The organism is Pedobacter steynii (assembly GCF_900103665.1).
Classification (GTDB): domain Bacteria; phylum Bacteroidota; class Bacteroidia; order Sphingobacteriales; family Sphingobacteriaceae; genus Pedobacter; species Pedobacter steynii.
The window spans coordinates 115343-166978 of the sequence record NZ_FNGY01000015.1 but is presented as its reverse complement, the minus strand read 5'-3'; the positions used below and the strand labels follow the sequence as shown (position 1 = coordinate 166978).

Sequence of the window (51636 nt, the reverse complement as noted above, 5' to 3'; positions counted from 1 at the left end):
AAAAAACAGGTTAAATGGAAAGAGCCCGGTGGAATACCGAGCTCTCGTACAAAAAACTTAATTTTGAATCTGTCCAACTTTTTGGGGTCACACCACATTTTCAAATGATGCCGCTTTTTTTTGCCTGCTCACTTGCTGTTAAAATTATTTGAAAAAATATTTGCGTAACCCAGAAGTTACTTATATATTTGAGTAACCTACAAGTTACTTATTATATTATGGCAAAAATCATAAAACACCGGTTTTTCTTTCCTCATCCGCAAGAGCGGGTTTGGGAATACCTTACGAAACCAGAGCTCATGGAGCAATGGCTTATGAAAAACGATTTTAAGCCCATCATTGGGCTTGACTTTCAATTCAGGACGAACCCGATACCAGGTTTGGATTTTGATGGCATCTTTTACTGCAAGGTATTGGAGGTTGTTCCTTTTAGCAAGCTTTCCTACTCCTGGAAGAGCGGCCCCGGCGATGGGGAAATCACGCTTGATTCTGTGGTGGTATGGACATTGCAGCCAGCGGATAAAGGCACGGAAGTTTTTCTGGAACACAGCGGCTTCGCAAAAAAAGAGAACCTGAATTTTTACAATGGTTTAAATCATGGTTGGCTGGAAAAATTGCAAAAAATAGAGCAGCTATTAAATACTACAGCGCATGGAACAATCAGCATTTGATGCTTTCCAGGTTATTGGAGATCCCAGCAGGAGGAAGATGTTGATGCTGCTCTCTGCCGAAAACCTGACCATCAATAGTCTGGCGGAGCATTTTGAAATGAGCCGGCCCGCTGTTTCAAAACATGTGAAAATATTGCATAATGCAGGATTTATTTCGATCGAAGACATCGGACGGGAACGCTATTGTAGCCTGAAGAAGGATGGCTTCGAAGAACTGCAGGCCTGGCTCTCCTACTTCGACGAATTCTGGACGGTTAAGCTCAAAAAATTAGAGACTTTATTAAATAACAAATTACCTAACTAAAGAAATCAACAAAATGACTACAGCAGATTTTAACACTACGTTTTCGGTAGATGAAACTCCGAATGCGGTATTTAATGCCATCAATAATGTGCGCGGTTGGTGGTCTGAAAATATTGATGGCGGTACGGCACAGCTCAACGATGAGTTTACTTACCGGTTCCAGGATATTCATAAGTGTACCATGAAATTAATTGAGGTGATACCGGATGAAAAAGTGGTTTGGCTCGTTCTGGACAACTTTTTCAATTTCACTAAAGATAAGACAGAGTGGACTGGTACAAAAATCGAGTTTAACATCTCTCAAAAGCAAAACAAAACACAGGTTTACTTTGTACACAAAGGATTGGTTCCTGCTTATGAATGTTATGATATTTGTTTTGACAGCTGGAACGGTTATATCAAAAAAAGCTTAATGAGCCTGATCACTATGGGAAAGGGCACGCCGAATCCGAGGGAAACTGTTATATAACGGCACAGAGAGGCCCTGATTTCCTGAACTCTGTTAAACTGATCTTGTGGCGCTTTTTGAAAAATTTGTTCAAATGGCTTTCATCCGCAAATCCAAACTCCTCTACGATCTCATTGATCCGGCTGTCACTGAACCTCAACCTGTGTTCTATTAATCTCATTTTATAATTTGAAATGAAATACTGAATGGATTCCCCGCACTGCTTTTTAAAATAGCTACCCAGGTAGGTTTCAGACAGCCCAAATTCTGCACTGATGACGGATGCTTTGAGCTGTTGCGGATCGTAAATGTTGGATTGAATATAGTCTATGATGGCCAATACGCGTTTATCAGTATTTACATTGGCTTGTTCAGGCCTCATCTTGGATAGATTTCTTGCTGCAATGACGATTAAGGCATTTACATAGTGCAGGGTTAAATCTTCGTTATAAGCATCGACATGATTCATGGTATGCAACAGGGAATCAACAATTGATTTTACCAGAAACTCATCGGGCTTGTTTCTTAAAATGCAGCCCGACAAATGAGAGGAATGGTATAACAAACATTCAATACAATTGATACTTTTCCAGTTGTATTCCCTCACATAACGTTCGCTAAATTTCACGAATAAAAACTCCGTGGTATTTGAAATCTCAAAATCATGAAGGTCGTTGGGTGTCAGCAACATCAGATTGCCAGCATGGTAGACAATCCTATTGTTGTTGATGTTTAAAAAACCGGATCCGGAAATCACATAAACCATCTGAAAAAAAGAAAACTGCAAATCCTTTACCGGACAATCTTCGGTTTTACGATAGGATACATCTACAAGGCGGTGAATATTTTCTTTTATCATATGGCAAATCTACTGTTTTATCATTGAAATGTACTGACATAATAGAATTATTCTGTTCATTTTTGTGATATAGAATAATTAGAAATAAACATGAACAAATCGATTTACATTTTGGCACTTGGTGCTTTCGGTATCATCACTACCGAATTTGGCGTCATCGGCATTCTGCCTACGATCAGTAGAGAATTTCAGGTATCTATTGATACTGCCGGCTGGCTGCTCAGCGCTTTTGCACTTACCGTCGCCATCTCCTCTCCTTTTATCACCGCCCTCACCGCCAAAATTAACCGCAAGTTTTTGTTGTGCATGGTATTGGCGGTGTTCATATTGTCAAACCTGCTTTCCGCTTTTGCACCCAACTTTACGGTATTGATGATTGCCCGGATTTTACCGGCCTTTTTACACCCCTTATTCTGGAACATCTCTCTGGCAGTAGCCTTTAAACAAGGTGGTGCCAAAGCGGTTTCTATCGTAATGACCGGCCTGAGTCTGGCCACAGTATTGGGCGTTCCTTTAACGACTTATGCCGTTGAGTTTTTCAACAACTGGCAGGCATCCTTTTTCCTGGCCAGTTTCATCAGTCTGATCGCCTTTTTGGGATTGTCGTTTTTAGTTCCTTCTATGCCGGCCAATAAAGACAAGGGAGAAGGAAGTCAGCTGTATGTTTTAAAAAATCCACAATTGTGGCTTCATCTGCTTTCCACTATTCTTACGCTCGCCGCTATGTTTTCGAGCTATAGTTACCTTGCTGGTTATCTTGAAAAAATCTCCCACATGAATGGCGTTCAGATCAGCATGATGCTGTTGTTGTTCGGCGTGATGGGAATCATTGGCAACTGGCTGGCAGGTATTGCCTTAAGTAAAAATGTAACCATGGCTACGAGGCTCTTTTTTATCCTCTTAATTTCAACTCAGGCATTGGCTTATTACTTCGGAGGCATTTTTATACCTATGGTAATCATCATTTCCTTTTGGGGGCTGATCCACACCGGCGGGTTTTTAGTGCCCAATATACGGACTACCCAGGCGGTGCCGCACAATGCCCTGGAATTTGTAAACAGTTTGCTGACCTCTTGTTACAATATTGGAATTTCTCTGGGCGCTTTGCTGGGTGGTTTTGTGATCGCAAAGTATGGAATTCATCAAATTGTGTGGATGAGTATACTGTTGCTTACCGTGACACTGGGCCTTAGTTTTATCACATTACCCGAGAAATTCAGGGCAAGGAAAGGAAAAATCAAAGACATCAAGATCCCTTCAGCTGTCTGCGAGCAAGTCTGATTTAAATAAATCTGTTCTGATACCTTGACGAAATAAAATACCCGTAATTCATCTCTGATGCAACCTTTTACAGGATTCCTTCATCTTATATAAAAGTAACTGTTGAAAAGCATCAGAGATGAAAAGAACCGAAAACAAACACCTTTACCTTTCCTCCATAATTGTCGTAATTACACTTTTTTGTGCCCTGCAGCTCCGTGATATGATCAAATGGATGGGTTTTAAGCTGCCCGGATTTCCAATTCCATATGGTGGAAGTATTTTAGATAATTTATTGTCTGTTTTACTGGTGCTGATGGTGGCCCTGATCCTTCTTCGCAGATCTGAGCAGAAAACTGCGAAGGCTTTAGGTCTCAACTGGAACGGATTAAAGGGCCCCGTACTGGTATTGATGGCAACGATCCCTTGTTGGATCGCTTTATCCATGCTGGGGACTCCTGCTAAAGACCTGGATCTCAAAAGCATTGTTTTACTTACATTATTGTTCCCGCTTGCCGAAGAGTTTGTATTTCGTAGTTTCGGTTTCATTTTTACACGAAAAGCTTTGGGCTGGTCTTTAGCTCCGGCAATAATATGGCAGGCAATTGCATTCGGTTTTGTTCATTGGTGGGGTAATGGCGGTGGCAGCGGCCTCCCGCTTCAGATTTTCTTCATTACCTTTTTTGGTAGTATCGCATTTGCCATCATAAATATGCTGGATGGGTATACGATATGGAGTGGATTTGTACTCCATGCTTCATTAAATGCCGCCTGGCTGGTATTCACCGTTTCTGATGCTGCTGCAATGGGATGGATTGGAAACCTGCTGAGGTTTGGAACAGCAATAGTCGCCATTCTGTTGTTGAAATATGCTTTAGGAAAAAAACGGATCAGCCAAAACCAACCGGCATTCAATGGATAACATTCAGTGGATAAAAAAAGAGGCGATCAGAATGATATCTGATCGCCTCTTTTTAAAATAAAAATCGATTACTTTTTATTCTTTACGTATTTCTCTAACCATTGATCCTGCTCCCAGAAAGTATGAAGAATAGACTCTCTGCTCCGGTAACCATGGAATTCTTTAGGCAATAATACCAGTCTTACCGTACCACCATGCCCTTTGATCGCACTATACAAGCGTTCACTCTGAATCGGGAAAGTTCCTGAATTTTCATCATCGATGCCATGCGTCATCAGCAATGGTGTTTTAATTTTATCGGCATAATTGAAAGGTGACATTTTATTGTACACATCCATTGCCTGCCAGTAAGTACGTGCTTCTCCCTGGAAACCGAATGGTGTTAAGGTCCGGTTGTAAGCACCGCTTCTCGCAATTCCTGCAGCGAAAAGTTTGGTATGTGCCAATAAATTGGCGGTCATAAATGCGCCATAAGAATGCCCTCCGACTGCAATACGGCCTCTGTCGGCAACACCCATATCTACTACATAGTTAATCAGTGCCGTTGCATTGTCTTCAATCTGTTTCAGGAAAGTATCATTAGGTTCTTCTTTACCTTCACCCACAATCGGCATATCTGCCTGATCTAAAACCGCATATCCTCTGGTTACCCAGAATACAGGAGAACGGAATGCCAGTTTCGTAAAGCGGTAAGGAGATCCTTTGACCTGACCAGCCGCCGCCAGACTTTTAAATTCTCTTGGATAAGCCCAGATCAATGCCGGTAATGGACCACTTTCTTTTTTATAATCCTTTGGCAGGTATAAAGTGGCGGATAACTTAATTCCATCTTTACGTGGATAAGAAAGTAAGGTTTTCTGAACCCCTTTTAAGCTTGGGTAAGGGTCTGCAAAACTGGTCAATGCCTGTTCTGCCTTACTTTTAAGGTTGACCGAGAATATATTTGGTGTTTCTTCTGTTGATTCTCTGGAAATGTAAACTTTCCCGGTATTGTTAAAGAAAACAGGTTCCTCATAATAAGGGGCTTTTGATTTGAACAAAGTATCCTGTTTATTGGAAAGCAGGTTCCATTTCAAAATAAAAGGACGGTCTCCCTGTGGGGACGCTCCTGCTCCTTTGGTAAAAACGACACCCGGTGCTCCCTTGTCAAACAACAGCACCTTTGCAGCGTAAGGGCCTTTACCAAACATGAAACTGCCCGGATCAGTATAGGTGTCTTCAGCAGATCTGCTGGCAATTTCCTTAATCACTTTACCTGTCTCCGGGTTGATTAAAGTTAGTTTTTCTTTGCGGTCTTTTCTCCATTGTTCCTTTACCAATGCATAGTTCTGATTTCCCCAAACCACATCACTGTACCTTAAAGCCATAGAGAATAGTTTTACTGGTGCGCCATTGAATGGTGCTTTTAACGTATAAAGTACATCTCTAAGGTCTGATTTCAAATTAGGATCACCTTTGTCCTGTGCTTCTGCCCACACTAAAGACGCAGGGGCATCACCTCTCCATTCGTATTCCCTTGGTCCCATGGCCACGGCATCAAATCCTGTAGGTAGCTTCTCTGCCAAAGGCGCATTGTACAATTGTTTAACCAATTGGCCCGTTGCATCTAAGACGGTCGTCTGAAAAGGAAAGTAATAGATCGGAACGAGGTAAGAATAAGGTTTCTCTATCGTCTGTACCATCAGGTATTTGCCGTCGGGAGAATAAGCCGCTTTGCGGTAAATTGCAGGAGCGCCGACTTTCGTCGCATTTCCGTTAAGGTCTACTGATTGTAGCTGTGAAGTCAGGTAGTACGCCATCAGACTCTGATCATAAGTGTTTTTCAACAGATTCTGATAAGTTCTGGAAGGTGTAACTACCCCCAGGTTTTCCTGTACAACCGGTCCGGAAGGCACGATATTTTCCTGCGGTTTATTTCCACGTTCCGGAAGAATGAACTGGGCGAGGATATGCTGCCCATCGGGATGCCATTGCAGGGTTGTGCCATAAACATCATTCAGATAGCTTTCCGAAAGCTTTGTAGCCTTCAGGTTCTTTACATCCGCGAGCCACAACTCCACACCAGTCAGGGTATTGTTTGTAAAAGCAAAAAGACTTCCATCGGCATTCCAGCTGATGTTTGTCATTCTCATTTTCTCCGGCAGACCAGTCAATTTATTTTCTTTACCTGTTTTCAGGTCTTTTATCGTCAGGCCATTATAAACGCCGGAAAGTTCACCTTCAGTAGAATTATTGGCAGGATTGATCCTGATTCCGGCAAGTCCGATCACCGGCTGGGCAACCTGTTCTATCGATGCATAGCCTAGTGCCTGAAGCAATAACATCAGGCTCCCATCTTTATTGAATTGAACCGTCGGGCTGCCGGGGGCATCAATCAGGTCCACAATACTTTTTGGTGGCAACTGATAGCTCAAATTTTCCTGGGCATAACCATAAATGCTCATTCCTCCCATCAGGAATAAACTTAACAAGGTTCTTTTCATTGGGTTGTAATTGTTGGTCAATATCATTCGTATAATTTTGTTTTATGCTCCGGCAGGATATTTCTTCATTCCGGATTCATCTGATCCCACAAAAATGGAGAATCTAAAAGAATGCAGGGCGATATATAGCGGAAACGTTACTTGTACAGGTACAACTCATTAAAAAGCATTTTAAAAGTGCTGTGTGCCTGGGCGCGGAAAGTGATTTCCGTACCAAAGGCATAGAGTTTCCCTTTACCTACAGGTGCTACAAAAGCGATCACCCCATCTTTCAGGTAAGCTTGTCCCCAGGCCCATCCGCTTCTCAGCGCATCGTCTTTACCGAACCAGGCTAAAGGTTTTATCCCTTGTTCTTCGGCTTCCTTTCCAAGCTTAAATACCGGACTATTGTTAAATACCATATCCACTTCTTCCGGCATCCCCCAGTTTGAATTCTGGTTGCCGGCTATACCCGCCTTCAATATACTTCCGGGAATATAAAATTTATCCCCTGGTAACGGTGCTTCTTTACCATCCGCTTTGGTTTCCGTAAGGGCATTCTGCACAGGTAAACCCAGCTGATAAGCAAGGTTAGTACTACTTCCCACTGTCACAATATCCCCTCCTTGCTCCAGAAAATCTTTGAGTTGAGGAATGGATTTATCGGGAGTAATACTTCCCTGCCATGGCCGGAAAGCCTCCGGTACCTCATCTCTTTTAGCTGCTTTTCCTTTTGCCGGAACGGCTTTGTTCGTCGGCGCTGGTATTCCGCCACTAATAAAAAGAATCTTATCGTATTTTGAATGGAGCATTCCGTTGTCGATGTCCTGCGGATAAATCAGCTGGAAAGAGAAATGGAATTGTTCTAAAATCCACCTTACCCAGCCCGAAGGCATAGAACCTCCGTACTGGTCGAATAAAGCTATGCGCCCCGGAGTAATTTTAAGCATGCCTTTAGGTTTATGTTTCGTCTGTAAGGCCGTTGTTCCAAAAGAAATTCCTGATTTGATCAGTATTTCCATTCCCTTTTCTGGAACATAGAAAGAACCTGCAGGCATATTGCCTTCCGGCTTTGTTAAGCGGGAGACTTCTATTCCTGCCTTTAACAGATCATTTACTGCAATAAAGGAATTATTTTGTGCTGCACTTAACAGGTATCCTTTGGAGGCTGTCAATTTATAAACCGGCGGAGATTGCAATACCCCATATTCAATCTTCTCAAAGGGACCATCAACAGCAGTTAAAATACGGTCAAATTTAACCCCCATTTGAAAAGCCAGTGTCCAGCCGGCAGCATCGTAGGGACGAACAGGAGGCCCTCCCGGATATTGGAAATCATTCGGGTGATCCTGAGCTTCAAACATATCTGCCACATGCGGGCGGAAAGCCTGATTGGCCTTTACAATATAAGAGCCTGCAGGATAGGATTTATCCGCTATTTTAAAGGCCGATTTTGCGCGCTGAACCTGTACGCCGGACTTGATCAGTGCATTGATGAATTTTACTGCGGTTGGAAAATCGGACTGATCTGATGGAACGATATACCCCCGCGCATCTCTTAATGCCGGATTTTTATAAACCGCATCATAGTATTTCATTGGAATCTCAGCAGCGGTTTTCCCGGTACTGTCTTTCTTCAGTAAACCGTCTTTCTTGTCTTTTTCATAAGCGGCATTGATGGCAGCCGTATGCCTTGGTGATAAGGTCCAGTTGTCCTGATTTCCTTTTTGAATGGCATTTCTACCCATTACATAAATGTTGTACAACAACTGATCTCCAAATCGGCTGGCATAATCCAGGATTCCATAATTTAAGGATAGAGAATAATCTATAGACTGTCTGAAATTCCATTTCTGAGGCTTCACCGGATTAGGTGTCGCATTGTTTGGGATCAGCCTGTCCGGAACCAGGGGGATGGTTGAAGGCGTTGGATTCCCGGTGATTTCGGTTAGAATTCCGATCATATTGTGAAAATATGGAGTCGTCCTGAGCCCGCCGTTCCACCAGGTAGAATAAACAGATCCGCTAAGACGGGTATATCCCGGCTTATTTTCGGCATTTAACCGATTGATCATCGAGGCGGCTACGCCATCAATTCCGGTAATGAGTAAAGGATCATAAACATAGTTGAAGGGATCACGATAAGGAGGTCCTGCAACGACAGCTCCCGAAGGCGCAGTCTGATGGTGATTGTAGATGATCTGGGGCATCCATTCTATATATTGCTGCCTTGCAATATTGGCACTTTCCTTCATGTTCATCATATAAAAGTCCCTGTTGTTGTCGTGCCCAATATATTTCTGATATAAGCGGGGAACATTCATATTCCTTTTGCCTGGTTCTTTTTCCTGCATGTACCAATCGGCCAACAATTCCTGTCCGTCCGGATTTACCTGGGATAACAGAATCACCACCTTATCCAGAATCCGCATCGTTTCCGGATCATTCGCACTCAACAACTTATAGTAAAGTTCAATCAGTTGCTGGGTAGCGACCATTTCCGTAGAATGTAATCCTCCGTCAATCCAGATCACAGGTTTTCCTTCCAATGCCAGTTTTGCCGCCGCTGCATCGCTAAGCCCCTCTGCCCTGGCCAGCTTTTGAGAGATTTCTTTATAACGTTCGATTTTCTTCAGGTTCGCAGGTGAGGAAATCACGAGCACATATTGCTTCCGGTTTTCTTCGGTCAGGCCAATTTCCTTTAACAGCACCCGGTCTGATATTGCAGCCAGCTTTTTAAAGTAAGCTTCGGTTTGGGAATAGTTGGCGAGTTGATAATCATCGCCAATGTTAAAGCCAAAATGTGATTTCGGACTTGGGATCACTTGCCCGCTGACTGGGGACAAATATGCTATCGTTAGAAAAACTGCAGCAGACCATATGCATTTACGATTCATCGTTCCTGGAATTATGTTAACCGGTTGATTAGAAAATATGCGGTTAAGTTAATATAAAACAGGAGGAATCGATTTGGAAAATTGTAACAATTTAGTCCGTTTGGCGTAAGACACTTTCATCGATACACATGAATGCCCAGAGGTGTCCATCGAGATCCTGGAAGCCATGACCATACATCCAGCCATCATCCTGCTTGCCATTTGGCGTCGTTGCGCCCGCCTGCACCGCCCTTCTTACCATTTCATCAACGCTTTCCCTGCTCGAGGCAGACAAGGTAATGATGACCTCGGTACTGTATTTCGCGTCAGCAATCTCTTTGCTGATAAAAGTCTGGAAGAACTCCTTTACCAGCAACATCACGAAGATGTTCTCTGCGACGATCATGCAGGTTGCCTTCTCGTCCGTAAACTCATCATTAAATTTGAAACCCAGTTTTGTAAAAAAGGCAATGGCTTTTCCCAGATTTCTGACCGGCAGATTAACAAACATATTTGTGCTCATAACTTGGTGTTTCGGGTTTAGCTTACAAAGCTAAACGCAGCCAGGAAAACTATAGCTGTGTAAACACGACAATATCAGGGGCCATACGCGACAATACTGATAAAATCTCATACCGGAAAGACCACTACACAAATGATCAGCAGCAGGATTATTGCAGAGGCCAAAAGCTTATTGAAGCATACGGATTGGGACGTAGCCGAGATTGGCTATTGTCTTGGATTCGATTACCCGGCACACTTTAACAACTACTTCAAAAAGAACACAGGACTTAGCCCTTCCGTTTTTAAGAATCACAATTAGCATCTTTTAAGAATCACAATTAGCATCTGTAAATTCTTTGATTTTTGTAATTACTCCACGAAAAGTGTTGATTCCTTATGGAAGGTCCAGACCTGTCGTTGCCCCATTCTTGCAATCACGAGAGAATAGTTATAGTCTGATTCTTCTATTTCAAGTATTTCCCCTAAATTGACAAGCTTGTCCCCGACAGACAAATCTGCCATTTCCAAGGCCTTAAATATGGTTTGCTGTTCCAAAATAGTATTCATAAGAGCGCGATAATTAATAAAAGTTTTTATTTAAAATTTTTAATTAATATCCAAAAATAAAGAATTTTATCAAAAGTAACCAATAAATTAAGTTAACCTACTTGTTTTAAGTTGATTATAGAAAACGCATGTCTAAAGAAGTACAGCTCATCGTATTTGTAAACCGTTTTACTAACATTGAATATTTTTTGTTTTATTTATTTTCTGAAGGCGTTGAACCAGCAATGAAAAGAATTCAATAATCCTGGAGTGCCTGCTACAGGTTTTCTCCAGGATTATTGAATCTCAGGGTTTACAAGCCGTTACTTTTTTCTTTCGTAATACATAACAATCGACGCCTTTTCAATCGTGTTGGCCCACAAATTAAAGCCTGCTATTGCAGGGTTGGTATCTGCATTTACGCCTGGCTGATCTGTCTTTAAAGCATAAACAGTAAATATGTATCTGTGCGGACCGTGATTTAGCGGCGGACAAGGCCCACCAAATCCCTTGATGCCATAGTCTGTGATGCTCTGAATTGCCCCTGCAGGCAATAACTTACCGTCAAGGCTACCAGCGCCTGTTACCAGTTGCTGCTCATTAGCCGGAATATTGAAAACAAGCCAATGCCAAAATCCGCTACCCGTAGGGGCATCAGGATCATAAACAGTTAAGGCAAAACTTTTGGTCCCGGATGGTGCATTACTCCATGACAGCTGCGGGGAGAGATTGTGGCCATCGCATCCAAACCCATTAAATTCCTGCTTTTTTGTACCCTGGCCTCCCAGGTCATTACTTTTTAAAGTAAAAGTTTGAGCCTCCGCGCTCCCAAATAACAGGAACAGCGCTCCAATAATTAGTGATATTCTTTTCATACAATTAAAATTTGTACAAAAATAGCCTGCAGTACCTTTAGGCAGGGATTGACGAAAGTTCAAAAAGTGTTGCTAAAAGTTCAGATTAGGGTTGAAACTGACGTGGTGTAGTTCCATATTCGGTTTTAAAGGAATGAATAAAACTCGATAAGCTCTCAAAGCCCAGTTCTTCATAAATTTCTATGGGGCGTTTGTTTTCCTGAGCGAGCAAAACAGCCGCGAACTGCAGGCGTTGCTTCAGGAACCATTTAGCCGGAGAAGTATGGTAAATCTCTTTGAACTGTCGTTTAAAAGTCGACAGGCTCATGTTACTCAAAAAAGCAAGTTCTTCAACAGAGAGCTTTTTCAGGCTGTTGTTTTCCACAATCTCTCTAAACTGGTTTTGAGTTCCTCCAGGGCGAAGCATAAAGGAATAGAGGAATGAAGTGCCCAGCTTACTGATCAGATAATAAAGCAATTCAAATAGCTTTGATTCCAGAAAATTTGGCAGAAATGACGAGGCAATTTTATGATCGGAAAGAGACTTTACGAAAAACCGAAGATACTCGTCATATTCTAAAACAAGATAGGGCTCCGGACTTGATTTTGTAATCACAAGACGGTTGAGTTTAACGAACTTTTCAAGCACTTGAACATCAAAGAACAACAATAAACTGCGGTATCTATTCTGTACTGTCGTAGTTTCTGTCATCAAACAATTTCCTTCAGAAAGAATCAGGAATTGATTTCCAGTCAGCTTATCGTGCTGTTTTCCATAATAAACCTCTTTACCTCCCTCAATTAAAAAACTGAATAGATTTTTATTTAAAATGATCTTATTTCTGACGGAAGATTCTTCCATATGGTAATCGAAAACGGAGACTCCCATCTCTGGCAGTTCATTTTTAAAAAGATCTGAGGGTATTCGGTACATTTTATAACAGCTATTGTTTCTGGCCTTCCAAATAAAACAAACATCAATTTGATGATGCAAGGTATCATTATTTTGTCGTAAGGTGTTTTTGTTCATGCTCCAGCAACCATTTCTTTCTCCATAATCCCCCACCGTAGCCGGTTAAACTACCATCGGTACCTACCACCCTGTGACAAGGGACCAGAATGGAGATTCTGTTCATTCCGTTTGCATTTCCAACCGCCCTTACGGCTTCAGGACGTTTTAATGTACGGGCTTGTCTCAGATAAGTAGAAGTTTCTCCATAGGGAATCTCCTGCAAAGCAGCCCAAACAGCCTGCTGAAAATCTGTTCCAAGGCCGTGTATGGGCAATAAAAATTCCGTTCTCTTCCCTTCAAAGTATTCCGTCAACTGCGATCTTAAGGTATCAAAATGTCTGTTTTCTCCTTGTACGATCGTCGCATTGAGGTATTTTGCAATGGCCTTTAATTCCGTCTCCAACATCTTCCGATCCGAAAACTCCAACAGACAAATCCCCTGTTCCGTTGCACAGGCAAACATGGTTCCTAATGGCGTTTCCAGGCGCGTCAGGTCTATAATTGCGGAATGCCTGCTCTTCTTCGGGGAAGTCCCGAAAATGGCTTTAAAGGAATCTCCAAAACCGCTGAGCGACTCAAAGCCAGAATCAAAAGCAACACTGGTTACCGATTCCCCCTGCTGTATTTTCTTGAAAGCAGAATTGATCCGGAATGCGCGTTGGTATGCCTGGAAAGTCATTCCATGGTTTTTAAGAAACCAGCGTCGAATCTGACTGGGCTGAATCCCTCTTTGAAGCAAATCCCAATCCTTAAATTTTATAGACGGATCTGCAGCAAGCTCATTTAAAAGGGTTTTGATGAATTCTGGTGTCTCATCCAGCTGTTCCAAAGGATTACAGACCTTACAAGGCCTGTATCCGCTTAGAATGGCTTCTTTCGTGTTTTTGAAAAATGTGACGTTTTCTCTTTTGGGTTTTCGCGCCCGGCAGGTAGGACGGCAAAAGATGCCGGTAGTCTTTACAGCGGTAATAAATGTCCCTTCATAAGCGCTGTCTTTTGCAAGAATGGCCTTATAATAAGTTTCCTCAAGATTCAGTTCCATATGTTAGTTTCTAAATAAAGGGTAAAAAGAGCTTTCCCTGGACACCTGATCCAGGATATTGGAGAATTGATTATTGACGTACCGGAACATAAAACCACCCATACTTAACCTTTTTACACCTAATGCATTTAGTGTCTCAAATGTCGGTAGCTCAGGTAAACACATCACATTTATCGGGACAGCGCTCGCAGCAACCACAGTTCTGATGTCTTCCTCCTTTTGTATACCCGGAATAAAGATGCCGTCTGCTCCCGAGTCCTGGTAAGCCTTAATCCTCTTTAATGTTTCCTGCAATGCATCTTCCTGATTTAAAAGAAAAGCATCAGTTCTGATGTTGAGGAAAATATCGATGTTTTCTGCACGCAACTGTCTTTTGATAAACGCGATTTTCTCTGAAAACTGTTCGATAGGACTCAGTTTCCCTTGATCTTTGAGGTCAGAATCCTCCAGGTTTATTCCTGCAACACCGTGTTCATACAGGTATTTTATATTTTGCACAATGCCTACAGGATTGGCTTCATAACCTGTTTCCAGATCTACAGATAAGGGAATACTGATGCACTTCGCAATTCTTCCCACCATATAAAGTAATTCTCCGAATGACATGTTCTCCCCATCTTCATATCCCAACGACTGCGCAATTGCTGAACTGGATGTCCCTATTGCCTGAAATCCTTTTTTTTCAAATAACCGTGCAGTATTTACGTCCCAGGCATTTCCAAGTAACAATGCCTGCTCCTGATGGTGGAGTTGCTTAAATTTTTCGTAGTTATTCATATCCGTTGTTTTAATACAAAGTAACAGCAAGCCATTCGGCTATACAACCGAAAACTTAACAAGTATTTTTTATTTCTGTTTAGCAAGATGTTTTGTCGCAAATAGTTAATATATTGACTAATGAAGTTGAAACTATAATCAGGAAAACAATATGACGATGAAATTATTTCTAACGACAACCCTTCTTTGTTTTTGTATTTCTGGTTTTAGTCAGCATAACTTTACGATTAAAGCCAACAGCAGTACCCTATCCGGCAAAAAAATCTACTTCGAGATCTTTAACAACCATAACTTTATTCCGCTGAGACATGATTCCGTAACCTTTGAAAACGGACAACTCAAAATAGATGGACAGCTCAACGACTTCAGTAGTGGCGCCGTCTTTTACCTAAAGGATAAAGGAAAGTTTATATCCACCTCTTTCGTAATTGATTCCGGTGAGAATAACATCAATCTGGAATTACTGAATGAAACCTCTAAAATTCTAACCTTAAAATCGGATGTAAAGGGCAATCTCATTTTCGATGAAGTGAACGCGATACCTCTTCGCAAATTAAAAGCAGAGTGTACACCAGTAAACGGCTATTATAATCCATCCAGAGCATTACTTACCGTGATTTTAAATGAACAAAGAATCAAACTGGGAGAATATCCCAACGACTTTGGCAGCGTATTATATTTGTATCGTTTAGGCCGAACGGACCTGAGTGCTGAGTTTGCAAAAAGCATTTTGGAAACGCTTTCCACCTTTAGTGAACCCATGAGAAATTCAGCCTTAGCTAAAAAATTATATAATGAAAAAACACAGCTGATCAATAATGTAAAATCTGCAAAAATTGGAAACCAGGCCTCGGAATTTAAAGTCAGGACGGTCAGCAATCAAATGTTTAGTAACCGGGAACTTAAAGGACAAAACTATCTGATTGTTTTCTCCGCCACCTGGTGTGGACCATGCCAGCTGCAATTGCCTATGCTAAAGAAAATGTATAACAAATACAAAAATAAGGGATTGAAAGTCATCTATTTTAACAATGATGATGACGTGGTACGCTGGAAGAAACATGTCCAGTCCAATAAGCTCGACTGGATCAATGTATCTGAATGTTTAAAGCCGGCGGTAAGTAAAATTCAAAAGTCCTTTGGCGTGTATGCGGTCCCTACCTGCTTATTGGTTAATAAAGCCGGGACAATTGTTTACAATTCCGATGAAATGGATACGGAACTTGATCAGCTGGAAAGCTATTTAATAAAGACCATCAATTAAATGTCATCTTCCATAAACCTCATAAAACTGGTTCCTGAACAGCAGATCCGGATCGTACTTTTTCTTTAATAAAAAGAAAGATTTAGCGGCTGGATAGGCCTGATCCAACTGTTCCTTTGAGGCATGTAAGCGATAAGGTAAATAGTAAGTCCCTTTCAGCGAAATGGCGATGTCTATCAGTTTACCCGTGAGTTCCTTCATTTCTTTCTCCGCCTGAGCACCTTTCTTTTGGTTGAAAAGCATCACAAAACCAAAAACTTCCCCATTGGCATAAGGCAAATAGGTATCCTCATCCTTCCTTACATTCCGGAGGGTTACATTTAACAAATCGACCTTGGAATTGGGTATAATCCCTTTGAGTGCTTTGATAAACATAGCGACAGACTCCCCGGGAATAAAGTATTCATGTAGAATATCGGTATAGTCAGGATCAGTATTCTGGAATACCTCCACTCCTTCATTTTGCAACCTGTTACGTGAAAACTTTTTACCGTCGATCAGCGAACCGCTCATCTTTTCCATCTTCCAGCGCAGGTTCTTCCCATAAGCACTATTTGCGGAACCACGAAAGACTGCCCTTCTCAAAAAGGAATAATTAGTACTATTTACCAGCTTTTCAGGTTGCTCCGAGTCGACCGTATAAGTAGAAAGAATCGCTTCCTCCATAAAATGATCCGGATTCACATTGATCCTTCCATAAGCCATCCCCACATTTCCTTGATGCTTTACCAGCTTTTGAAATTCCCTCAGATAATCTTCACTGCGGATTTCATAATGTTGAACCACATAGTTTTTATTGTCTACGACTTTCAAATTTACATCCAGTATCACTCCAAACAGTCCATAACCGCCTAAAACCAATGAAAATAAGGCTTCATTTTCCGTTCTGCTGCAATTCAATACTTCTCCTTCGGCATTCATCAAATGAAAAGAAACAACCGTGGAAGAAATCGGAGGAGCATCGCATTGCCATCCATGGCAATTCACGCTGATTGATCCACCGACAGAAAAGGAGTTATTCGACTGCATGACTGAAACTGATTTTCCATATCGATCAAGATATGGGATTACCTCAGACCACAATGCCCCTGCGCCTACCTTCAATATTCGTTTACTGCTGTCCAGCTCCATGCCATGAAAGGTTTTCATATCCAGAATAATCCCATCGGGATAAATAGTATGTCCACCCATCGAATGTTGTGCCCCTGCTATAGAAATCTTCTTGCCTTCGGCTTTTGCCTGTTTAATTAACTGAGAAATTTGCCTGGTTGCTGCAGCGATTCCCGGCAGTACTTTAACAACGGTGTCGACCCTGGTTTCATTTAAGCGGCTGGCATCCTGAGCAAGCCCTGTTTTAACCGTTGTTTGGGCATCTTTATCTTTTAAATAAGCATATAAGATGAAACCTACTGGTCTGATTAAAAAAAGGACCAGCACTAAAAGCAGGCCCCAGCAGATTTTGGCAAAAGTGATTTTCATCGCTGAAGGTCCACCTTTCCCTGAACCAGCATCGCATGCAATACTTCGGTAGAAAAACCATGAAGCAATAACCTGAAGGCCGCATCGGTAGTAGGAAGCGGGATCATTGGATGTTTATTATTCAATGCCGTTAATTTTTCCGGGCAATCCATAATCGTGCTGGCATAGATGCCAATCACCTCATCCAGCTGTAAGGAATTGGTGGCCCTCCAGAAGTCATTATCCGTCAGGTAGAACTGATAGACCGGAGTAAATAGTTCTATCGCTGTACCCAGGTCTATAAAATTCGTCCAGCCATCTCTGAAATCTTCAAAAGGAAGCTCTCCTGTAGAAATGGCGCTAAAATCCGGGTGCTCCTTTTTTACAATCTTCAAGCCCTTCTCGGCAATCGCTGTGTTCAGGTTAATGATAAAATTATATAGGTTAAGGTCATGCTCCAGAAACAAGTTATCTTTCACATCATTGACAGATAAAGGCTTTAGAGGATTCATTGGGATATCCTGTGCACCTTCTACATTATCTTTAATGAAACGCAGCACTTCTGAGCCCAGGTAAAAATGACGAAGAATAACAAAGTTTGCCTCCGGTGTGATGAAATACTTCATTCCAAGATACAGGCATTTATGGAGCAATTTCGGAGCATTAATTAAGTTGGGAACGACAATCTTAAAAAGCTGCATTAATATGATGGAGAGTCGTGCAAAAACCTTTGCCACGGGATATAGAAACTGACGGCTCTTCGAGGAAGAATCATAGAGGAAAGCTGCTTTTGCATCCGGATTAAAAGGAACGCTTTTATCCAGATATAAGGCATGCCAATGGCTCGGATTCCGGGGCTCATTCACCATCTTTTCGTAATGTTCTCTTTTATGTAGCATAGCGTTGTGTTTCTTTAAAAATTATCTAGTTCTTCCAGTTGCATGGTGTATAACCTGGCGACCACTTTTGCTGTTTTAACAATTTTCTCTGCCATTTGTTGCGTTAGCAACTCGGATTGAATCGCCTGCTCAAAACGTTCGAAATGGTTGTCATTGCTGTCACTTGATTCATGGTAAATGAAAAAGGAAACCTGATCCTTATCCAGCTGAAGCTGTTGCTGAATGGCCCTGCCCCATTTCCCCGAAACCCTGTTCCCCAGCCCTTCAATGATAAACATACCACCCAACAGGTCAAACGGATTCGGTTGACTCGCCCTGTGGAACATAAAGGCACTGAGCGCTTCACTTCCGATGTTCTTAATGCCGGTCAGGATTTCCTCTTCCCGCCCACCGCAATTGATATAGTTTTTCTCCAGAATCTGGTAATCCCGGTGTTCATCAGAAGAATGCCTGATAAAGGCAGACCTGACAGGGAAATATTCCATACTTACATTGGAAGCCGCACGGGCAATCCATTGAGAACCGTCTATCACCTGCTGACGCAGGTTCACCAGCAGTCGCTTGTACTCTTCTAAGGTTAAAGTTCCTTTAAAGATCTTTTTAACGACCGGAACCTGCTGTAATCCCCTTTCAAAATCAAACCAGACTCCGGTCAGCTGACGCACCAGCCATTCCTGTACAGGTTTCTCCTGGACCCTGATTTCGGGAGCTTTGATCTCTGCGATCTCTTCTGTATAGCCGGAAGCCCCGGCCACAGTTCCTTCCCGAACGGTCAGCATCATATATCCTGTAATAAACCGCCCGCTTTCAGGCACCATACATAAGATCTTTTGTCCTGCTTTGAGTGCGCCACTTTTCATCAGTTCATCCAACATCACGAAGATGGAAGCAGAACCGATATTTCCTACCGTATATAAATTGCTAAACCATTTCTCTGCCGGAATCTCTATACCTCCGTTTTTCAGGAGTTCTACAATTTGTGGTTTAAAATGATGAGAAGAATAATGACAGACCAAGCGGTCAATATCTTCAGGCTGAAACCTGCCTTCGTCGATGAGTTCAAAGAAGCGTTGTATTCCCAGTTTAACAATATTGTCGACCTGCTGCATGTCCTGTTTCAGATTCAGTGCCCCTGCAAAATTGGCTTCGCTAATCGTGTCGTAATCGAGCCAGGTTTTTAATACGCTGCCATCGCTTTCTTTATTCGTTCCGGTATACATACAGACTTCATAGGCATGCGCATAAGATTTCAGGTCTATCCATTCTATTTCCAGTGCGAGCGCATCACCAGGCTCGTCCTGCAGCAGCATTGCTCCTGCTCCATCACTCAGCATCCAGCGGAGGAAATCTGTTTCCAGAGGAAGCGTAGCCCCTTCCACTGCAAAAGCCTGCTGACCTTCAAACCGCTTGGATTTGAACATTCTGCTGGGTAACTCCGCCGCACAACAAACTGCATTCCGGACCGTTTCCGATTTCACCTGAAGATAGGCATTCTGGATGGCCATCATTCCCGCGGCGCAGACACTCTGATGTGAGGCCAGACCGCATCTGCCAATCCCGCTTTCCGCATGTACCATGCTTGCAAAACCAGGTACGGGCAGGTCGCTCTGCGTCGTTGCGGCACTCAACATCTCTACTTTTGCCGCATCGAGATGGCTCCGTTCCATACAATTCTTTACCGCCAATCCAGCCATTTCATAAGCTTGATGCGTTGTCTTCTGATCTGTATCCAAAGCATAATGACGGTTTTTAATGCCATTTTTCCGTAGAAAGATATCCTTCGTACGGGAATGTACATTATTGATCTTCCCGAGGTAATCCTCCATCTCTTCATTGCCTACCGGTTCATTCGGCAGGAAGCTTCCCGTGGAGGTGATGTATACTTTGTTCATGAAATATTTTTTACAGTAGTGTTAAAAATCTTGTCCAGCCAGGGCAACAAGAAACCCAGGTTACCTTTTCCTTTTTTATGGTGCATGCTATGGCGATAGGAAAATTTCAATAGATGTTCGGGGGAATGCTGACTAAAAAAATCATAGTTGCAATGGCCCAGCAAGTTGATGATCAGGCTCATCACCGGTAAAGATAAAATAGCCAATGCCTGAAAGGGAAAAATGAGTAAAGGAAATACGATCACTGTGCCCAGTAAAAAGGCTTCTATCCAATGAAAACTGAAAGTGGAAAAGACAGTCGGTTCTTTAGAATGGTGGTGTACTTTATGAATATGCCGCATCATAAACCGGGTGTGAAGTAAGGCATGGGAAAAGTAAAAATGGATTTCGTTCCAAAAGAATAAAGCAATGATCTGGGGCAACAGCCACCAGTTGAGCTCATAGCTGATCTGAAACCAGCCTTGCTTGATTCCCTGCTGAATAAGTATCCCCTGCAGACTGAATACGAGAATGGACCGCATACTTTGCCCTATTTCCTTTCTCCGTTGTCCGGCATAAAGATGATGGTTCGCTACTTTTGTTAAGCCTCTTTTACGAACGAGGTACCGGAATACCAAAATCCCGGTACCGGTTACAGACCAGTACAGCACATTAAAAAAGAGCAATAATGCTATAAAGGCATTATACCAGGTTTCAAACACCCAACTGAATATGGCTTCAAGCATTTTCTAAAGTAGTAAAAATATGGTTTGATTATCTCCGTTTCTTTTTAAACGCAAGTAATTTTTCTGTTCCTGCGATTTGTACAAACCCATTTTTAAGTAACACTTTTTGTGAAGGAAAGTTTCCCGGAGCAGTCTTTGCAATTACCGCTTCCACTACTTCATCCTGAAAAGCCCAGTCGACCATGGCGCGGATGGCCTCTGTAGCATAGCCTTTTCTTTGTTGTTGCTGGTCGATCATATAGCCCATTTCTACGATTCCGTTTTCATCCGCATGGCCTATAAAGCCAATTCCACCAATGGTGATGTTGGCGGCTTTATCGACAATCTCCCAGTTGGTATACCATTGATATCGCTTCGGATGTGTTTTCGTTTTTGGGAGCCAGAAGTTGACAAGGGCATCATCAAGTTCTACCTTATAGGAAGGATCGACTTGCATTTCGGATATATTTATTCCCAGCGATTGTTCCATTGCAGGCCTGCTAACCTGACATAAACGTAATAACTGGTGAGTTAAGGGGATTAATTTTAACCGTGTAGATTCTATAAAAAACATTGGAATTTCTTGATTTTAAAACAATAGAATAACTGCTTAATCAGAGATTAAGTCATTGCCTGTAAAGAGCAGGCTGTTGTTACGCAATTTCAGGCTGTGTGGTTTGCCCGGTTAAAATCAGATACATCAAAAAGATATTTTTTTTCAATGATAAGAAATATCCCTAAAAAAACGAAGTATTATTTTACATTTTATGGTTAGTCAATAAAAATCAGGAGCTTTTTGGGAACCCGCATTTAATGTGCAGGTATAGAAACAGGATAAAAGACAATAGCCCCGCATATAGCAGGGCTATTAAATTATTTTCCTTCATTTACACGCTTGGCCCATGCATCCATTTTTTGTTCTAAAACATCCAGAGGCATTACACCATCCTTTAAAATCTCATCATGAAAGTCGACAATCTTAAACTTCGCGCCCAATTGTTTTTCATATTTTGCACGCAGCTCGCGGATCTTCAAAGCACCTATTTTGTAAGACAAAGCCTGTCCAGGCAACGCCATATAGCGTTCTACTTCTGCAGTAGCCCCTTCTTCGCTGATGGCTTGATTGCTCATCATATACTTGATCGCCTCTTCGCGGCTCATGTTCCTGGTATGAATGGCTACATCCACCACCAAACGTACTGCGCGGTGCATTTCATCACCCAACGCACCCATATATTGATACGGATCAGTATATAAGCCCAGTTCTTTACCTAAAGACTCTGAATATAAGGCATAACCCTCACCCATCGCACCATACCATGCAAAACGTCTGAATTTCGGCATGTCTTTACTTTCCTGCTGCAAAGAGATCTGATAATGATGACCCGGGATGGCCTCATGAAGGAACAAAGATTCCATTCCTGAAGTGATGTTAAATTTAGTAGCATCCAGAATAGGAATGTAAAAAATCCCTGGCCTTGATCCATCCGGAGATCCGGGATTGTATTCCGCACTGCCAGAAGCTGCCCGGAATGCTTCGGTCTGTCTGACTTCAAAAGGAGTCGTAGGTACCTTATTGAACAATTTCTGAAGCTGAAGCTTCATCTTATCATGAATGGCATTAAAGGCCGTGATGATCTCTTTGGGCGTTTTATAGGGCGTAAATTTCGGATCTGTTTTCAGGTAGGTAAAAAACGCATTTAAATCGCCCTTAAAGCCAACCTTATTTTTAACGCTATCCATTTCTGTACGGATCCTTTTTACTTCCGACAATCCGGTCTGGTAGATCTCTTCCGGGGTTTTATCGGTCGTAGTCCAGTATTTCACACTGTAATTATAAATTTCTTTTCCACCCGGAACCGAAGAAATACCTGAGGTAGACCTGGCCTTAGGCAGGTATTCATTTTTAAGGAAAGTGCTGAGTTTCTGATAAGCAGGAACCAGTTCTTTTAAGATCGCCTGCTCGTACAAAGCGGTGATTTTTGCTTTATCTGCTGCCGAAATTTCTTTAGGCATATTTTTAACCGGATCGTAGAACAAGCTTTTCTGCGCATCTGTAACAATCATCGCATCCATTTGTGGAATTATCTTCTCTACCAAAGGTTTTGGCAAGACCATCCCTGCAGCTATTCCATGTTTGAAGTTGGCAATGGCGGTGTCCGTCCATACGCTAAACCCCTTTACACGTCCCAACCAATTCTCATAGTCTTTTAAATTTTTGAAAGGTTGATTTCCTGTGCCTGAACCCAGCTGTCCCATGGTTAATGGCAACGAAAAGAACTGTTGTACAGGAATCATCCAGGTATTCAATTCCAGACCTTTCAGTTTCATTTGAAGATCGTACTTGAAAACATCATAACTGAGTTTGTCATTGTCGTTCAGTGCCTCGCGGTCAAACTGCTCCACCTGTTTCAGATAATCCTGATAAAAGCTTTTCAAGGTATCCCGAAATGCCTGAGTTCCATCATTCGGCAATTGATCATTATAACGGTTATCCCCTTGTGCAGTCGCATCCAACGGGAACAATTTGGAATTCTTTTCCCAATAGGAATCGAATAGGACAGCAATTTCTTTTGAATCTTTCACTGTTTCTGAGGATTTGTTTTTACAGCTGGCCAAACTAAAGACAAAGGCTGCACAAAGGACACCTAATTTATTCATCCTGAAAATTAGCAATTTTATTTTAATCTTTAAACCTAAGGACAAATACTCCATCCCCCCTATTCAATTTTAATCCCGTTTTAATCCGGCTTTAATCTCCCGCAATTAGCTTTGCTCAAACCTAAATGAAATGAATATGGTGTTACTTGAATTCTTAAATATGGGCAGTGGGGAAATTATATTGATCCTGGCTGTTGTCTTGCTATTGTTTGGTGGTAAAAAACTCCCTGAACTTGCCCGGGGACTAGGCAAAGGAATCAGGGATTTTAAAGATGCTTCGGAAGGCGTAAAAAGAGAAATTCACCGGAACATAAATGTGATCAACGCGGATGATGAACCCGCCAATAAGGAAACAAAAGAAACGGTTGTTCCTAAAACCTAAGTTAATTATGCTACATACACCACTACTTGCCGCACTCGGCACACAAGAAATTGTCGTTATCCTACTGGTTGTACTCCTGCTTTTTGGAGGAAAGAAAATTCCTGAACTTTTGGGTGGCCTTGGGAAAGGAATCAAAGAGTTTAAAGACGGGAAAGACGGGGCTGAATAATTGCATGGTTGCCGGCCGGGACCTGTCCAATTCCTGTTTTAGCTATACAGGCTCTAACCACGCTCTATACTCGGTCTATACTCGGTGGTGACCCGCTTGGAAGCGTGTTAAAGGCGGTTAAGCAGCTTGTGTAAAACGGGCTTAAAATGAGTACTCCCGCAAGCTGGTACAGGCTTGCCAAAAGCAATACTTTAAGAAAGAAAGCTATTCCCGATTTTTCTTATTTTTGAGAGAAAAACCAGGTATCAAATGAGTAGCTCTGCCTTAATTTTGGTGATCACTGCGGCAATATTGCATGCGGTATGGAACCTCATCACCAAACAGGTGAATGGCAAGCTGGCATTTCATCCTCACAGGCATATCAATCCTGGCAACGGCCTAAATTATTTGGTAAAGCTGTCCATCAGTTTCATGGACAATATCGCCTGTTCGGCTGAACAAGGATTTTCTGCCTGGTCCAGAAAATAAGCGGTTACTTTTTCAATCATTGGCTGCTGTACATGTTCCAGGGCTTCAAAATCAAAGACCTCTGTTCTTCCTTCTTTGATCAGTGTCACCTTATTCCCAAATACAGGAAAGCTGATCCTTCCATTGGAACCGATAATTTCGCAGACATCGGTTTTATCCTGCTCAGAAACAGAGAAACACCAGGTTCCGGTAAAGACCACACCATTCTTAAACAGAATCTGTCCGGTTACCAGATCATCTACCTTTGCGCTGCCCGACTGGTTCAATGAGAAGCCTGTAGACTGATCAAATTCTCCAAAGAAATAAACCATCAGGTCCAGCTGATGAGGAGCGAGATCATGGAACAAACCTCCACCAGAAATGGCTGGATCTAACCTCCAGTTGCTTTCCACATTTGCAATCAGATCGGATTGCTGAGGTTGCAGCATCTGCAAGCCGGCGAAACGGACATCCCCAATAATACCATTTTCAAGAAGCGATTTGATCTTTAAGAACATGGGCTGGGCACGACGATAATGGGCAACCGTAAGTTTGGTATCGTAGCGGATCGATGCCTCTTCCATCCTCAATCCCGATTCCGCATTCAAAGTCATGGGTTTTTCTACGTAAACTGGCTTTCCGGCAGCAAGGGCAAGTTGGCAATAGGCTTCGTGTTGGGCAGGTGGTGTCGCAATATAAATCGCATTGACCTCGGGATCATTGATCAGCGCTTCCCCATCAGCATACCATTTTGGCACCCCATGTCTGAACGCATAATCTTTTGCCTTTTCTGCATCTCTGCGCATCACGGCAACTAAAGAGGACTTAGGTACTTTATTAAAAGCAGGTCCGCTTTTAACTTCTGTAACATCTCCACAACCGATCATACCCCATTTTATTTCCTGCATATTTCAACTTATTTTCTCCGCGAAAATACGAATATCGATCAGAATTAAAACCTGATTTAGTGTTTGAGTTTTAGCAGATAGATATCCGCCTGTAGCTGATCGCTGTCATTATCCTCACACAATAGAAAGGAAATCTCCCCCTTTTCTTTATACTGTAAAGTCAATCCTTCAAATTTATGGCGGTCAGAGATCTGCTTAGTGAAATCGATATTCATTGTCTTGACGTCTATACAGCCGATAACACTCCCTAAAACTTCTCCGTCATTATAAGTAGAATTGGTGTTTTCAGCGGCTGCCAGAAAATAAAGTTTATCCCCGACTTCGATGGCATCTGTAAAACCAGTCCGGATACCTTTAATCTCAGGAAGCTGTAAGGTTTTAAATGTGATTTTAGCATCACCAGATAACTGCTTATCTGATACGGTAAAAACAATGTTTTGTCCGGAGTTTCCATTTCCACGGTTAAAGAAATACCAGCAATCTCCGGCATGAACCACACCTTCAAGGTTGAAATTTTCTGCAGTCAACCCCGACAAAACCTGCATAGATTTGTACAAGGCGGATAAATCCTTAACCGCGATGACTTCTTTGGTATTTGCATTTAGCTGCACCATTTTGTTCCTGTTTTCCGTAGAACCAGATCCAAAAAGATAAAATGAATGGTCATAAAAAGCAAGCGCTTCAAAATCTGGTTTGAGCTTCTTTGTGATGTTCTCTGCAGGGTTTTCACTTAGCGGGTAACGCTTCAAAGCAGAGGATTTGAGCTCATATTCATAGAAATAAGCACTATTATCCCCAATAACATGAAGCGAGTTGTCTTTTAAAAATAAACCGGATGCAGAACCTATTCCTATAATATGGAACAACAGTTCAAGGGTAAACTTATACATTGTTTAATCTAACGTTTTTAGAATTTTTGCCGCATTTTCATTGTTCGGATTCAACTTCAACGCTTTAAGGTAGTTTTCCTTGCCCAGTTTTTTATCGCCATTGGCGAGGTAGGCCTCGCCTAAACTGTCATAGACATCATGATTGTCCGGATAAAGGAAAGTGTTGACTTTAAACAGGTCGATCGCTTTCTTTAACTCCTTAATCCGTAGCAAACGGTAGCCCATATCATTGATGTATCGCTGTTCGACGGTATGGTAGTCCGGATGCTCTTTTTTCATTTGCTGATAAGCCGCAAGTGCCTGATCAAACTGCCCCTCCAAAATAAATTCATAAGGCACTCTTTCATTTGCTTTCAGTAAGGGGTTGATATATTTAACGGAATCTGTTCCCCATACCAGAGCCAGATGTTTAGTTTGGTCAGCAGGATTAATCACCACTTTAACTTTATAATCGGAACTGCTCAAAGTCACAAACGTATTTTCTGCGATTTTAAACAACTGCTCAGGTTCTTCAGAATTCTTGCTCAAAAAGAGCTTTCCTCCATCCCCATAAACCTTCATCAGGTCATATCGATCCGTCCGGTAGCGTCCTGACAGATATTCAAGGTTTTCTTTGCTAATTTCCAGTTTTTGATACACCGGCGGCACATAGCCAGGCCAGTTATAGGTCTCAGCTACAGCTCGGGTCAGCTCGTCAATCAAAGGAGGCTGGTTGCCATTGGTCAGTACCACCACCCCATCGCCGCTATCCTTAGCCGCGGTAAGCCGACTCGAAAAACCTTCATTCCAGCCACCATGGCCAAAATAACGATCATTCCCTTTCTTTTCCAGGAAGATGCCCAGCCCCTCGAATTCTTCGATAAAAGGACTGACCATTTTAACGGCCATCTCCTGCGACAGCACCTTTTTACTTTGCCCTTTTAGGGTTAACTGTAAATCTATGGCAAACTTTGCCAGGTCCTCTGCAGTGGTCCATAAACCTGCAGGAGCCATTTCTGGATAAGTATGTCTTTTTCCTCCCGTTTCGCTGCGATCAGGAAGATATCCTGTAGCTGCAAATTTCAACCTGTCTGCCGGTAGCGGCTGATTGTAACTGCTATTTTTCATCCCCAATGGGCCCAATACCAATTCATTCATGAGCTGCGGAAAAGGTTTTCCTTCCAGGTCGATCAGCATTTGCTGCAATATGCAATAGCCCCCTCCGGAATATCTGAACGTCCCACCAGGTGCTTTATCAACGCGGATCGCCGGAGAATTTGCCGGCTTCAATCCATCTAAAACCTGTACCAGTGTCGGTACTTTATCCGTCACCTGATAGCCTGCAAAGCCACCTACACTAAGCCCTCCGCTATGGCTCAGCAAATGCTTGATGTTCACCTTCTTCTCTTTGGTAAACTCATTATCCGGAAGCTTCCAGGATTTAAGGTAACGGTTCACATCTTCCTCCGCATTGATCTTTCCAAGTTCAACCTCTTTCAATACCGCGTAGGCACTAACCGGTTTGCTGATCGAAGCCGCCTGAAACAAGGTCTGGTTCGTAACCGGCTGTTTACTCCCGCGATCCATTACGCCATAACTCTTTGCCCAGACTACCTTTGAATTTTTAATCACGGCAATACTCAGTCCCGGAACACCATAATGCTTCATTCTCCCTTCAATCGTCCATACAGAATCCCCGGCAAAACGATTGGCCGTCCTCAACCCGCTTTCTACTTTTTTAATCTGCGCTTTCGTCTGGCTATCATATTGTGCATAAATAGTTGAACATTGTAAGGAAATGAGCAGGAATAAACCGAATACTGAAGTGTTTTTTTTCATCTTTGCAATAATTATGACAACTGGCTGTTAAAGAAAGTAAACTATGCCAATATAGCTAAATTAGCTCAAAACAGACCGCCGGTGAATTCCATTAAAACAGCAATTGTGGATATTTGTTGATATATATTATTACCCAATATCACTATATTCAATTCTTATTTGATACTTAAGATTAAAAATGACGACTAAACCTACTTTTTGGCAACGCATAGGCATTCAGGATTGGTTCTTAAATGACAACGGAACCAAATCATCTGCCAAGTTAAAACCACTTACGCCCAACATCGTTTATAAATATATCATTCAGCAATTTCAGGAATCTATTGCCGAACTCTCCTTCGCGGAACGCATTGTCTTTTTTCATGAATTTATCATTTGCCTTAACGCGGATGATTACCGGGAATTTGTAGACAATAAAAAAGGGATATTAGGACTTGTGGCACAGGAATCTGTAGATAACTTCTATGTGATCCTGAACAAACAGGCTGCTACAGGAAAGAAAGTAGAACCCTCCAGCAATAAATGGGTTTTCCGCTTCGTGTCCCATCCGGATTACCGTCGCGGGGACATCAGCTTTATCGGGAAACTATTACCAGACAGCAACCTGAAGGACGAGAACCTGAGGGTGACCTTTATCCCAAGACAAACAGGTCTGGCCCAGACTTTTGACATGGACAATGACCTGCTGAAAGATTTCATCTTTTACAGCGAGGGTTATTATGAGATCCCTTACATGGCGGATCTGAAAATGCCTGATAAGGCGCCTGTTGAAAACAAAAAGACAAACGTTCTGGCCCGTTTTGAAACTACGCTACCCAATAAAGCCTATGCGGGTCAGAAGTTAGAATACCTGATGAGGGCAGAAGATATTGTCATCTCCGGAAACGAAGAAACAAGTGAAGGTGCTCATATTTTCAAAATCCCCTCAGAATGGGTAAACAGTCCGCACCTGAAAATCCATTACAACAATGCCGAAGATAAATTCTACCTGGCCTCTTTTGGAGAAAAAACAATAGTAAATGAAAACCTGGTAGAGCGAAGTGACATTTATGGTCCTAAATGGATCGAACTTCCCCTCAATTCAAGGATGATACTCAACGGAATTATCGGCATCAACATTTTTAAACCCTGATTTATGTCGCATGCTTTATCAATAGCGTTATTAGTACTGTGTGTGGTCTTACTGATCGCACATTTCAACGACATTAAAAATTCGCCCAAATAGAATGGACAATAATTATTTTGGAATAACTGACACTGGAAAAGTTCGTGACAATAATGAAGATACCTTTATTGCAGAACGCACATCAGACAATGACTTTGTAATTGCCTGCGTTATAGATGGTGTTGGCGGATATTCAGGAGGTGAAATCGCAGCAGACATTACCAGAAAATCGATCCTTCATCACCTGGCGCATCCTAAAGCGGATTTACCGGGAGTGATGAAAGAGGCCATCCTTGCTGCTGATGCACAGATTATCTTGGAAAAGCAACGGGTAAAAGGGCACGAAAATATGGCCTGTGTATTCACACTGGCGGTAGTTGACCTTCATAAAAACAAGCTTTATTATATTCATGTTGGAGATACGAGGTTATACCTCCTGCGCGACAATTCATTGATAAAGATCTCTAAAGACCAGTCTTTTGTAGGCTTCATGGAAGATTCCGGACGCCTTACCGAAGAACAGGCGATGCAACATCCTAAGCGTAATGAGATCAACAAAGCCCTGGGCTTTGGTATGGGAATGGCCGGTCAGGAAGATTACCTGGAAACGGGCGAATCTCCTTTTCTTCCGGGAGATCTCTTGCTGCTTTGCAGTGACGGACTATCAGACATGGTCAATAGCCAGGAGATGATTCGCATCTTAACAATGGACAATTCGATAAAAGAGAAAGGTGCTCAGCTGATCAATGCCGCGAATCAAAACGGAGGCCTGGACAACATTACGGTCGTACTGGTAAAAAATGACAAGCAATCGTTAGTACATGAGGCGACTAAGCCTGCGGCGAAATCAAAAAAGAGCGTCCCTGCCCCTGTCGTTGTTGATCATGCAAGCCCTCCACAAGCGCAGCCGCTTCAAAAGCGCAATAAGAATACAGTTGCCCTGCTCAGCGGACTTTGCCTGATTCTATTGGCTGCCTGCGTTTATCTATTTTGGCAGAAACATCAATTGTCAAATCCTTCCTTACCAGTTAAGACGGTGCACAGCAGGAATGCTCAGGAACTCAAACTTCAGGATGCCTTGAATAACCTCAAAGGAAATACGCTGACTTTAACCGATTCGGTATTCAAATCACCAATCATACTCACAGAATCTTTACATTTTACGAAAGACTCCCTGTTCCTGATTGCTAAAAATCAGATCGTCATAAAAAGTGATTCTGCTTTTCGGGGAAATGCCATGATCATCCAATCGGCAAGCTCCTATGTTTACCTGGAGAACCTCACGTTTGAAGATTTCAATACGGCCATCTCCTCGCAAAATAATGCATTGGTCTTAAAAAACATACAATTCAAAAACTCACCTAATGCCATACAGACCATTTATGAGCTGCCGGCAAAGGGATATATCAACGGAAAAATATCACGCAGTTCCTTTAAGGCTGATTCTATTCCCAATACTTCCAAATAAAAAATATGGGAGAAATCACACCTACCACCGGAAGCAGAAAAACAGAGCGCAAGCTCCTCCTGTTATCAGCAATCATATTAGGAGCGCTTTTCATTACGCTTTTCGGGACGCTGCAGAAAGGATTTGTCGACGTAGATTCCAGGCTGAAAAATGGAACTATGGTCAATATCAATGATAAAAACCCTGGCCAGCTCATTAAAACACTTTTAGAAAAAGGTTATTATTTTGAGGATAAAAAGGACATTGCACTCATTTCAGCTGTAGTTGGCAGAGGAAGCAAATCCTTTAAAGAACCGATCGATAATGTAGGGGAATTGAATAAGCGCAGGTTTTTTATTGATGCGGATGAAGCTTTCAATAAAGGTGGCCAGAACTTTAAAAAGAGGGTCCTTGATTCCCGGGCATTGTTAGGCTATACCGGAGAGGACTCTGTGCTCTTTAAAAAAGAAAGTGTCAACCCAACTGTGCTAAAAGCGGAAATAGCAGTGAACCAGGGACAATATGATATTTCCGGAAAAGTAATCGATACTGCCGGGAAGCCGGTATACGGGGTCTTGATCAAACTGCAGATGATTTTGCCGCAGGACAGCACTGATAATGATCTGGAGCTGGCAAAACCCGCCTTAAGGACCTATGCCAGAACGAATGCGGAGGGTTATTTTGCTTTCCAAAAATTACCGGATGATCAGGCATTTTCCATCCTCCCTATGCAACCGGGATATCAGTTCGGGAAATCACAGGGCGTACAGGAATTGCAGAAGGATGCCAGTTTTGTCTTTAAACAAACATCCCATAGTATCCGTCTTTTTTCTGCACGTGATTTTAAAATCCTGAAAAAGGAAAAGTCCCTGATTGTACGAAGTACGATGGACTATAACCAATGGTACTGGATCATTACGGGATGCTTTTTCTTAGGGTTCTTTCTGCTGCACCTGCTGATGAGCATTAAATTTCCGCAGGCAGATCAATTGATCCTGCCCGTAGTGATGCTCATGACCGGTTTGTCGTTCATTACCTTGCTCAGTTTACAGGATCCGCTTAGAGATCGTTTTCTGGCTAAAGATACCCTTGCGTTTTTTGGAATGGGCATCCTTGGCATGTGCATCCTGCTTTTTATTAAGTTCCGCAAGTTTACCGTTGATTCCCGCATTTACAGAATGCTGGTCCTCCCTAAAAACAGCGGTAAAGCGAATGGATGGCAATGGGCAGGTATGGCACTGGCGCTCCTGGCATTGACCATCGTATTTGGAACAGGCCCGGAAGGCAGTGGCGTAAAAGTGAACCTGTTTGGCGTGCAGCCGAGTGAAATCGTCAAATATGCAATCATTCTCTTTCTGGCCGGATTCTTTGCCAGCAATGAGAAATTCATTACAGAATACCGTACCTGGAGAAAACGCTGGTATTTCTTCTCTTTTGCCCTGGCAGCAATGGCAATTGCGATTTTGCTGTACCTGGTCCTTGGAGATCTTGGACCGGCAATGGTGATCTGTTTTACCTTTATCATTCTGTTTTCTTTCTCCCGTGGAGATTTTATGATGATGATCATCGCCATCATCACTTATACGCTAACGGTATGGTTTTTAAACATCTGGCTGGCCAGCTTAATCACCGTATTATTGGTAGCCCTGGCGATGCTGCTAAATAAGAAAAGAACGAGCGAATCGGCAATGATGATCATCATGGTCATTGCAGGCTTCCTGCTGATCGATCAGATCCCCTACCTGGATCAGCTCATTCCCGGACCGGTAAACCGTCTTACAGAACGTAAGTCGATCTGGCAGGACCCCTGGAACAATGAAGTATACGGAGGTGATCAGGTGGCAAACGGAATCTGGGCGATGTCCGGAGGCGGCATCACAGGTCAGGGTGCAGGTGAAGGTTTTGCAAAAAGCATTCCTGAAGCGCATACCGACATGATCCTTCCTGCAATAGGCGAAGATTTTGGATGGGCGGGCATCGTAGCGGTGTTTATCCTCTTTCTGGTCTTTTTAAACCGTGCCATCAATATCGGCCGGCAAACGGGAACGCCTTTTCTGTTTTATTTATGTTCCGGAATTGGCATCAGTATGTTTGCTCAGTTTTTACTGATCGCAGGTGGTTCAACCGGTGCTTTGCCGCTATCGGGAGTAGCCCTCCCCTTTATCAGCTATGGCGGTTCTTCGCTGGTCGCAAATATGCTGGCCGCAGGATTGTTATTGTCGGTCTCTTCCATCCGTGGCACAGCCGTTCAAATGGAGTTCATCACCAAACAACAGGATAAAAATCTTGTTCCTGCATTGTTATCTGCAAGTGTTGCAGTGCTGCTGCTTACGGTAACGGTGTCCAGATACATTGCCAACAACAAAAAATGGGTGGTACAACCTGCCCTGGTGGCAGACCGGAGTGGCTTACGCATGTTCAGCTACAATCCCCGTATTGCCATCCTCATGAACAAGCTGGAAGCAGGTCAGCTGTACGACAGAAACGGACAGGTCCTGGCTACGAGTAATCCGGACCTGATTAGAAAGCAAGAGGATATGCTGCATGAATCCGGACTGAACTATAACCTGGATTCCGCAGTTCATAAAAGAGTAGACCGTTATTATCCTTTCGAAGAACAAGCCTTTTTCTGGGTTGGTGATGCCAATACCGGCGTGTTCAATGGAAGCACAAACGGCTATTTTGCGGAGTATGAACATGCTGCCGAATTGAGAGGTTTCCATACGCCGACAACATCGTTTAATACCGTCGCCAACCGTTACCATGAAGATCGTTTTCTTCCAAGAGGTGTGAAAGAGATGACGGTGAGCAAAAGAGATTATAAGGCATTGGCCCCGCTCCTTCTGGCCGGGGTAAACAGCGCCGAGGTTGCGGCCTTTAAAAAGAGAAACAGAGATGTTAAACTTGCGGTTGATGCGAGGCTGCAAACGGCCATCCAGCATTCCATTGCCACTGATGATTCTTTAAAGAAGAGCCGGGTATCTGTGGTCATTATGGAGGATGAAACGGGCGATGTATTGACTTCTGCAGTTTATCCTTTACCAACGGTTAAAGACTGGGATTTACTCACCATGACGACTGCTGAGCAGAACAGGTTATCGGGATGGTATACCAATACCGATCTTGGCTTTACCTATGCGACTCAGCCGGGCTCTACAGCAAAGGTACTGACCGCCATGGCGGCATTTAACAAACTCGGACCAGGAGCGGCCACTAAAACATATACGGTCAGCAGTGCAGAAAGAATCCGGACTAAGGGCATCGAGCCTGATGAAACGGGGACGATCAATATGGAACGCGCTTTGATCAAGTCAAACAACGTCTATTTTATTAAGCTGGCCAATCAGGAACAGTTACAGGAAGATATGGCAGCCTTGTATTTAAAAACCGGGATGTTTTTAAGGGGTGTTGGCGGTTATTATTATAATAAAGGAGCCAACAATGAAAAGCAGGAAAATAAATGGCTGAATTATTGGAAGAAGACAGAGTTTAATACCAAACCGAAATATGATCCGGCCAATATCAGAAAGACGCGTGCCAAAGGAATCTCCGGCATGGCCTGGGGACAGGGTGAACTGATTGCAACACCTGCTGCTGTGGCCAGACTGGCTTCAGGGGTAGCCAACAAGGGTGTCATGGTTCCCAATCGCTTTGTGTTGAAAATCAGTGATTCCCTAACCACAGTGCAACCTGGAATTAAACTGACCAACGACCCTAAGTATGCGGCCCTGCTCACAGACTATATGGTGAAACAAAGCATCAACAAGTCCTATACTTTAGGCCTTAAAGTAGCGGGGAAAAGCGGAACACCGGAAAGGGTTTGGAAAGCAGCCAGGATCAATGACGGTTGGTATGTATTTTTTGCACAGAAGAAATCAGGCAAAGGACATATCGTGGTTTGTATCCGGATAGAGTCTACACGAGGCTCAAGCAGAGCGGTATTGCTGGCGGGTAAGCATGTGGTCCCTGCCCTGCTGAAACTGGGTTATGTGAGTGATTTAGAAGAAGCAAAACCAAAGGTGGTTAAAGCCAAAAGCACGAAGGCCGTAGAAATAGATAGCATCGCTCCCCCGGAAGTGCCTGAAATAGAACAATAGTTAATAAGATTTAAGAAAAGATACATGAGCATGTTTAACCTATTTGGAAAAGAACCATCAGAAAAACCTCAGGACGTAAAAGCGGTGAGAGAGGCACTTCTTGTTTTCATTAAGCAGGAGTTGCAAAAAATGGAAGGTGGCGAAGGAAAACATATAAAAGGATTTCAGCTGTTCATCGCCTGTCAGCCTGTAGAAAAATACTTGTATGAATCTGCGGTTTTCATGGAGGAAGAGGGCCGCTTCAAAAAAGAAGTTCAAAGGCTGGCTGATGATTTTGCAATTGATCTGCCGGAGCACTGGACAATGGAAAGCCTGTTTGTAGAGGAGCTTCCTCAGGATGTGATCAAAGCAGGCAACCTGGAAATCGGACTGTATATTAAAACGCCCGAGCATGCCATCATACAGCATTCAGAAAGGGCTTGTATCAAAGTTTTAAATGGAGAAGCGGAACAACAGGAATACCTGATTACGTCCACAGATGGAAAAATCAATATCGGAAGAGAAAGAAAAGTTCAGGATGCTGATGGTTTTATCAGAGAAAATAAGATCGCTTTTCCAGATTCCAGCAGCAATGAAGGCAATAAATACATCAGCAGACAACATGCACATATCGAATGGAATAAAGAAGCAGGAGTCTTTCTTTTGTTTGCTGATGAAGGTGGTGTGCCGCCAAGAAATAAAGTAAAAATCAGATCTAAGGCAGATCATAACCCTGTTAAACTTACCTTTACCGAACTTGGACACCCGCTACAGGAAGGTGACCAGATTATTTTGGGCGAATCGGCGGTGTTAGAATTTAGTTATGTTTCAAACCCTTCATAAAACGACAATCATACCATGAGCAAAATATTTACCATAGCAGAGGGATTAGAGAATATGGGTGCTTTACGCACCGGCGGACAGGGTTCTGTTTATAAGGGTAAAAGAATGGGCACCATCATTACCGCGGTGAAAATCATACCTACTCCTATCCATTCTGAAGACACAGAAGATAAAAACTACAGGAACTTTAAAAACGAAGTGGAAAAGCTGGAGAAAGTAAATCAGATTCCCAATCCTAATGTGGTGAAGATCCTGAATTCCGGATTAACAGAAAGCGGTTCATTTCCTTTCATAGAAATGGAATACATCGAAGGGCCCGACCTGGAGGATCTGCTAAAACCACCACATAGTCCGGTCTTCACCATCCGGGAAACGATTAAGCTGGCAGAACAGCTGTCCAATGCCCTGGCACATTGCCATAAGGTGGGTGTTAAACATGGAGACATCAAAAGTAACAATGTAAAATTCAATGTTTATACGGGCAATTATATCCTGCTTGACTTCGGTTTGGCGATCATGTCTGATGAGCAACGGAGAAGCAGTGTAAGACATGCGGGCGCTGTAGAATTTATGGCACCGGAACAGCATGACGGCGAAATGTTTTTCCAGACGGATGTCTACAGTTTCGGAGTGATCCTTTATGAACTTCTGGCGGGTACGGTTCCTTTCCCATTGATCAATAAAGCGGAGAACTCGCGCAATTCAGTGATGCTTTCCCATATGGAAAAACCAGTGCCTGATTTGTTAAGCCTTCGCCGAAATCAATTGCCCGAAAGCTGGTCCCCGGCAGTACGTGATTATGAAATGAAAGTACCGGTATGGTTACTGGATCTGATCAAAAGATGCCTGGAGAAAGCACCTGAAAAAAGGTTTGCCAATGGCGAAGCTTTACATGAGGCAATTGCCCGTAACAATATAGAAAACATGGCGATACCAACGGCTGCACCAGTTGTTCCCGTTGCTCCGGTAGCTGCACCGGCAATAGCCGAAAGTCCTTCTAACGCGGTAAAAGTATCTAAACCATTGTTTACCCTGATGATCCTTGCATTGGTAGGCCTGAGTGCATTTACCGGATACGCTTTACTGTTTAAAGATCAGGTCGATAAAGACAAAACAAATGCAGCACTGCATAAAGACAGCATCAATACACCACAACCTGTGCAGGCAGAGGTAGTGACTGAACCGGAACCTGATACCACAAATGCGGTGAAGCCGATCATCCTGGACACTACAGAGCAGCAAACCAATGTCGATTCCCTACAGAAAGAATACGAACGGCAAATGGGAATAGCGGCCAAAGCTGCTGCTGCATCCAAAAAGGAAGCGAATGTAGAACCCATCATCGTAAGTGAAGGCAAGAAATACAAGCTGCCAAAATCAGCGCTTTATTTTTACGATTCCCCAAGCACAGATGCCCCGAGACATGGGGTTTTGGGCTTATGGGTAAATACTAAATTTACAGTCGTAGATGAACAAAATGGCTTTATTTATGTGAGCCATAAAGACAACGATGGTCAGGTGACAAAAGGCTGGTTAAATAAAAGTGACCTGAAAGAACAATAAATATGAGTAGCCTTCAATTTAAGGACAGAACGTTTACAACAGAAGAGATCCGGGACATTGCCGCTCAGACCAAACTTCTGGGACTTTCCTTTGAGAATTGCCCGATTACCGATGAGGACATTGCACAACTCTGCCACTTGCCGAAATTGGTAAATTTGTCGTTAGAGCATACCAATATTACAGACCGTTCGCTGGAACATTTAGCAAATCTCCTGGCCCTGAATTATTTGTTCATAACCGGCGCAAATCTAAATGGCTCCGGGTTTAAATCATTTGAAAACCACCGGAAAATTGATTGTATCTGGGCATGCAGCACCAAACTAAATGATGATGGTCTTCGGTTACTGGCAAACATCCCCAAATTAGGTACGATTAGAATATTGGATACCGCAGTCACCTTTGAAGGACTCCTTTCGGTTGCAGACAATCAAAGAATATGCGTTGTTGCGGACGACATGTTCAGTCGGGAGCAAATGGAACAATTTGAACAGGAACAACGAAATCAGGCTAAATCAAAGAAAAATACGAATCCGGAAGCCGTTGAAGAGGCAAGGGCTATCCTCCTCTCCTTTTTTCAGGCCATGACCGATTGGGAGAAATATGCGGAAGCATCTTTTGCATCCTCACAACAATTTGCTCCGGACCTTCAACCAAAATGCGAAGCGATATTCCATCAGTACTGCACCGATAAACCCAGAAACGGATACCGGCCTACTGGTTTATTTTTTGCCGGTGGACCCAAATACACTTATGGTGAAGAGCAATTTACTGATGTCGAACAGCCCTCTAAAAATAAAATCATCTTCTACACCAAAAACCACAATGATTTTCAATACCGTTACCTTGTCCTTAAAAAAGAGAACGAATGGAGAGTTGATGAACGGCAATGGCATTCCACTGGCTGGAAGAAAAACGGATTGTAACGAAATCTGTTTTTTAACAGATGAAGCTATTTAATTGGCTTTTTTATTGTCCAGGTGTTTAATTACACAGCCGTCTGCGATTTTAATGATTTCCCTGCTATATGCTTTGGATCGGAAAAAGCCCGCATATACTCCTTTAGGGTGTTGGGCTTTAAGCTTATCCACTATGCAATCTGATACTGCCTTTTTTTCGGAAGGACTAAAGCCTTCGGGCATCATGCTCAGGGTCTCTTTTTTTAAAGTTTTTTCATTATCAGCACTCCAGGGATATAAGACATTTGGCTTTACCATCTTTTTACATTCAATACCTATCTTTTCACAGAGGTCTAAAAACGCAGCGTTGGTTGTTTTAACCCCATTTGGATACCTTGCTTTAAGTTTACTGATTAAACAATCTTCCAGTTTCCTTTTTTCCTCTGCCGAAAGGGAGGAAGATTTAAAATGCTGTCTAAACTCCCTGGATACTATTTTCTCATTTTCAGGGGTCCATTTGAAAGCGATTGATGAGCTTTGTGCCTTCATGGTACCTGAAAGCAGGAATATTAAAATGACAGTGATGAGCGTTGATTTCATTCCATAAAACTAAACATTGTATTCCGTTTTTACCAAAGGTATTATCGCTTCCGGCTAATAAATGTACTTATCCGGTGGAAATTTATTTAAATGATTTTATGGTGCATTATGAATTTTAAACAGCATACACTTTCTCCTGCTTAAACCCGTAAACAGGCAACAATTGATTGTATTTCAAGCGTATCGCTGTTTATCTTTATTTTACTTCTTAATTAATCTAACCTAAATTTATTCTTGTTTTATGAGCTTTATTGTGTTAATTTAATGTTAAATCCCTAACGTAAATTCAAATATCATGAAAACAAAAAATCAATTAAGGTCCATTTTGCTACCTGCATTATTGCTGTTGTGCCTGGCCTCCTGTAAAACCAAACAAGCGGACTTTGCTTCACCGGAAGATCAGACCAGAAATTCAAAACAATCTGACATTCCCGCCATCGCTGCTGCCGATTTTAAGGTCATCGGTTATGTGCCTTCCTGGGCAGGAGAAGTAAGCCAGATCCAGTTCAGTAAACTCACCCACATTAATTACGCTTTTATTCTCCCAACCAATTCAGGTGGTTTTCAGGCCCTGGAAAACCCGTCCAAGCTTCAGGCATTAGTCTCAGCGGCGCATGCCAGCAATGTAAAAGTGCTGGTATCTGTAGGCGGCTGGAATAATGGAAACGACAGTGCATTTGAGGCCTTTGCGGCCAGCGCAGGCGGGCGTACCAATTTTACCAATAATGTGGTTAGCCTTGTCAACCAATATGGATTAGACGGGATAGACATCGATTGGGAGTATCCGGACAACGGAAACTCGGCAAACAATTATTCCCTGTTAATGCAGCAACTCAGCACGGCAATGCACAATATGGGGAAACTGCTTACTGCCGCAGTGGTCTCCTATAATGGTGCAAGCATCCAAAACAACGTGTTTGGATATGTGGATTTTCTAAATATTATGGCTTACGATGAAAGCGGGCCCAACCACTCTACCTATGACCTTGCAGTGCAATCTTTAAACTACTGGAAAGGCAGAGGCCTTCCGGCAGGAAAAGCCAATCTGGGCGTACCGTTTTATGGAAGATCGGCAAATGAATATGTAGACTATAAAACGATCCTGTCAAGAGGCGGAAGTGCCAATTCAGATTCCTTTGCCGGAATAGGTTATAACGGAATCCCCACCATTAAAAACAAGACCAATCTGGCCTTTGATCAAGGTGGAGGCATCATGATCTGGGAATTGTCGCAGGATGCTACCGCAGGAAATTCACTGCTGACTGCCATCAACCAGGTGGTGCTTTCCAGAACAGGAAATCCTGGAGGAAATATCCCTATCGGATCAACAGTAACCTTGAAAGGTTTTAATGTAAAATATGTGAGCGGAGAAAATGGCCTTCAGGCCATGACCTGTAACCGTACCACGGCCTCTCCTACAGAAACCTTTACCGTAATTGATGCCGGTGCCGGCAAAATAGCGCTGAGAAGCAAAGGCAAATTTGTTTCATCGGAAAATGGAACTGCTGCGATCACCTGTAGCCGTACAGTGATGGGCGACTGGGAGAAATTTGACTGGGTGGCCAATGCCGATGGCAGTGTTTCTTTCAGAGGAAACAATGGCAGGTATATCTCCTGTGAAAATGGGACTCAGGCCATGACCTGTAACCGAACCACGATTTCCGGCTGGGAAGCTTTTCGCATTAACCAATAAATAAACAGTCCTGCAGAATGCGCCCAGCATTGCATGCTGCAGGATTTCTTAAAATTGAATATTGATCAGTATAATTTTTTGTTGATGAAAGACATAAACGCTTTCCTGTAAGTATCACTAACCGGTAATTTCTTATTCCCGATCCAGACGTGATTGTCTTCAATTTTAATCACATGGTCTATATTGACGATGTAAGAATGGTGAATCCGCTGAAAGTTCCTATCCATCTGCTCAGCAAGATTTTTCATCCGCTTATTCACCAGAATGACGCCCTTTCTGGTATGAAAATTCACGTACTCTTTATCCCCTTCCAAATAGATAATATCGGCACATTCCATCCGTATAATCTCTTTTCCTGATTTAATGAATAGCTGTGGAGACGCCTGAGGAAGGACAATCGGGCTGGCTATCGGAAGCACCGGACTTAGCTGGTCACATGCTTTTAATATCGCATCCATAAAACGTGAAAACGTAATCGGCTTCAGTAAATAATCTGTCGCATGTTTCTGATAACTTTCAACGGCATATTCCGAGTAAGCAGTGGTAAAGATCAGCGCAACATTTTTAGGAATCAGTGCGGCAAGCTCCATCCCGTTCATTTCCGGCATCTCAATATCCAGGAATATGATGTCTACAGTTTCCTTTCGCAGGTAATTGATGGCTTCAAACGCGTCATAGCAGGACATGACATGGTCGAGAAAATCAACATGATCCAGGTGCGACCGCAGTAAGGCCACCGCATTGGGTTCATCATCTATAATCAGACAGCGAAAATTCATGATTCAGGAATGTTAACTGAGGCATAAAAATGAAGGCCCCTGATTTCAGAGGTCAATACAAAATCATCCCCATATAGTAAATTTAAACGTTTCCTTAAATTTAACAAGCCGAAGCCGGTACGGTTTGCCGGAATGGAAGCATTATGCAAATTTTGCACTTCAAAAGTTAATCTTTTATCTGTTATCTCCAGTTTCATTGAAACTATATTTTCAGTTTTTCTTTTATTAATCCCATGTTTAAATACATTCTCTACAAAAGGAATCAGGATCATTGGCGGAATATAGAACGTTTCCGGAATCTGGTATTCAAAAGTCAATTGTAAAGGATACCTCATCCTTAGACGCTCCAGTTCTATATAATTCTCTATAAATTCCACCTCTTTCGACAACAGGATTTTTTCCATAGGACTCTCTTCCAGAAAGAAACGCATCATCCTTGCCAGCCGCTCGATTTGAAGCGCCGTTGCCGGTGATTCTTTATGCGCCTGATAGTAAATGTTGTTTAGCGTATTAAAGAGAAAATGTGGCTGAACCTGGGCTTTTAAAAGACTTAACTCCGAATGATAATGCTGTGCTTTCAGTTCGTTCTGCGCCCTTAACAAATGGAAATACCGTAGACTCGCATAAAAGAGAAAGCTGGTAATCACCACCAGGCCCGCAGAAAAAGAGGTATATGCCCATTGGGCAAAAGAGAAATTATACATTTTCTCCCCGTAATAGCGTCCAAAAATATAGTAGTTAGATCCCATTTCCAAAGCAACCACCAGGGAGAAAAAGCTGAAAAGCATCAAACTATACCTTAGGAACTGTCCTTTGCTATACACCCGCGGAATCAACCAGATTCCATTTCCATACAAGATAACGGCATAGAAGAATACAATAGAAAGGGATTGAACAATTGCCCTTTCCAGTCCCAAATTCGGTAATCGAAAAACAAAGTTAATGGTAAAAAATACCAGCCAGCCGATGAGTTGCAGCATCCGAAGATTTCGTCGATGTGTTTTTGCTGATTCCATATATAGATCAAGGTAAAAATAGGGTTTACGAAGATTAAAGCCTCATAAATTCAACCAACCAGCTCCTTTTTTCAATAACTGAGTTATGATGCATCAGGCCGTATCGGTTAAAAAACATCAGCCATTGATTGATTGCCCCGCGATTTATCTAATGATTACGCTCAGTTTTAAATAAAAAACATGAAAAATCTATTTAAAATTAATGGTGCTTTATGCGTTGCGGTGTTTTTTCTTGTCCATTTAACACAGCATCAAACCTCTGCTCAGAAATGGCGAAGCAACTTCTTCATCCGCCACCTGGAAAATACGCACAAAAATGAAGTGTACGTTCTGGGAACATTGTATAAGCGACATGAAAACACAAATGTATATCACCTGGAGGCCTTAAAGAAAGTAATCCTCAGCATAAATCCACAGGTTTTGGTGCTTGATGTAACTCCTGAAGAACTACGCCTGCAAAAGGTGTATCCCGGAAAAATAGAATACACAAATGTGATTTTCCCTTTGGTCAACAGCAATAAGTATCGTGTATATCCGGCAGAACCAGATGAACCGAAGTTCAGCACGATTGTAAACGAAGTAACAAAGGCGCATGCAGATTTCAAAAAGAACCAACCCTCCTGCTCCCGGTCGCTGGAAGAATATAACACTTCCCTGTATCAGTTATTGACCCATTCCTGGAAGAATGTCGCAGATGCCAATGGAAAAACTACGGACCAGTTACTGGCTGCAAAATTAAGGTTAGAAGGGGAAGTTATAGGCAAAGGGCAAGCTGAAAGTTGGAAAATATGGAACCGGCACACTACGGATGTTGTGCTTCAGGCCTTAAAAGAAAACATTGGAAAACGCATACTGGTCATTACAGGAATTGAAAATGCCTCTTTTATCAGACAAAACCTGAAAAATGAGGAGGTAAACCTGGTGGATATGGAGGCCTGGCTCAACAAAAGGTTTTTATAAAAGGATTAAAAAAGTCCTTGTTTACGACGAAAGCCCGGTGATGGGCTTTCGTCATGAACTTTCTAAAAAAGAAGGTTCATTCACCTATTTCTGCACTGATCTAATCCTGTTTTGGTCTAATCAAAAATACAGTTAATCATTAGGTTTACAATACCCAATAACAATGGTTTTGTACTACCTGCTTCCAGGTATTTTTAATATGGAAACCCGCATTTTTGGAAATCTTCCATATACTTGTATACTATGCCTAAATACATCCCTGTCTTTCTCCTGCTTCTCCTAACCATGATGTGGTGTAGCGGACAGGTGCCTCTAAATGAGCGCCTTTACCTGGATAGTTTATCCCGGAAGACCCAAACGGCCGCAACGGATAGCATTAAAGCCAGGGCAAACCTGGAGTTGTCGCAATTCTGGGCTTACAAAGACAGCCTCAAATCTGAAAAGTATTTAGCGCAGGGAAAAAAGCTGGCCGGTCACTCCCCTTATTTAAAAATCATTGCGCAGTATTACGAGGCCTATTTCATTGTTCGGACTCAGCAGAATAAGAGCGAGAAAATGTACAGAAATGTAGAAATGCAGCTCCGTGCTTATCCGGCAAAAGAGGCAAATTTGTTCAGGGCAAAGGCATGGTATGAGTATGGAATCATACAGTTTAAAAAAGACAATTATGATGTGCTCACTGACATCGTATTTAACAAATGTATCCCATTGGCCCAAAAAGCAGAAAGCAATGCTTTTCTTGGCACGAGCTATTTAATCCTGGCCAATATTTTCAAGAATGCAGGTCAGTTTGGGAAAGCAGAAAGCTATTGCTTAAAAGCGATCGGTTATTTAAAAAAGGAGAAAGCCAGTTCCGGCGAGCTGATCAGCGCTTACCATACCCTGGCTGAAAATTATACCCAATCCGGTCAAAACCCTAAGGCAAGGGTTATACTAGATGATATTCGCGGCCTTTTGGCGCCCTACCCTGAATCAGAATACCTGTTGGACTATTATGCCGCAGAAGGTCTGTATTTTACGGTAGGTGATCAGTTTAAAAAAGCCCTGACAAACATTGAAAAGGGAATCGTCCTGTCGGAAAAACTAAAGATTCCATATAAGGAACAACGCCTGTTGCTTCAGAAGTTCTACGCAAGCTATTATATCAAAGATTTTGAACAAGCCAGATCGGTATTGGAGTACCTGATGACAAAGCCACCGATGATGAAGCTCTCTGTGAACAGGTTACAGCTTTACCATGGAATGGCCATCACTTATAAAGGGCTGGGGAAAATGACATTGGCCTACGACTGGCTCGAACGTTACAGCAAACTGAGTGACAGCGTCGCCCAGGGTAAGCTGAAAACTGAGGTCAATGCCCTGGAGTTAAAGTATAAAGACACGGAAAAACAAAAAGAGATCAATGAACTAAAGGCCAATAATATCCAATCGGCACTAGCGGCCAAAAACAACCGCTTAATTAACTGGCTATTGGGTTCCATAAGTCTGATTCTATTGATTGTCGCCATGTTTTCATTCCTGTACTACCGGAACAACAGAAAGCTGCTGGCTCAGAAAGAGCTGAGTTACCGGCAACATTTAAATGAGCTGGAACAACAACAACAGCTTCAATACAGTCAGGCCATGCTGGAGGGCGAAGAGCAGGAACGCCGCAGGCTGGCAAGGGACCTGCACGATGGACTGGGTGGAATGCTGGCCGGAGCAAAGATCAACCTCTCCGGGCAGCTGGAAAATCCCCGCTCCGACAACCAAAGAGAAAACCTGCAAAAAATCATCGGACAGCTGGACAACTCGGTAACAGAACTGCGCAGGATCGCCCATAATATGATGCCGGAAAACCTGCTCAATTTCGGATTAAAAACGGCCTTGAAAGACCTTTGTGAAACACTGATAACCAGCAGCACAAAGATTGAATTTCTGGCATTGGAAATTGATGGTCCCATTCCGGAACAGACTCAGATTAACATTTACCGTATTGTTCAGGAGATGCTGGCGAATGCCATCCGCCATGCGAATGCCAGCAAAATCTTATTGCAATGCAGCAGAAACGGCAATATGTTTTTTATCACTCAGGAAGATAACGGCAAAGGATTTGAGCTGAATTCAGACCATACAGAGAACGGAATAGGGCTGAATAACATCAGGAACAGAGTGGGCTTCCTAAAAGGAAAAATAGAGATAGAATCGACAATTAATGAAGGTACCGTTATTAATATAGAATTACATGTGGACTAACAAAGCAACATTAGCAATCGTAGATGATCACCTGATTGTCCTGGAAGGACTTCAACGCTTATTGACAGACCTGGAGGGGATTGAAATCTCGGGCTGTTTTACCCTCGGTGCCACTTTTCTCGCTTTTCTGAAGGAAAACAAAGTAGATGTTGTTTTACTGGACATCACCCTCCCCGATGCCAATGGCATTGAGTTGTGTAAGGAAATCAAAAAGATCTCCCCAAAAACACATGTGCTTGCTTTGAGTAACCATAGCCAGCGCAGCATGATCCTTCAGATGTTGCAAAATGGAGCCACTGGTTACATGCTCAAAAACATCTCTTCAGAAGAATTGATCCATTGTATCAATGAGGCACTTCAAGGCCGGATTGCCTTTAGCAATGCCGTCAGGGAGATCATGGCGCAGCCCACGCTGAACGAACTGGATACCCCTGCTCAGCTGACCAAAAGAGAAAAAGAGATCCTATGCCTGATCTCGCAGGGACAAACCACTCCTGTCATCGCCGAAAGCCTTCATCTCAGTCCGCTCACCGTAGAAACCCACCGCAAAAACCTCCTGCAGAAATTTCAGGTAAAAAATGTGGCCTCATTGATAAAGGCCGCTATGGATCAGGGACTTGTATAGCGAAAATAGATTTAGTACCTGAAAACAGGTAGAAATAAAGCCATGTTTTCAGGTATTGTGAGGGCTGTAAATACCCGTTATTTTTGAGGTAACAACCAGTATTAAACCTCTAAAATAAACCAACATGAAAATTATTCCGATGATGTGTTTCGCACTGATCCTATTTGGTGGCACATCGCTTAAAGCACAAGGTGTATTTGACAAAATTGATAAAGCATTAAGCAAGGTAGATAAAGCATCAAATGCCGCAGACCGGACCAAAGGTACAGGCGATAAAATATTAGGCTTCTTCTCCAAAAAGAAGAAAACGACGGATCCGGCTGCCCCGGTAAGCGGAGGCACCACGATCACCCTGAATGGAGTCGACTTTATGACCCTGAAAGCGGTCAATGAAAATATTCAGAAATGTACAGGCGTGGAAAGCACCAAAATTAAATTTAGTGCTGCAGGCTCTACCATCGATGTTCAGCATACGGGCAGCTCTGAAGAACTCTTAAAACTCATACAAAAATCAGGTGCCAAAGATACTTTTGCAGATAAAAATCTGGAAGGTCTGGAAGATGGAAAAATAGCCGTTACGGTCCTGAAAAAGAAACCATAAATCCCTCTCCCCGGGTAAGCATCTTTTCAATTTTTGTTTAAGCCGTATGCTCTTTTTTAATTCCCCGTTAGAAGAAGAGCATGCGGCTTTTTCCGTATATTCTTCCCCTTACATTACGTATCGTTCAATAAAAGATTTTCTTGGAATGATGTGCAGGTAAGCATAGTCCCCGGACAACTGTTTTCGCTGTTTCAGCTGGTATAAAAAGTGTCCGCCCAAATCTACAATGATCGGGCATTTCGCTTCAAACCAAACCCGGTGAGGGTGTTTCCAGCAAAATGAATAATAATAAGAAGTGAGTGGAATGCCTTTGATCTCCGGATGATAGAAGTTTAAAATCTTCGGCTTATCCTGGATCAGATCCGATTTACGGATCATGGAAAGGTGGTCACTATGACAAAACTCATAAGCGGAAAGCCTTGGATCATCGACATCAGGCAAGCTTTTAAGCACCCGGAATCCTTTGAACTTCTTCCCATTAAGGACCCAGACGAGATTTGGATAAAAGGCCTCCCTGCTCCTGAGTTCCTCCATAGAAATCGGAGAATTCTGAAACTCGAGCGTCGTCCCACATGGCGTATGTACATCAGCCCGATGATGCTCACCGAAGGTCGCATCCACAAAACTAACCTCCCTGAAAGCCGGAGGAAATGCTTTCTTCCAGTTGCGGTGCCAGGGTGTTTCTCCAGGATAAAACCTCAATAAAGGAGAATTAGATTCCATATTATAAACTCAATCGAATTTTAGCAAATACAAAATTATACTAATATAATTAGTAGCCAAAGAATTATATATTATTCTCGGAATTTTATTTAGGATCTTGATTTTTTTACTAATTAAACTAGCTTTGTATACAATTCATCATTCCCTAAATTAAAAAAATAACAAATAATGAAAACTATCTCGAAATTATGCTGCCTGGCATTGCTGTTCAGCACCCTAAGCACGACGGCGCTTAAAGCGCAATCTACTCCTGGCTTATACCTGACCTATCTTGGTAATGATGGAGGGCCAAATTTTGTCAACTATTGGAAAAACGGACAGGTCGTCAAATTATCGGACGGAAAGACTTTTGCCGAAGCTTTAGATATCGCGGTCTTAGGCGATGACGAATATGTGTCTGGATATGTAAATAACAGCGAGGGAGAACCTGTTGCCACCTATTGGAAGAATGGTAAAGGCTTTGTACTTACGGATGGTAAAACTTACGCAAAAGCAATGGCAATCGCAGTCTCAGGTTCAGATGTGCATGTGATCGGAAATAACGGATCTGCTGCCATGTACTGGAAAAACGGGATTGCCACAAAGATGGGCGAAGAGATCACCCTTACAGATATCTTCGTTGCTGGTCAGGATGTCTATATTTCGGGTTATAAAGTAGATGATAACGGCGATTATGAAGCCACTTACTGGAAAAATGGAAAGACCGTAAAACTGACATCAGCTAACCCGGGGGCAGAAGCCAATGGAATCGCAGTTTCCGGAACAGATGTTTATGTAGCGGGTAAAGCCAAAGATAAAGCAGGAGTAGAAATTGCGGTATACTGGAAAAATGGAAAAGAAACCCTGCTCGCTAACGGTACTAGTGCAAAAGCCGTTTCTCTATCTGGCAATGATGTCTATTTCGCAGGATTTGAAAGAAATGCAGAAGCGATAAATGTGATGGTCAGCTGGAAAAACGGACAGCCAACCCGCTTAACAGACGGGAAAGAAAGTGCCGGAGTAAATGCCATGGCCGTTTCTGGTCAGGATGTTTATCTGGCAGGTTACCTGGAAGGAAACGCAACTTACTGGAAAAATGGCAAGGCGGTATCCCTCCCGAACGTCGTTGGTCACATCACAGGGATCTTTGTGAAATAAAGGTCGTTAAGATGGCTGTTTGCCGAGTTGCTGGATAAAAACATTCAGGTCATCGGCTTTAGAAAGCCCCAGTTTCTGCTTGATCCGGTAGCGGCTCATCCGCACACTCTTGGCCTCCACGTGCATGAGCTGGGCAATTTGCCGGGTATCCATATTGAGATGTAAACAGGCACAGAACCTCAGGTCGAGCGGCGTCAGTTTTTGCTGGGACCGCTCGGTTAACAATTGAAAGAAACCGGGATGCACCTGCTGGATCTGTAATTTCGCCTGCTCAAAGTCAAGGTCCAGCATCGATTCCGACCGGAGTATTTTCTGCATATTGATCGATTCACCTTCATTCAATTGTGCTTTGATGTGGTGTAACATCTGGTTTTTATGATCCAGCTGCAACACATTGGCCATTACTTCTTTTTTCAACTGTTGCTGCTCCGCTTCCATTAACCGCTGTTCGGCGATTAGTCTTGCCTGTTCTTCCTTTTCCAGTTTTACCTGCATGTCGGATTCCTGCTTTTCCAGCTGTAATTGTTTTTCCAGCTGTAAGGAATAACGCAGCTTAAAATGGTAGGAACGGAACAGGAAGACCAGACCAACCAGAGAAGCAAAAGCGATACAACCGTATAAAACCGATTGTAAATGCCGACTGCTTTCCCGTTCCTTAAGGACCAGCATTTCATTGTTTTTTTTTTCCGTATCGTATTGTATCTCCAACTTCTGAGCATTGGTTGCCTGCGTTTTGTCGAAACTCTTATTGTTGTATTCTACAACCTGTTTTTGAAAACCGAGTGCCTTTGCATATTCCCCTTTCTTCTCATAGTTATCGGCGAGTGCCTGTATGACATTGATCAGGGTATAATAAGATGGATCCTGTTCCGTTTTCATCACCTCATAGGCCTCAAGAAGGTAACGCTCCATCAGTCCCAGATCTCCTTCCCGCTTCGCATACTCACTTAATATCCCCAGACTATTGCCGATGATCGGCTGGTTCCTCAGGCTATTCTTCATGACCATTCTTGCCTTATTGGCGTATCGGATTCCATTACTTTTGGCCGCCTGATCGGTTTCCGGGAAATATTTAAGGTAATAGCTGGCCATATTAATACAGGCAATGGCATAGGTATGATCGGCCACCCGGCCAGGATATTGCTGGTAAAGCGCTTCTGATTTGTTGAGGTAATACAGAACACTATCCAGATCGGCCATCTTTTTCGAAGCGGCATAATTGTATTCACAGGCAACAGACATGCCGGTATAGGCATTACTTAATGCGTTGTAATCTTTGGCTTTCAGGGCATTGTCTGTCGATTTTCGGGCATATAGGTTTACCTTGGCTACATTATTCCATCCTGAGTTTACCGCGTAAAGCTGATAGTAAAGCTTAGCGGCAAGATAAGGATCATCAATTTTTTCCAGGGCTTTCAATCCCAGCTGGCAATGCTTTACCACTTCATCAGCGTTAGACAATGCTTTATATAACAATACCCGTCCATACCAGGCGTAAGCCATCGCTTCCTGCGTATGATGCTGACGCGCAATCACCATCGCGGAATCGCCCGCTGTTTTCATCGCTGCAAACTGTTGGGTAATGGCATATATATTCGTGAGCACCACATAAGCTTTTACCGCCTCGGTATAATTACCGGTCTTCAATGCAAAGCGAACACTTTCTTTTCCGGTTTTTGTTCCGGCCTGATCGTCTTTATTCAGCCGGTATACTTCTGATAAACGGGTCAGTAATCTTGATTTGTCCTGAGGAGCGATCGAAGGTTCATTCAGGGCGGATTTTAGGCTATCGGACAAGGCCAACTGTGCGGAGGTAAACATCGGTAGGCAAAGGAAACTGCAAATAAATAGTTTGAACAGGGAGGATTTCATATCCTGAAATTAATACAAATTGATCAAAATTGCTGCAAAATGTAAACATCCTGAAAATCTGTAGACGTATTGTAGTCGGCCGTTCCCCAATTCGTAGATGCAATGTAGGATAGTACGATAGCCAAATAATCATTTAACAATAAGACCTTTAGGTTATACCCCCTTTGCTGCCGCCAGGCCCCTACCTGGTGGTGGCATTTTTAAAACGGAAATATGGCATTACCATTTATAGAAATCATTGAATCTGTAAGCCCGCATCCAAACATGCTGATGTGGAAGTTCGCTGATGCAGATCAGGAAATAAAGAACGGCGCAGTGCTGACCGTCAGAGAAAGTCAACAGGCCCTTTTATTAAACGAAGGCCAGCTGGCCGATGTCTTCCCTGCCGGAAAACATACCTTAAAAACAGAAAACATCCCCATACTTTCCCGGCTGAAGGGCTGGAAGTATGGTTTTGAAAGTCCATACAAAGCAGACATTTACTTTTTCAATACCCATCAGTTTGTCAACCTCAGATGGGGAACGCCCAGCCCGGTACTCATGCGGGACTTGAATTTTGGACAGGTACGCATCAGAGCTTATGGAAACTACAATATTCGCATTAAGGATATCGGGCTGTTTTTTAAAGAATATGCAGGTACCTATCCTAACCTAAGCATTGCAGAACTGGAGTTGCAATTGCGTGATTTCATTGCGCCTAAATTTGCCGAGGTGCTGGCCGGAGCAAAAATAGCGGTAATGGATGTTGCGGGGAACATCTCCGGATTAAATGAAAAAATACAGCCCTCAATCCAGTCCTTTTTTACGGGTTTTGGGCTTGAAATCACACAATTCACCGTTAGCAGTGTGACTTTACCTGAAGAGGTACTCCGGCATTATGATCAGGTGACGGGCATGAATATGGTCACAGACATCGATAAATTCTCGCAGTTTAGCATCGCCACCGCGATCAGCAACGAAAACAACGGAATGGCCGATGTGACCCGTCAGGGAATGGCAATGGGAATGATCATGAACATCAACCCTTCTGCAACGCCACAGCAAAAAGCAGGGCAAACAGAAGACATTCCCGGACGGCTTAAAAACCTAAAGGATCTTTTCAGCATGGAGCTGATTACAGAAACGGAATACACGGCAAAAAAAGAAGAATTGTTAAAGCTGCTATAACAAAAGCCATGAGCAACGCAGAAAAAAAGAACACGCAAAGCTATCTGGAAAGGCTAAAGCAACAGGCCTTATCGCAGGAAAACTACGGCGGAGCAATCAAATATGACCAGGCGAATATGCAGTTGTACGATTGTCCTGAATGTGCTGCTCCACGGGCGCCCGGAGATGGACTTACCGTTTGTGCCTATTGTGGTTTTAAATTCATGACC

General features: G+C 42.8%; 46 protein-coding genes (1 of these 46 running past the window's edge). 23 read left to right on the top strand and 23 right to left on the bottom strand.

Going from position 1 to position 51636, the window contains the following annotated elements; genetic code table 11:
- The first annotated feature begins 218 nt into the window (after nt 1–218).
- From BLQ87_RS30540 to BLQ87_RS30530, 3 genes are read left to right on the top strand one after another with little or no spacing between them, the layout of a single operon-like run.
- Entirely contained in the window at nt 219–671 is a 453-nt protein-coding gene (locus BLQ87_RS30540) for an SRPBCC family protein (protein ID WP_074612688.1), read from the top strand.
- Entirely contained in the window at nt 652–975 is a 324-nt protein-coding gene (locus tag BLQ87_RS30535) for an ArsR/SmtB family transcription factor (RefSeq protein WP_074612687.1), read from the top strand. Before BLQ87_RS30540 ends, BLQ87_RS30535 begins: the two co-directional genes overlap by 20 nt.
- Nucleotides 976–988: 13 nt before the next feature.
- Entirely contained in the window at nt 989–1444 is a 456-nt protein-coding gene (locus BLQ87_RS30530; RefSeq protein ID WP_074612686.1) for an SRPBCC family protein, read from the top strand.
- On the opposite strand, the gene BLQ87_RS30525 is transcribed toward BLQ87_RS30530, so the two are convergent.
- Entirely contained in the window at nt 1437–2282 is an 846-nt protein-coding gene (locus tag BLQ87_RS30525) for an AraC family transcriptional regulator (RefSeq protein WP_074612685.1), read from the bottom strand. The genes BLQ87_RS30530 and BLQ87_RS30525 overlap by 8 nt on opposite strands.
- A gap of 90 nt (nt 2283–2372) precedes the next feature.
- Here BLQ87_RS30525 and BLQ87_RS30520 point away from each other — a divergent pair, with 90 nt between their 5' ends.
- Both BLQ87_RS30520 and BLQ87_RS30515 read left to right on the top strand, forming a co-directional pair.
- Nucleotides 2373–3563: an MFS transporter gene (locus tag BLQ87_RS30520; protein WP_074612684.1), complete on the top strand. Its 1191-nt coding sequence runs from the start codon at nt 2373–2375 to the stop codon at nt 3561–3563.
- A gap of 118 nt (nt 3564–3681) precedes the next feature.
- Nucleotides 3682–4464, top strand: coding sequence for a CPBP family intramembrane glutamic endopeptidase (locus BLQ87_RS30515; protein WP_074612683.1), 783 nt, complete (start codon nt 3682–3684; stop codon nt 4462–4464).
- A gap of 68 nt (nt 4465–4532) precedes the next feature.
- Here BLQ87_RS30515 and BLQ87_RS30510 read toward each other — a convergent pair whose 3' ends face one another.
- From BLQ87_RS30510 to BLQ87_RS30500, 3 genes are all read right to left on the bottom strand, one after another.
- Complete coding sequence (locus tag BLQ87_RS30510; protein WP_074612701.1) at nt 4533–6947, bottom strand: S9 family peptidase; 2415 nt, start codon at nt 6945–6947, stop codon at nt 4533–4535.
- Nucleotides 6948–7084: 137 nt separating this feature from the next.
- Nucleotides 7085–9823 carry a M14 family metallopeptidase gene (locus BLQ87_RS30505; protein ID WP_074612682.1) on the bottom strand — a complete coding sequence of 913 codons (2739 nt, stop codon included), beginning with the start codon at nt 9821–9823 and terminating at the stop codon, nt 7085–7087.
- A gap of 91 nt (nt 9824–9914) precedes the next feature.
- A complete protein-coding gene (locus BLQ87_RS30500) occupies nt 9915–10325 on the bottom strand; it encodes a VOC family protein (RefSeq protein ID WP_074612681.1) in 411 nt (136 codons plus the stop codon).
- 93 nt (nt 10326–10418) lie between these two features.
- Between BLQ87_RS30500 and BLQ87_RS30495 the strand changes: the two genes are divergently transcribed.
- Nucleotides 10419–10625, top strand: a complete 207-nt coding sequence (locus BLQ87_RS30495) for a helix-turn-helix domain-containing protein (RefSeq protein ID WP_317048299.1) — start codon at nt 10419–10421, stop codon at nt 10623–10625.
- 50 nt (nt 10626–10675) lie between these two features.
- Here the strand turns inward: BLQ87_RS30495 and BLQ87_RS30490 are convergent, their stop codons facing one another.
- The 5 genes from BLQ87_RS30490 to BLQ87_RS30470 form a co-directional block, all read right to left on the bottom strand.
- A complete protein-coding gene (locus tag BLQ87_RS30490) occupies nt 10676–10873 on the bottom strand; it encodes a hypothetical protein (protein ID WP_074612680.1) in 198 nt (65 codons plus the stop codon).
- A gap of 302 nt (nt 10874–11175) precedes the next feature.
- Entirely contained in the window at nt 11176–11727 is a 552-nt protein-coding gene (locus tag BLQ87_RS30485; protein ID WP_074612679.1) for a YbhB/YbcL family Raf kinase inhibitor-like protein, read from the bottom strand.
- Nucleotides 11728–11812: 85 nt separating this feature from the next.
- Complete coding sequence (locus BLQ87_RS30480) at nt 11813–12640, bottom strand: helix-turn-helix domain-containing protein (protein WP_074612700.1); 828 nt, start codon at nt 12638–12640, stop codon at nt 11813–11815.
- Between the two features lie 67 nt (nt 12641–12707).
- Nucleotides 12708–13760: a bifunctional transcriptional activator/DNA repair enzyme AdaA gene (locus BLQ87_RS30475; protein WP_074612678.1), complete on the bottom strand. Its 1053-nt coding sequence runs from the start codon at nt 13758–13760 to the stop codon at nt 12708–12710.
- Nucleotides 13761–13763: 3 nt separating this feature from the next.
- Entirely contained in the window at nt 13764–14537 is a 774-nt protein-coding gene (locus BLQ87_RS30470; RefSeq protein ID WP_074612677.1) for an isocitrate lyase/PEP mutase family protein, read from the bottom strand.
- A gap of 157 nt (nt 14538–14694) precedes the next feature.
- Here BLQ87_RS30470 and BLQ87_RS30465 point away from each other — a divergent pair, with 157 nt between their 5' ends.
- Complete coding sequence (locus tag BLQ87_RS30465; protein ID WP_172665000.1) at nt 14695–15801, top strand: TlpA disulfide reductase family protein; 1107 nt, start codon at nt 14695–14697, stop codon at nt 15799–15801.
- 3 nt (nt 15802–15804) lie between these two features.
- Here BLQ87_RS30465 and BLQ87_RS30460 read toward each other — a convergent pair whose 3' ends face one another.
- From BLQ87_RS30460 to BLQ87_RS30435, 6 genes are all read right to left on the bottom strand, one after another.
- On the bottom strand, nt 15805–17280 hold the full coding sequence (locus tag BLQ87_RS30460; protein ID WP_074612675.1) for an FAD-binding oxidoreductase: 1476 nt from the start codon (nt 17278–17280) through the stop codon (nt 15805–15807).
- Complete coding sequence (locus BLQ87_RS30455; protein ID WP_074612674.1) at nt 17277–18158, bottom strand: DUF6999 family protein; 882 nt, start codon at nt 18156–18158, stop codon at nt 17277–17279. Before BLQ87_RS30455 ends, BLQ87_RS30460 begins: the two co-directional genes overlap by 4 nt.
- Before the next feature lie 14 nt (nt 18159–18172).
- Entirely contained in the window at nt 18173–20050 is a 1878-nt protein-coding gene (locus BLQ87_RS30450; protein ID WP_074612673.1) for a beta-ketoacyl-ACP synthase III, read from the bottom strand.
- Nucleotides 20047–20775 (bottom strand): sterol desaturase family protein, encoded by a 729-nt coding sequence (locus BLQ87_RS30445; RefSeq protein ID WP_074612672.1) that lies wholly within the window; start codon nt 20773–20775, stop codon nt 20047–20049. Before BLQ87_RS30445 ends, BLQ87_RS30450 begins: the two co-directional genes overlap by 4 nt.
- Before the next feature lie 28 nt (nt 20776–20803).
- Nucleotides 20804–21211, bottom strand: a complete 408-nt coding sequence (locus tag BLQ87_RS30440; RefSeq protein ID WP_172664999.1) for a GNAT family N-acetyltransferase — start codon at nt 21209–21211, stop codon at nt 20804–20806.
- Nucleotides 21212–21627: 416 nt separating this feature from the next.
- Nucleotides 21628–23415, bottom strand: a complete 1788-nt coding sequence (locus BLQ87_RS30435; RefSeq protein WP_074612699.1) for a DUF885 domain-containing protein — start codon at nt 23413–23415, stop codon at nt 21628–21630.
- Nucleotides 23416–23551: 136 nt separating this feature from the next.
- Here BLQ87_RS30435 and tatA point away from each other — a divergent pair, with 136 nt between their 5' ends.
- Nucleotides 23552–23797: a twin-arginine translocase TatA/TatE family subunit gene (tatA, locus tag BLQ87_RS30430; RefSeq protein ID WP_143010597.1), complete on the top strand. Its 246-nt coding sequence runs from the start codon at nt 23552–23554 to the stop codon at nt 23795–23797.
- A 7-nt stretch (nt 23798–23804) separates the two neighbouring features.
- Nucleotides 23805–23966 carry a Sec-independent protein translocase subunit TatA/TatB gene (locus BLQ87_RS30425; protein ID WP_074612669.1) on the top strand — a complete coding sequence of 54 codons (162 nt, stop codon included), beginning with the start codon at nt 23805–23807 and terminating at the stop codon, nt 23964–23966.
- A 383-nt stretch (nt 23967–24349) separates the two neighbouring features.
- On the opposite strand, the gene BLQ87_RS30420 is transcribed toward BLQ87_RS30425, so the two are convergent.
- From BLQ87_RS30420 to BLQ87_RS30410, 3 genes are read right to left on the bottom strand one after another with little or no spacing between them, the layout of a single operon-like run.
- On the bottom strand, nt 24350–25321 hold the full coding sequence (locus tag BLQ87_RS30420; RefSeq protein WP_074612668.1) for a Gfo/Idh/MocA family protein: 972 nt from the start codon (nt 25319–25321) through the stop codon (nt 24350–24352).
- Between the two features lie 56 nt (nt 25322–25377).
- On the bottom strand, nt 25378–26211 hold the full coding sequence (locus BLQ87_RS30415) for a DUF6929 family protein (RefSeq protein WP_074612667.1): 834 nt from the start codon (nt 26209–26211) through the stop codon (nt 25378–25380).
- Nucleotides 26212–26214: 3 nt separating this feature from the next.
- Nucleotides 26215–28029 (bottom strand): serine hydrolase, encoded by a 1815-nt coding sequence (locus BLQ87_RS30410; protein WP_074612666.1) that lies wholly within the window; start codon nt 28027–28029, stop codon nt 26215–26217.
- A gap of 178 nt (nt 28030–28207) precedes the next feature.
- On the opposite strand from BLQ87_RS30410, the gene BLQ87_RS30405 reads away from it, so the two are divergent.
- From BLQ87_RS30405 to BLQ87_RS30380, 6 genes are all read left to right on the top strand, one after another.
- Entirely contained in the window at nt 28208–29161 is a 954-nt protein-coding gene (locus BLQ87_RS30405) for a hypothetical protein (RefSeq protein WP_074612665.1), read from the top strand.
- 94 nt (nt 29162–29255) lie between these two features.
- Nucleotides 29256–30662, top strand: coding sequence for a PP2C family protein-serine/threonine phosphatase (locus BLQ87_RS30400; protein WP_074612664.1), 1407 nt, complete (start codon nt 29256–29258; stop codon nt 30660–30662).
- Between the two features lie 5 nt (nt 30663–30667).
- Nucleotides 30668–34738 carry an FtsW/RodA/SpoVE family cell cycle protein gene (locus tag BLQ87_RS30395; RefSeq protein ID WP_083362139.1) on the top strand — a complete coding sequence of 1357 codons (4071 nt, stop codon included), beginning with the start codon at nt 30668–30670 and terminating at the stop codon, nt 34736–34738.
- Between the two features lie 30 nt (nt 34739–34768).
- The gene (locus BLQ87_RS30390) at nt 34769–35560 is read left to right on the top strand and encodes an FHA domain-containing protein (RefSeq protein WP_074612698.1); all 792 of its coding nucleotides are present in this window, start codon (nt 34769–34771) and stop codon (nt 35558–35560) included.
- A gap of 15 nt (nt 35561–35575) precedes the next feature.
- The gene (locus BLQ87_RS30385; protein ID WP_074612663.1) at nt 35576–37123 is read left to right on the top strand and encodes a serine/threonine protein kinase; all 1548 of its coding nucleotides are present in this window, start codon (nt 35576–35578) and stop codon (nt 37121–37123) included.
- Between the two features lie 2 nt (nt 37124–37125).
- The gene (locus tag BLQ87_RS30380; protein ID WP_074612662.1) at nt 37126–38046 is read left to right on the top strand and encodes an NTF2 fold immunity protein; all 921 of its coding nucleotides are present in this window, start codon (nt 37126–37128) and stop codon (nt 38044–38046) included.
- Nucleotides 38047–38076: 30 nt separating this feature from the next.
- On the opposite strand, the gene BLQ87_RS30375 is transcribed toward BLQ87_RS30380, so the two are convergent.
- Nucleotides 38077–38619 carry a hypothetical protein gene (locus tag BLQ87_RS30375; RefSeq protein ID WP_074612661.1) on the bottom strand — a complete coding sequence of 181 codons (543 nt, stop codon included), beginning with the start codon at nt 38617–38619 and terminating at the stop codon, nt 38077–38079.
- 295 nt (nt 38620–38914) lie between these two features.
- Between BLQ87_RS30375 and BLQ87_RS30370 the strand changes: the two genes are divergently transcribed.
- On the top strand, nt 38915–40312 hold the full coding sequence (locus BLQ87_RS30370; RefSeq protein WP_074612660.1) for a glycosyl hydrolase family 18 protein: 1398 nt from the start codon (nt 38915–38917) through the stop codon (nt 40310–40312).
- 65 nt (nt 40313–40377) lie between these two features.
- On the opposite strand, the gene BLQ87_RS30365 is transcribed toward BLQ87_RS30370, so the two are convergent.
- Together BLQ87_RS30365 and BLQ87_RS30360 are read right to left on the bottom strand one after the other, a co-directional pair.
- Nucleotides 40378–41091, bottom strand: a complete 714-nt coding sequence (locus BLQ87_RS30365) for a LytR/AlgR family response regulator transcription factor (protein WP_074612659.1) — start codon at nt 41089–41091, stop codon at nt 40378–40380.
- A complete protein-coding gene (locus tag BLQ87_RS30360) occupies nt 41088–42107 on the bottom strand; it encodes a sensor histidine kinase (protein WP_083362138.1) in 1020 nt (339 codons plus the stop codon). Before BLQ87_RS30360 ends, BLQ87_RS30365 begins: the two co-directional genes overlap by 4 nt.
- A 180-nt stretch (nt 42108–42287) precedes the next feature.
- Between BLQ87_RS30360 and BLQ87_RS30355 the strand changes: the two genes are divergently transcribed.
- From BLQ87_RS30355 to BLQ87_RS30340, 4 genes are all read left to right on the top strand, one after another.
- Entirely contained in the window at nt 42288–43067 is a 780-nt protein-coding gene (locus tag BLQ87_RS30355; protein ID WP_074612657.1) for a hypothetical protein, read from the top strand.
- Between the two features lie 243 nt (nt 43068–43310).
- The gene (locus BLQ87_RS30350) at nt 43311–45302 is read left to right on the top strand and encodes a tetratricopeptide repeat-containing sensor histidine kinase (protein WP_083362137.1); all 1992 of its coding nucleotides are present in this window, start codon (nt 43311–43313) and stop codon (nt 45300–45302) included.
- Nucleotides 45292–45927, top strand: coding sequence for a response regulator transcription factor (locus BLQ87_RS30345; RefSeq protein ID WP_074612656.1), 636 nt, complete (start codon nt 45292–45294; stop codon nt 45925–45927). The genes BLQ87_RS30350 and BLQ87_RS30345 overlap by 11 nt, the downstream gene beginning before the upstream one ends.
- Nucleotides 45928–46051: 124 nt before the next feature.
- Nucleotides 46052–46528, top strand: a complete 477-nt coding sequence (locus BLQ87_RS30340; RefSeq protein ID WP_074612655.1) for a hypothetical protein — start codon at nt 46052–46054, stop codon at nt 46526–46528.
- 108 nt (nt 46529–46636) lie between these two features.
- On the opposite strand, the gene BLQ87_RS30335 is transcribed toward BLQ87_RS30340, so the two are convergent.
- On the bottom strand, nt 46637–47251 hold the full coding sequence (locus tag BLQ87_RS30335; protein ID WP_074612654.1) for a competence protein CoiA family protein: 615 nt from the start codon (nt 47249–47251) through the stop codon (nt 46637–46639).
- 168 nt (nt 47252–47419) lie between these two features.
- On the opposite strand from BLQ87_RS30335, the gene BLQ87_RS30330 reads away from it, so the two are divergent.
- On the top strand, nt 47420–48388 hold the full coding sequence (locus BLQ87_RS30330; RefSeq protein ID WP_074612653.1) for a hypothetical protein: 969 nt from the start codon (nt 47420–47422) through the stop codon (nt 48386–48388).
- 6 nt (nt 48389–48394) lie between these two features.
- On the opposite strand, the gene BLQ87_RS30325 is transcribed toward BLQ87_RS30330, so the two are convergent.
- Nucleotides 48395–50260, bottom strand: a complete 1866-nt coding sequence (locus tag BLQ87_RS30325) for a helix-turn-helix transcriptional regulator (RefSeq protein WP_074612652.1) — start codon at nt 50258–50260, stop codon at nt 48395–48397.
- Between the two features lie 213 nt (nt 50261–50473).
- Here BLQ87_RS30325 and BLQ87_RS30320 point away from each other — a divergent pair, with 213 nt between their 5' ends.
- Complete coding sequence (locus BLQ87_RS30320; RefSeq protein ID WP_074612651.1) at nt 50474–51427, top strand: SPFH domain-containing protein; 954 nt, start codon at nt 50474–50476, stop codon at nt 51425–51427.
- 8 nt (nt 51428–51435) lie between these two features.
- On the top strand, nt 51436–51636 hold the 5' portion of the coding sequence (locus tag BLQ87_RS30315) for a hypothetical protein (RefSeq protein ID WP_074612650.1). Its footprint extends 42 nt past the window's final position; only the first 201 of its 243 coding nucleotides appear in the window; its start codon is at nt 51436–51438; its stop codon lies beyond the right edge, outside the window.

Bases quoted from the DNA above. Each gene is read 5' to 3' on its own strand.
- BLQ87_RS30445 (WP_074612672.1), bottom strand. From the start codon at position 20,775: ATGCTTGAAGCCATATTCAGTTGGGTGTTTGAAACCTGGTATAATGCC.
- BLQ87_RS30355 (WP_074612657.1), top strand. From the start codon at position 42,288: ATGAAAAATCTATTTAAAATTAATGGTGCTTTATGCGTTGCGGTGTTT.
- BLQ87_RS30365 (WP_074612659.1), bottom strand. From the start codon at position 41,091: ATGAATTTTCGCTGTCTGATTATAGATGATGAACCCAATGCGGTGGCC.
- BLQ87_RS30435 (WP_074612699.1), bottom strand. From the start codon at position 23,415: ATGAATAAATTAGGTGTCCTTTGTGCAGCCTTTGTCTTTAGTTTGGCC.
- BLQ87_RS30475 (WP_074612678.1), bottom strand. From the start codon at position 13,760: ATGGAACTGAATCTTGAGGAAACTTATTATAAGGCCATTCTTGCAAAA.
- BLQ87_RS30540 (WP_074612688.1), top strand. From the start codon at position 219: ATGGCAAAAATCATAAAACACCGGTTTTTCTTTCCTCATCCGCAAGAG.
- BLQ87_RS30515 (WP_074612683.1), top strand. From the start codon at position 3,682: ATGAAAAGAACCGAAAACAAACACCTTTACCTTTCCTCCATAATTGTC.
- BLQ87_RS30320 (WP_074612651.1), top strand. From the start codon at position 50,474: ATGGCATTACCATTTATAGAAATCATTGAATCTGTAAGCCCGCATCCA.
- BLQ87_RS30420 (WP_074612668.1), bottom strand. From the start codon at position 25,321: ATGCAGGAAATAAAATGGGGTATGATCGGTTGTGGAGATGTTACAGAA.
- BLQ87_RS30410 (WP_074612666.1), bottom strand. From the start codon at position 28,029: ATGAAAAAAAACACTTCAGTATTCGGTTTATTCCTGCTCATTTCCTTA.
- BLQ87_RS30470 (WP_074612677.1), bottom strand. From the start codon at position 14,537: ATGAATAACTACGAAAAATTTAAGCAACTCCACCATCAGGAGCAGGCA.
- BLQ87_RS30360 (WP_083362138.1), bottom strand. From the start codon at position 42,107: ATGGAATCAGCAAAAACACATCGACGAAATCTTCGGATGCTGCAACTC.
- BLQ87_RS30340 (WP_074612655.1), top strand. From the start codon at position 46,052: ATGAAAATTATTCCGATGATGTGTTTCGCACTGATCCTATTTGGTGGC.
- BLQ87_RS30490 (WP_074612680.1), bottom strand. From the start codon at position 10,873: ATGAATACTATTTTGGAACAGCAAACCATATTTAAGGCCTTGGAAATG.
- BLQ87_RS30535 (WP_074612687.1), top strand. From the start codon at position 652: ATGGAACAATCAGCATTTGATGCTTTCCAGGTTATTGGAGATCCCAGC.
- BLQ87_RS30450 (WP_074612673.1), bottom strand. From the start codon at position 20,050: ATGAACAAAGTATACATCACCTCCACGGGAAGCTTCCTGCCGAATGAA.
- BLQ87_RS30350 (WP_083362137.1), top strand. From the start codon at position 43,311: ATGCCTAAATACATCCCTGTCTTTCTCCTGCTTCTCCTAACCATGATG.
- BLQ87_RS30440 (WP_172664999.1), bottom strand. From the start codon at position 21,211: ATGCAAGTCGATCCTTCCTATAAGGTAGAACTTGATGATGCCCTTGTC.
- BLQ87_RS30330 (WP_074612653.1), top strand. From the start codon at position 47,420: ATGAAAACTATCTCGAAATTATGCTGCCTGGCATTGCTGTTCAGCACC.
- BLQ87_RS30530 (WP_074612686.1), top strand. From the start codon at position 989: ATGACTACAGCAGATTTTAACACTACGTTTTCGGTAGATGAAACTCCG.
- tatA (WP_143010597.1), top strand. From the start codon at position 23,552: ATGGTGTTACTTGAATTCTTAAATATGGGCAGTGGGGAAATTATATTG.
- BLQ87_RS30425 (WP_074612669.1), top strand. From the start codon at position 23,805: ATGCTACATACACCACTACTTGCCGCACTCGGCACACAAGAAATTGTC.
- BLQ87_RS30485 (WP_074612679.1), bottom strand. From the start codon at position 11,727: ATGAAAAGAATATCACTAATTATTGGAGCGCTGTTCCTGTTATTTGGG.
- BLQ87_RS30375 (WP_074612661.1), bottom strand. From the start codon at position 38,619: ATGAAATCAACGCTCATCACTGTCATTTTAATATTCCTGCTTTCAGGT.
- BLQ87_RS30370 (WP_074612660.1), top strand. From the start codon at position 38,915: ATGAAAACAAAAAATCAATTAAGGTCCATTTTGCTACCTGCATTATTG.
- BLQ87_RS30415 (WP_074612667.1), bottom strand. From the start codon at position 26,211: ATGTATAAGTTTACCCTTGAACTGTTGTTCCATATTATAGGAATAGGT.
- BLQ87_RS30480 (WP_074612700.1), bottom strand. From the start codon at position 12,640: ATGTACCGAATACCCTCAGATCTTTTTAAAAATGAACTGCCAGAGATG.
- BLQ87_RS30520 (WP_074612684.1), top strand. From the start codon at position 2,373: ATGAACAAATCGATTTACATTTTGGCACTTGGTGCTTTCGGTATCATC.
- BLQ87_RS30390 (WP_074612698.1), top strand. From the start codon at position 34,769: ATGTTTAACCTATTTGGAAAAGAACCATCAGAAAAACCTCAGGACGTA.
- BLQ87_RS30385 (WP_074612663.1), top strand. From the start codon at position 35,576: ATGAGCAAAATATTTACCATAGCAGAGGGATTAGAGAATATGGGTGCT.
- BLQ87_RS30510 (WP_074612701.1), bottom strand. From the start codon at position 6,947: ATGAAAAGAACCTTGTTAAGTTTATTCCTGATGGGAGGAATGAGCATT.
- BLQ87_RS30525 (WP_074612685.1), bottom strand. From the start codon at position 2,282: ATGATAAAAGAAAATATTCACCGCCTTGTAGATGTATCCTATCGTAAA.
- BLQ87_RS30380 (WP_074612662.1), top strand. From the start codon at position 37,126: ATGAGTAGCCTTCAATTTAAGGACAGAACGTTTACAACAGAAGAGATC.
- BLQ87_RS30400 (WP_074612664.1), top strand. From the start codon at position 29,256: ATGGACAATAATTATTTTGGAATAACTGACACTGGAAAAGTTCGTGAC.
- BLQ87_RS30335 (WP_074612654.1), bottom strand. From the start codon at position 47,251: ATGGAATCTAATTCTCCTTTATTGAGGTTTTATCCTGGAGAAACACCC.
- BLQ87_RS30465 (WP_172665000.1), top strand. From the start codon at position 14,695: ATGAAATTATTTCTAACGACAACCCTTCTTTGTTTTTGTATTTCTGGT.
- BLQ87_RS30325 (WP_074612652.1), bottom strand. From the start codon at position 50,260: ATGAAATCCTCCCTGTTCAAACTATTTATTTGCAGTTTCCTTTGCCTA.
- BLQ87_RS30455 (WP_074612674.1), bottom strand. From the start codon at position 18,158: ATGCTACATAAAAGAGAACATTACGAAAAGATGGTGAATGAGCCCCGG.
- BLQ87_RS30395 (WP_083362139.1), top strand. From the start codon at position 30,668: ATGGGAGAAATCACACCTACCACCGGAAGCAGAAAAACAGAGCGCAAG.
- BLQ87_RS30405 (WP_074612665.1), top strand. From the start codon at position 28,208: ATGACGACTAAACCTACTTTTTGGCAACGCATAGGCATTCAGGATTGG.
- BLQ87_RS30500 (WP_074612681.1), bottom strand. From the start codon at position 10,325: ATGAGCACAAATATGTTTGTTAATCTGCCGGTCAGAAATCTGGGAAAA.
- BLQ87_RS30345 (WP_074612656.1), top strand. From the start codon at position 45,292: ATGTGGACTAACAAAGCAACATTAGCAATCGTAGATGATCACCTGATT.
- BLQ87_RS30460 (WP_074612675.1), bottom strand. From the start codon at position 17,280: ATGAAAATCACTTTTGCCAAAATCTGCTGGGGCCTGCTTTTAGTGCTG.
- BLQ87_RS30505 (WP_074612682.1), bottom strand. From the start codon at position 9,823: ATGAATCGTAAATGCATATGGTCTGCTGCAGTTTTTCTAACGATAGCA.